We start from the raw sequence: 54,036 nt of genomic DNA, 5'->3' as shown, positions 1-54,036 counted from the left end.
GATCATCCTGGACGCGATGGGGCTGGCGGATCCGACCCCGGAGCAGCTGGCCGCGGTCCGCGTGATCGAGCACACCTGGCACTCGGCGCTGATCACCTGGCTCTCCGGCCGCGCCTCGATCGCCCAGGTCAGGATCGACATCGAGACGGTGTGCCGGCTGATCGACCTGACGGATCCGGCGGGCCGGGCATGAAAAAGACCTACGAGACAAGTTCCAACCATCTTCCGATCTCTCGATCTTCCGATGTTCACTCGACCGGTCGATGTCGGCCCAAGCGGAAATCGAAACTTCACGCCGAAGTCGGCTACTCCGGTTGAGTGTCTTCACTCATCCCGTAGGCACGTACCAGTATAATCTCCGCGCTTCTGGATGGAAGACCCCAAATCAAGATTTTTTGAATATTTCGGGCATCTAGTCCTCCGGGGGGAACACCGGCTCCCCGCTCTCGGCCAGCGTGATCAGGATCGCCTCCACCGGGCAGTTCTCCGCCGCCTCCAGGACCGGCTCCCCCGCGTCGGCGTCCGGGGCCACGGGATGGGACTGCCGGGCCGAGTCGAGGCGGAAGGCGTCGGGTGCCCGGTTGACGCACTGCATGGAGCCGATGCAGAGAGTGCGGTCGACCTCGACGTGCCAGCGGTCGCCCATGCGCTACGCCTCTCCGTGGCCGGCGGCCAGATGGATCATCTTGTGCTCCAGGAACTCGCCGTAGCCCTCGGGCCCGAACTCCCGGCCCAGCCCGGAGTTCTTGTAGCCGCCGAAGGGGCCGAGCATGTCGAGGCTGAAGGTGTTCACCGAGTACGTGCCGGTCCGCACCTGCCGGGCGATCCCGATGCCGTGCTCGACGTCCGCGGTCCACACACTGCCGCTGAGCCCGTACTCGGAGTCGTTCGCGATCTTCACGGCCTCGCTCTCGTCGCCGTAGGGCAGCAGACAGATCACGGGTCCGAAGATCTCCTCGCGGGCGATGCGCATGGAGTTGTCGACGTCGCCGAAGAGGGTCGGCTCCACGTACCAGCCGCGGTCGAGGCCGGTCGGTCGCCCGCCGCCGGTGAGGACCTTGGCGCCCTCCTCCTGGCCGATCCGGATGTAGTCGAGGCTGCGCTGCTGCTGGCGCCTGGCCACGAGCGGCCCGACCTGGGTGGCCGCGTCCAGCGGGTCGCCGACCACGAGCGCGCCCGCCGCGGCGGCGAAGGCGTCGGCGAACTCGTCGTAGCGCGAGCGCGGCAGCAGGATGCGGGTCTGGGCCACGCACGCCTGGCCGTTGTTCATCCAGGCGGCCGGGACGATCCCCGCCACCGCCCGGTCGACGTCCGCGTCGGGCAGCACCACCGCCGCCGACTTGCCGCCCAGTTCCAGGGTCACCCGCGTCAGGTTGCGCGCGGCGACCTCCATCACGCGCCTGCCCGCCGCCACCGAGCCGGTGAAGGACACCTTGTCGACGCCGGGGTGCCCGACGAGGTACTCGCTCACCTCGCGGTCCGCGGGCAGGATCGACAGCACGCCCTCCGGCAGCCCGGCCTCCCGGGCGATCTCGCCGAGGAGATACGCGTCGAGCGGGGACTCGGGCGACGGCTTGAGCAGCACGGTGCAGCCGGCGAGCAGCGCGGGCGCGAGCTTGGCGGCGGCGACGAACTGCGGAACGTTCCACGGCACCACGGCCGCCACGACCCCGACCGGCTCGCGCCGCACGAGGATCCTCCCGAGGGCGCCGTCGCGTCCCTCCTCGTGGGGGAAGGACCGCGCGACCGTGATCGCCGAATCCCACACCATCATCGCGCCGAGCGCCTGCGCGAGGACGCTCCAGGAGTAGGGGGAGCCGTTCTCGGCGGAGATCACACGGGCGATCTCCTCGTGGCGCGCGGCGATCCCGTCCTTGATCCTCGTCACGACCTCGATCCGCTCGTCGAGCGTCGCCCTCGGCCAGGACCCCTCGTCGAAGGCGCGGCGCGCGACGGCGACGGCCCGGTCGACGTCCTCGCGCGAGGCGTGCGGCACACGGCCGATGACCGCCTCGGTGTGCGGGGAGACCACCTCGATGACGTCCTTGCCCAGGGGGTCGGTCAACTCCCCGCCGATGAACAGCTGTCCGTGTTCCACGAGCTCGGTCATGGCCGACTGCCTCCCCGGGACACTTGCTGACGATCCATCAGATGTTGTCGACACCTGAACTGTTACCAGTTCCGACCGACGGAGTCCACGCATGGGCAAGAGAGAGCGGGCTACTGTCGAAACGTGTTCTAGTTATAGTGGGCCGGAGGGCGGCGATGGGGGAGCGCATGGCGCAGACGGCCGATCACGGCGGGGGCGTACGGTCCCTCAGGGTTCCCATCCCGGACAACCCCCTCGGCCACACCCTGGTCTACGTGGTCGACACCGACCGCGGCCCGGTGCTGGTCGACACGGGCTGGGACGACCCGGACTCCTGGGACGCCCTCACCGAGGGACTTCAGGCGTGCGGCACCTCGGCCGCGGAGATCCACGGCGTGGTGATCACCCATCACCACCCCGACCACCACGGCCTCTCGGGCCGGGTCCGTGCGGCCTCCGGCGCCTGGGTCGCGATGCACGCGGCGGACACCGCGGTCGTACGCCGCACCCGCGAGGCCCGGCCCGAGCACTGGTTCACGTATATGAGCGCCAAGCTCGCGGCGGCCGGCGCCACCGAGGAACACCTCGCGCCGCTGCGCAGGCCGCGCTCGCTGCCCGGCCTCTCCCCCGCCCTGCCCGACCGTGAGATCGTCCCCGGCGAACTTCTCGACCTGCCCGGCCGCCGTCTGCGCGCGATCTGGACCCCGGGGCACACACCCGGCCATGTCTGCCTCCATCTGGAGGAGGAGCATCCCGCCGGGCTCCCGGGCCGCGGCCGGCTGTTCTCCGGCGACCATCTGCTGCCGGAGATCACCCCGCACATCGGCCTGTACGAGGACGTGGACGACACCACCGCGGTCGCCGATCCGCTCGGCGACTACCTCGACTCCCTGGAGCGCGTCGGCCGCCTCGGGCCCGCCGAGGTGCTCCCGGCCCACCAGCGCCCGTTCACCGACGCGCCCGCCCGTGTCCGGGAGTTGCTGGCCCACCACGAGGAGCGGCTGACCGGCCTGCTCGCCCTGCTCGGCACCCCGCTGACGCCCTGGCAGCTCGCCGAACGAATGGCGTGGAACCGCCCCTGGGCACAGATCCCCTACGGTTCCCGCACCATCGCGGTCTCGGAGGCGGAGGCCCATCTGCGCCGCCTGGTGAAACTGGGCCGAGCGGAACCGGTCCCGGGGACGGACCCGGTGGCGTACACGGCCGTGTAAAGCCCCTCGCGCCTCACGGACCGCCCCTGGTACCAAGGCACATGGACCCCTTGGACCCCCTGGACCCATGGCAGCGCCTGCTCGCCGAACGCGCCTGCGAGCGTCTGATCGTCGACTTCGTCCACCGCCTCGACCTCGGCGAACCCGCTTCCGTGGCCGAGCTGTTCACGGCGGACGGGAACTGGGAGTGGCCCGCGGGCGGGCGCCGGGTCGAGGGCCGCGAGTCGCTGCGGCAGTACTTCGGCTCCCGTCCCGCCGACCGGCTCTCGCGCCGTCTGATGTCCAACGTCCTGGTCACGCCGACCTCCCCGGACACGGCCACCGCGACGTCGTACTTCACGACGTACCGCGTCGATGGCTACGACGGCGGCATGGTCCCGCCAGGGCCGCCCACCCAGATCGGACACTACAAGGACACGTTCCGCAGGACGGACCGCACCTGGCTGCTCGCCTCCCGCACCCTCTTCCTCCCCTTCGGCGGCGAGACACCCCGGCTCACCCCTTGACCGCTTAGTGATTGACCAATAAGTTAGCCGCCATCTCCCCCCGGACCGATGACACCCGTCGTCACGGCCCAACAACTTAGCGATTGATAAGTAAGAGATCTCCCCCGGCACGACCATCCCCACGCCGCGGACGGAAAGGAAGGCACCGTGACCCCGACGGAAGACGCCGGGCCACCCCGGTCGGCCACCACCTGGGCACTGATCATCACCAGCGTGGCCGGCTTCATGATCGGCCTGGACAACCTCATCGTCACGACGGCACTGCCCGCCATCCGCAAGGACCTCGGCGGCGGCCTCGAAGACCTCTCCTGGACGGTGAACGCCTACACGCTCTCCTTCGCCGCCCTGCTGATGACCGGCTCGGCGCTGGGCGACCGCTTCGGCCGCCGCCGGCTCTTCGGTGCCGGCCTCGCGGTCTTCACGGCCGCCTCCGCCGCCGCGGCGCTCGCGCCGAACCTCGCCACGCTGATCGCCGCCAGGGCTGCGCAGGGTGCGGGCGCGGCCGTCCTCCTCCCGCTCACCCTGACCCTGCTGACCGTCGCCGTGCCCGCCGCCCGCAGAGGCATGGCCTTCGGTGTCTGGGGAGGGGTCAACGGCATGGCCATCGCCATCGGCCCGATGATCGGCGGGGCGGTGATCGACCAGTTCTCCTGGCAGTGGATCTTCTGGCTGAACGTGCCGATCGGAGTGCTGCTCCTGCCGCTGGCCCGGCTGCGGCTCGCCGAGAGCCACGGCCAGGCCCGCCGCCTCGACCTGGTGGGCACCGCGCTGGCGAGTTCCGGCGTGTTCGGCATCGTGCTGTCCCTGGTGCGGGGCGAGAACGCGGGATGGGGCAGCGCCGGCGTACTGACGGGCTTCGCCGGCGGCGCCCTGCTGCTGGCCGCCTTCGTCCGCTGGGAGCTGCGGAACCCGGCGCCGATGCTGCCGCTGCGGCTGTTCCGCAGCCGGTCGTTCAGCGCGATCAACCTCGTCGGACTGCTGAACTTCTTCGGCCTGTACGGCGCTGTCTTCCTGCTCACCCAGTACCTCCAGGGCGTCCAGGGCTACACGCCGCTCCAGGCTGGCCTGCGGATGCTGCCGTGGACGGCGATGCCGATCGCCGTCACCCCCCTGGCGGGCGCGCTGTCCGACCGCATCGGAAGCCGCACCATCCTCACGCTGGGCCTGGCCGTGCAGGCGGTCGGCATGGGCTGGTACGCGGCCGTGGCCACCCCGCAGGTGTCCTATGCCGCGCAGGTGCCCGCCCTGATCGTCTCCGGCGTGGGCATGTCCCTCTTCCTCGCGCCCGTCGCCAACGTCGTCATGGGCAGCGTCCGGCCCGAGGAGCAGGGCATCGCGTCCGGTGCCAGCACCTCGCTGCGCAACATCGGCGGAGTGCTCGGGGTCGCCGTCTTCGGCGCGGTGTTCTCGGCGCAGGGCGGCTACGGCTCCGCCCGGCAGTTCGTGGACGGACTCATCCCCGCCCTGTGGATCGGTGCCGCGGCTCTCGGGCTCGCCTCGCTGGTCGCCCTTGCGCTGCCGCGCGGCCGGACCGGCGACAATGCCACACCGAGAGCACAACGCCACGTCGCATCGTCCGAGGCCACCGCGGATCTCGCCGCGGTCGAGCCCTGACGGTCCCGCCGGGGCGGTCGGACCGACGGCCGGGGCCGGAGCACAGCCGGGCCGGAACACAGGAGGAACGAGATGAGCAGTGCGCGTATGAGCGCCGAGGAACGGCGCGAGATCGTCATCCGCGCGGCACTCGTGGAGTTCGCGCGAGGCGGCTTCAACGGCACCTCCACCGCCGCCATCGCCCGGCGGTCCGGGGTTTCCCAGCCCTATCTCTTCCAGCTCTTCCCGGACAAGAAGGCCCTGTTCCTGGCCGCGGCCGACCGCTGCTTCCGCACCATCAGGACGGCCCTGGAGGAGGCCATGGACGGTCTGACGGGCCCCGAGGCCATGAAGGCCGCCGAACAGGCGTGGCGGGGGCTGGTCTCCAGCCGCGACCTGCTGATGATGCAACTTCAGGTGTACGTCGCCTCGGTCGGCGCGGAGGACGGCACCGGGTCCGCGATCGCCTCCGAGATCGCCGAGTTCGTCCGTCCGCTGTGGCGGGGCCTGTGGAAGCTGGTGCAGGAGCGCACCGGCAGTTCCGACGCGGAGGTCACCCACGTCTTCGGCATCGGCATGTTGATCAATGTGCTCGTCGCGATCGGCATCCCACTCCAGGACCACTGCTGGGCGAGCATCACCCTCGACGCACCACTCGACTGACCGCCCGCGTTCTCCGGCCGCGTCGACCGGAGCCCCACGAGCCCGGCAGCATCCAGAAAGAAGACGCGTCTTGACCGAGATCACCCGCCGCTTCGTGGAGGCCAACGGCCTGCGCGTGCACCTCGCCGAAGCCGGCGACGGCCCCCTGGTACTGCTGCTGCACGGCTTCCCCGAGACGTCCTACAACTGGCGCCACCAGATGGCCCCGCTGGCCGCGGCCGGCTACCACGTGGTGGCACCGGACCAGCGCGGCTACGGCCGCACCTCGCGCCCGGAGCGGATCGAGGACTACACGATCCTGCACCTCGTCGGCGACGTCGTGGCGCTCATCGAGGCCCTCGGCGAGCGGCAGGCCGTCGTGGTCGGCCACGACTGGGGCGGTCCCGTCGCCTGGCACACCGCCATGTTCCGGCCCGACCTGGTGCGCGGCGTGGTCTCGCTCAGCTCCCCGACCGGGCCCCGCGCGTCCCGGCCGCCGCTCGGGCTGCTGCGGGCCAGGCTCGGCGAGGGCTTCTACATGAACTACTTCCAGCAGCCCGGGGTCGCCGACCCGGTACTGGAGCGGGACCTGCCGACGACCTTCCGCCGGATCATGTACGGGCTGTCCGGTGAGGCCCCCGCCCTGATCCCGGTGGTGCGGGAGGGCACCGAGCCCATGGACATGTTCCCCGAGCCGGACCGCCTCCCCGGCTGGCTGAGCGAGGGCGACATCGCCGCCTACGCCGCCGAGTTCGCCGAGAGCGGCTTCACCGGCCCGCTCAACTGGTACCGCAACCTGGACCGCAACTGGGAGCTGACCGCCGCGTTCGACGGCGCCCGGATCACCCCTCCGGCGCTGTTCATCGGCGGCGACAAGGACCTCAACGTCGCCGTCGCCGGGCCGGACATGGAGGCGCGGATGCGCGCCGTGGTGCCGGACCTGCGGGACATGGTGCTGCTGCGCGACACCGGCCACTGGGTCGCCGAAGAACGCCCCGCCGAGGTCAACGCCCACCTCATCGACTTCCTCAAGTCCCTCTGACCAGGACAGGAGAACCACCATGCACCTCCGAGACGCACAGGTTCTGCTCACCGGAGCGACCGGTGGAATCGGCCACGCCATCGCCGAGGCGCTCGCGGCACGCGGGGCGCAGCTGGTGCTGACGGGCCGCCGCGCCGACGTACTGGAGGACCTGGCCGGACGGCTCGGCGGTCGCGCTCTGGCCGCCGACCTCTCCGACCCGGGCGGCGCGCGGGACCTGCTGGGCCGCGCCGGCCGGGTGGACATCGTGGTCGCCAACGCCGCGCTCCCCGCGAGCGGAGCCGTGCCCGAGCTGTCCGTCGAGGACATCGACCGGATGCTGGACGTCAATCTGCGGGCGCCGGTGGTCATGGCGAGGCTCGCCGCCGAGGCGATGATCAGCCGCCGCAGCGGGCACCTGGTCTTCATCTCCTCGCTGATGGGCAAGACCGCCTCCGGCGGGGCCGCGCTGTACAGCGCGAGCAAGTTCGGCATGCGCGGCTTCGCCCTGGCACTGCGCGAGGACCTCCAGCCGTACGGGGTCGGGGTGACGACGGTCTTCCCCGGGTTCATCCGCGACGCGGGCATGTTCGCCAGGACGGGCGTCCGCCTCCCGCGCGGGGTCGGCACCCGGACCCCGCGGGACGTCGCGCGCGCCGTGGTCCGGGCGGTGGACCGCAACCCGGCCGAGATCGACGTCGCCCCGCTGGGGCTGCGGCTCGGCGCGATGGTCGGCGGGGTCGCCCCCACGCTCAGCGCGATCGTGCAGCGCCGCGCCGGGGGCGACCGGATCACCGCGGAGATGGCCGTGACCCAGCGGTCCGCGCGGTAGCCGCCGCCGCGTCCCCGGTTCCGGGGCCGGGACGGCACCCGGCCCCGGAAGGCCCCGCGGGGGCGGGGTGCTGGCCCGGCCGGGGCCCTCTCACAGGGGCCTCTCAAGGACGCTTCTACCGGCGGGTACAGTAGCCGGGTCGTTCTCACACCCTTACGGGGGAAAGCCGGTGCAAATCCGGCGCTGACCCCGCAACCGTGAGCCGCCCCACGGCGGCGAGCCGGAGCACCGCGTACGGGACGTGACCGGCTCACGCGCACCGGCAGCCCGCCGGTGTACGGCACCGTCGAGGTCTACGGAGCCGAGCCGCCCGGGGGATGCCCCGTGCCGCCCTGCTCCCGGACACCAAGGGAGAGGCACCCGCCGATCATGATCGTTCGCCGCAGCGCCGCGGTACTCGCCGCCATCGCCGCCGTCGCCGGGGCCCCCGCCACGGCCTTCGCCGCCACCCCCGCCCCCTCCGCCTCGCCCTCGCTGCCGTCCGGCCTCTACGGCACCGGCGACCCCACGTACGACGGCGTCTGGCGGCAGTCGCTCGCCCTGCTCGCCCAGCACACGGCCGGTGTGCGGCCCGCCACCGCCGCGGTGGACTGGCTGACCGGCCAGCAGTGCGCGAGCGGCGCCTTCGCCCCCTACCGCGCGCAGCCCAGCGCGAAGTGCGACGCCAAGACGCCCGTCGACACGAACAACACCGCGGCGGCAGTCCAGGCCCTGGCCGCGGTCGGCGGCCACGGAGCCGAGAGCGGCAAGGCGGTGGCCTGGCTGAAGTCCGTGCAGAACAAGGACGGCGGCTGGGGCTACACCGCGGGTGGCGCGAGCGACGCCAACTCGACGTCCGTCGTGGTCGGTGCGCTCACGGCGGCGGGCGAGCAGCCGCAGGACGTCCGCATGGACGGCAAGTCCCCCTACGACGCGCTGCTGAAGCTCGCGCTGCCCTGCGACGGCGACGGTGCGGGCGCCTTCGCCTACCAGCCCGACAAGAAGGGCGCGCTCACCGCCAACGCGGATGCCACGGCGGCGGCCGTGACCGGCGCGCTCGGCAAGGGGTTCGCCGGGGAGAAGGCTCCGGCCGAGAGCGCGGCCCCGGTCTGCGGGAAGGCCACCGATGTGCGCCAGGCCGCGCAGAACGGCGCCGCCTACCTGCTCAAGGCCCTGGCCAGGGACCAGCACCTCACCTCGGCCCTGCCCGGCGCCAAGGACCAGCCCGACTACGGCAACACGGCGGACGCGGTGGTCGCCCTCGCCACCGTCGGCCAGGGCGAGCGGGCGTCCGGCGCCCTGCACTGGCTTCAGGCCAACTCCGGGCCGTGGGCGAAGCAGAGCGGCCCGGCCGCGTACGCCCAGCTGATCCTCGCCGCGCTCGCGACCGGCACCGACCCGCGCCACTTCGGCGGAACCGACCTGGTCAGCGCGCTCAACGCGACGGGCCCGGCACCGCAGGCGGCCGGCGCGACCCCGAAGACCGACCAGACCCAGAAGCCCGCCAAGAAGGACGACTCGGGCTCCGCCTTCGGCGTGTGGTGGATCGTCGGCGTCTTCCTCGTCGCCGGTATCGGCATCGGCTTCCTGCTCAGCGGCCGCGGCAAGCGGCAGCAGCCGTGACCCGCGTCCCCGCGGGCGCCCGGCTCCTGACCGCGCCGCTCCTCGTCCTCCTGGCGGCCTGCGTGCTGCTGGGCGGCGCGGGCCGGGCCCAGGCCGTCGGCTACCGCTACTGGTCCTTCTGGGAGCGTGGCGGCAACACCTGGACGTACGCCACCCAGGGCCCGTCGACCAGCCGTCCCGCCGACGGGGACGTCCAGGGCTTCCGGTTCGCGGTGAGCGAGGACTCCTCGGACGCGACCAAGCCGCGCGGCAGCGCGGACTTCGCGACGATCTGCGCGGGCACACCCGCCCGGGACGGTCAGAAGCGTGTCGCCCTGGTCCTCGACTTCGGCACGGCGGCGGACGCCCCCTCCGGGGAGCGGCCGCCGGCAGGGCGCACGGCGTGCGCCCGGGTGCCCGGGGACGCGACGACGGCGGACGCGCTCGCCGCCGTCGCGGGCCCGCTGCGCTACGACACCAACGCCCTGCTGTGCGCGATAGCGGGTTACCCGGCCAAGGGCTGCGGCGAGCAGGTGACGTCCGGGCAGGACCGTGCCCCGGCGAAGGCCACGGACCACAAGGGACAGGCGTCGGCGAGGAGCGCGGCACACCACGGCCCGTCGGTGGGCCTCCTCGCGGGTGCCGCCGCCGTGGCCGTGCTGGGCGCGGCGGCGGTGTGGCAGGCGCGCCGCCGCAGGGGCTGACAGTGGCGCCCCGTCCCGGCCGCGGCCGGCCGGCCGTGCACCCGGGCGCCTGGTGGCTGTGGGCCCTCGGGCTCGCCACCGCCGCCACCCGCACCACCAACCCGCTGCTGCTGGCCCTCCTGATCGCGGTGTCCGCCTACGTCGTGGCGGCCCGCCGCACCACGGCCCCCTGGTCCCGCTCCTACGCGGCCTTCGCCAGGCTCGGCTTCGCCGTCCTCGCCATCCGGCTGCTGTTCACCGTGGTCCTCGGCTCCCCCATCCCCGGCACCCACACCCTGTTCACCCTCCCCGAGGTCCCGCTCCCGCACTGGGCGCAGGGCATCCGCCTCGGCGGCCGGGTCACCGCCGAGGCTCTCGTCTTCGCCCTGTACGACGGTCTGCGGCTGGCCACCCTGCTGATCTGCGTGGGCGCGGCGAACGCCCTCGCGAACCCCGCCCGGCTGCTGAAGGCCCTCCCGGGCGCACTGTACGAGGCGGGCGTGGCGGTCGTCGTCGCGCTGACCTTCGCCCCGCATCTCGTCGCGGACGTACGGCGGCTGCGTGCCGCGCGCCGGCTGCGCGGCCGGCCCGACCGGGGGCTGCGCGGTCTGGCCCAGGTCGGACTTCCGGTCCTGGAGGGCGCGTTGGAACGCTCGGTGGCGCTCGCCGCCGCGATGGACGCGCGCGGCTTCGGCCGCACCGCGGCCGTCCCGCCCGCCGTCCGCCGTACCACCACCGCCCTCACCCTCGGCGGACTGCTCGGCGTCTGCGCCGGCACGTACGGACTGCTGACGGCGGAGGGGACCGCCTACGGTCTGCCCGTCCTCCTCGCCGGTCTCGTGGCCGCCCTCGCCGGGCTGCGGCTGGGCGGCCGCCGCTCCCCGCGCACCCGCTACCGCCCCGACACCTGGGACGCGCGGGCGTGGCTGGTGGCCGGCTCGGGGATCGCCGCGGCGGCGCTCCCGGCCCTGTGGTCCGCCTACGATCCCGCCGCCCTGCACCCCGGTGTCGTCCCCCTGGCCGCCCCGGCGCTGCCGCTGCTCCCCGCCGCGGCGGTGCTGCTCGGCCTGCTGCCCGCGTTCGTCACCCCCGCCCCCGAGGAGTCCGCGTGATCCGCTTCGAGAAGGTCTCCGTGACATACGACGGGGCGGCCGAACCTGCGGTGCGGGACATCGACTTCGAGGTTCCGGAGGGTGAACTGACGCTGCTGGTCGGCCCGTCCGGGGTCGGCAAGTCGACGGTGCTCGGCGCGGTCAGCGGACTGGTCCCGCACTTCACGGGCGGCACCCTGCGCGGCCGGGTCACGGTGGCCGGCCGCGACACCCGCACCCACAAGCCGCGCGAACTCGCCGACGTGGTCGGCACGGTGGGGCAGGACCCGCTGTCGCACTTCGTGACGGACACCGTCGAGGACGAACTCGCCTACGGGATGGAGTCGTTGGGGCTCGCCCCGGACGTGATGCGGCGACGGGTCGAGGAGACGCTCGACCTGCTCGGCCTGGCGGGCCTGCGGGACCGTCCGATCTCCACCCTCTCCGGCGGACAGCAGCAGCGCGTGGCGATCGGCTCGGTGCTCACCCCGCACCCCCGGGTCCTCGTCCTCGACGAGCCGACGTCCGCGCTGGACCCGGCGGCGGCCGAGGAGGTCCTCGCCGTGCTGCAACGGCTCGTCCACGACCTCGGCACCACGGTCCTGCTGGCCGAACACCGTCTGGAACGGGTCGTGCACTACGCCGACCGGGTCGTGCTCCTCCCTGCCCCCGGCGCCCGCCCGGTCCTCGGCACCCCGGCGGAGGTGATGGCGGTCTCCCCGGTGTACCCGCCGGTGGTGGACCTCGGCCGGCTGGCGGGCTGGTCCCCGCTGCCCCTGACCGTCCGCGACGCCCGCCGCCGCGCGGCCGGCCTGCGTGAACGGCTGGCGGAGACGGCACCCGCACCGCGCGAGACCGGCAGCCCGCGCCCGATCGCGCACCCCGCTCCCCCGGCCCTCCCCGCCCCGCGCCGCTTCCTGCGCCGACGCACCCCGGCACCCGTCGAGGAAACGGTCACTCCCGCGACGCCCCTGCCCACCGCGGTCGTCGAGGGGCTCGGCGTCCGCCGTGGCCGCGTCGAGGCCCTGCGCCATGTCGACCTCACCGTCGGCCCGGGCGAGACCGTCGCCCTCATGGGCCGCAACGGCGCCGGGAAGTCCACGCTGCTCGCCGCGCTCGTCGGGCTGGTCGAACCGGCTCGCGGCCAGGTGCGCGTCGGTGGCGCGGTGCCGCACCGCACCACCCCGCGCGACCTCGTGCGCCGCGTGGGCCTAGTACCGCAGGAGCCACGGGATCTGCTGTACGCGGACACGGTGGCCGCCGAGTGCGCGGCGGCCGACCGGGACGCGGGCGCCGCCCCGGGCAGCTGCCGGGCCCTGGTGTCCGAACTGCTGCCGGGCGTCGCGGACGACACCCACCCGAGGGATCTGTCGGAGGGGCAGCGGCTGGCGCTCGCGCTCGCCGTCGTGCTCACCGCGCGCCCCCCGCTGCTGCTCCTGGACGAGCCGACGCGCGGTCTGGACTACGCGGCGAAGGCCCGTCTGGTGACCGTGCTGCGCGGGCTCGTCGCCGAGGGCCATGCCCTCGTCCTGGCCACGCACGACGTGGAACTGGCCGCCGAACTCGCGCACCGCGTGGTGATCCTCGCGGACGGCGAGGTCGTCGCCGACGGCCCGGCCGCCGAGGTGGTCGTCGCCTCCCCGTCCTACGCGCCCCAGGTGGCCAAGGTCCTCGCCCCGCAGCCGTGGCTCACGGTCGCCCAGGTCCGCGAGGCGCTGGCGTCATGACCCACCGCTCCCCGGATCCGGCCACGACCCCCGAGCCGCATCCCGCCGTATCCCCCGTCGCCCCCTCCGCCCGGGTCACCCCGCAGGCCCGCCCTGTCCGCCTGGGTCCCCGTTCCGTCGCCGCGCTCCTCCTGGTGAGCGCGGTCGGTGCCGTCGGCTTCGCCTGGCCCCTGTTCGCCGATCCCGCCTCGGGCCTCGGCGCGCACGCCCAGGACGCCCCCTGGCTCTTCGCCGGGCTGCTCGTGCTGCTCGTCGGCGTCGTGGCCGCGGCGGTCTCCGAGTCGGGGCTCGGCCCGAAGGCCGTCGCCATGCTCGGTGTGCTCGCCGCGACCGGCGCCGCGCTGCGGCCGATCGGCGCCGGTACCGCGGGCCTGGAGCCGATGTTCTTCCTGATGGTGCTGAGCGGGCGGGTGCTCGGGCCGGGCTTCGGTTTCGTGCTCGGCAACGTGACCATGTTCGCGTCCGCGCTGCTGACCGGCGGGGTCGGCCCCTGGCTGCCGTTCCAGATGCTGGCCATGGGCTGGTTCACACTGGGCGCGGGGCTGCTGCCCGGCCCGGACGGTCTGCGGGGGCGGGGCGAGGTGGCGCTGCTCGCCGGGTACGGGTTCCTCGCCGCGTTCGCCTACGGCACGGTGATGAACCTGGCCGGCTGGCCCTTCATGGGGGCGCTCGCCTCGAACATCGCCTACGACCCGCACGCCGGGCTCACCAGCAACCTCGCCCGCTTCCTCGCGTACTGCCTGGCCACCTCCATGGGCTGGGACCTGGGCCGGGCCGTCCTCACGGTCGTGCTGACCTGCGCCCTCGGTCCCGCCGTCCTCAAGGCCCTGCGCCGGGCGACCCGCCGCGCGGCCTTCGAAAGCCCGGTGGCCTTCGACTCGCACTGAGGCCCGCCGACGGTGGGGTGCCTCTCGCGCTGCGCAGGCCATGTATACACAGCATCTATACACGGCTTCTATACATGACATGTATAGTACGTGCCGTTCGTGGGACCGTGACCGTGGAGGCCACCGATGACGACCACCGCCCCCAGCCCGCCGGCCACCCTGGGGAAGAGAGTGCGCACCTGGGGCGGCCGTACGGTGACGGCTGCCGGCGGTGGCCTGCTGCTCGGCGTGCTCACCAACCTGGCCCAGGGCCGGCTTCCCGGAGCGTGGAACCAGATCGCCAACTCCGGCGCCATCTGGTCGACCGTCGCGTTCGCCGCCGGAGCACTGCTGTACCGGCGGGGCTCCCTGGCACAGGCCGCGACCGGTGGCCTCGGCGCGGAGACCGGACTGGTCGTCGGGTACTACGGCTACGCCGAGTTCGGGCGCGGCGGCATGGGGAACCTCTTCTGGCCGCTCATATGGCTCGGCATGGCCCTCGTCGCCGGGCCGCTCTTCGGTGTCGCCGGCCACTGGTGGCGGTGCGGCCGGGACGTGCGCCGCCGCGTGATCGGCCTGGCCGCGTTCGCCGGACTCTTCGGCATGGAGGGCATCGTCTACGCCTGGAACCTCCACTACGCCCCGCAGGCCTGGGCCTGCCTCGCGGTCTTCGCCCTGGCCCCGCTGCTCATGGCGCGTACACACAAGGAGCGCGCCCTGACGCTGGGCGCCGCCGCTCCCTGCGCACTCCTGGCCTACGCCGTCATCGAGCTGCCCCTCCAGATGCTCTCCACCTGACGTAGGCGCCGCGTCGCCACCGGGCCGAGATGCGTGTCCGGGGCGCCTGCGAAAGGCTGGAGTCAGCGCCCCTCACGGCGCGTCCACCGGAGCGGTCAGATGGCGTACTCGGACCGGCCGTCGGCTCCCACGGAACCGGTAGAACCGGCGGCACGCGGCATGCGCCGGTCGTATTCATGGGCCGGCGACTGGGGACTCCTGCTCCTCAGAGTGGTCTTCGGGCTGCTGATGGCAGGGCACGGCACCCAGAAGCTCTTCGGGATCTTCGGAGGCGGGGGCCTGACGGCCACCGGCGAGTACCTCTCCTCCCTCGGCTTCCATCCGGGCAGGGTCTTCGCCCTCGTCTGCGGCCTCTCCGAACTCCTCGGCGGCCTCGGCCTGGCCGTCGGACTGCTCACCCCCCTCGCCTCCGCCGCCCTGATCGGCGTGATGATCAACGCCATGGCGACCCAGACCGCCCCCCATGGCCTGTGGGAAACACAGGGCGGCATGGAGTACAACATCGGCATCGCCGCCGTCGCCCTCGCCGTGGCCGCCCTCGGCCCCGGCCGGCTGGCCTTCGACAGGCTCTTCCCCTGGGGCAGGGGAGGTTGGGGCCCGGCCGCCATCGCCCTCGGCCTCGGCGGCATCGGCGCCGCGATCACGCTGACCCTCTGAGGGGCTCGCGACGCATTCACGTGCGGCGCCGGTCACATCCCGCCTCCCGCGCATGCGGCCTGGCTCACACCGTCCGCTTCCTCCGTGTGCAGCCGCTATGCGCGTTCCGTCACTCAAACCGTGACGAGCCCCACGTGACCACCGTCACCTACGACGCGGGGCCGTACTCCCAAGCCGCCGCCATGCCCTCGTCAATCAGGGCGCTGACCTGCACATTGAGAGCCACGTCACACAGGGGGCCTTCTTCGCGGATGCGACCATCACTAGTAAAAGGGGGCATTGCGGACGGGGTTTCCGCCTGCTTCTCTGGATGACGTCGCAGGGCGCCACGAACCCACTCGGGTCGCGGCGCCAGTGCATACCCCCACCACCTCCGCGTGGTTCCGGCATGCCTGCGACGCCCATGTCCCCGACGAAAAGGTGCCTCTGTGTCCGTCTCCTTCATCCGCCGCATCGCCTCCCCGAAGAAGGCCGTCGCCGCCACCGCCCTCGCCGCTGCCGCGGCCGGCCTGGCGATGACCTCGGCGCCCGCTCAGGCCGCCACCCCCACTTCGGCCACCAACGCTCAGGCGATCGCGCACCAGATGATCCCGGACGCCACGCAGTTCGCCGCGTTCAACAAGATCGTCTCTCACGAGAGCGGTTGGAACATTCACGCCACCAACGCCTCCTCCGGCGCCTACGGCCTGGTGCAGGCCCTGCCGGGCTGCAAGATGGCGTCCGCCGGTGCCGACTGGAAGACGAACCCGGCCACCCAGATCAAGTGGGGTCTGAACTACATGAACTCCCGCTACGGCAGCCCCGCCGCCGCGTGGAACTTCTGGTCCACCCACCACTGGTACTGACAGAGCCGAAAGCAGTGACCGCGAAGGCGGCGGCCCCCACCGGGGCCGCCGCCTTCGGCTTGTTCGTCTCCCCGTTCAGCAGCGGCACTCGAACCACACGGTCTTGCCGCCCGAGGGTTCCGGCTCCACGCCCCACTTGTCGGCCACCGCGTCCAGCAGGAGCAGCCCGCGACCGCCCTCCGAGTCCTCCGGCACCTCGGACCGGGCCGACGGAAGCCCGGAGAACCCGTCGGTCACCTCCACCCGGACGCCCGCCGTCTGCCGCATCACCAGCACCGTGCACCGCCGGTCCGGCACATGCCGTACGACGTTGGCCACCAGCTCGGACACGCCCAGCTCGGCGGCGTCGGCCAGCTCCGCCATCTCCCATTCGCGCAGGAACGAGCGGACGACGCGCCGGATGTGCCGCGCCGAATGCTCACCGACGGTGAGACGCATGCGGTACTGGGCGGGGCGGGGCTCTAACAGCGCCGGGGGAATGTAGTCGTTCACGGTACAAGGCTGACCTGCCGCGACTACGCTGCGCTACAGACGGGATACAACCGGTGCCGCAGTGGGCCGAGTTGTCGCGAGAGGGGGCTCCACGTGACCCACATCAACGTCCTCGACCCGGGCGCCTCACCGCTCGACTACTACGGGTTCGAGCTGCGCCGCCACCGGGAGGCCGCGGGACTGACCCAGCGGCAGCTCGGGGAGATCATCAACTACACCGGTTCGCTGGTGGGCCAGATCGAAACGGCCAGAAAGCTGCCGACACCGGAGTTCAGCGAACGGGTGGACGCGGCGCTGGGGACGGGTGGGTTGCTTTCACGGCTGGTGCAGCTGGTCATGCGCAGCCAACTTCCGGCCTGGTTCAGGCAGGTGGCGGAGTTACAGGCGCGGGCGACAGGTATCTACGCCTTTGAATCGCACATGGTGCCGGGCCTTCTTCAGACAAGGGCGTACGCCCGCACCGTGCTCGGCGCTCTTGACCAGACGGACCTGGACGACCGCACCGCCGTACGGCTCGACCGGCAGCGCATCTTCGAAAAGGAGGAGCCGCCCGTCTACTGGCTGGTCCTCTTCGAGTCGGCGCTGCATTTGCAGATCGAAGGACCGACGACGATGCGGGAGCAACTGGCGCGACTGTTGTCCTTCGAGGACGACCCCCTGATCAACATCCAGGTGCTGCCGTTCTCGGCCGGAGCGCACGCCGGACTCCAAGGCTCATTCGACCTCTATCGCTTCACAAGCGACCCAACCATCGTCTACACCGAGGGGTACGGCAGCGGACATCCGACCGCTAATCCGGACACCGTCAAGGACTGTTCGCTCCGTTACGATCATCTCCAGGCCGCCGCTCTTTCCCTCAAAAGCTCGGCGGAGCTGATCCGGCGCGTGATGGAGGAACGCTATGGAGAACAAGGCACTGCCGACGGCAACCCAGTGGCGTAAGTCCAGCTACAGCAGAGACCAGGGCGGCGATTGCGTCGAATGCGCCCCCCTCGGCAGCCTCTCGTGGCGCAAGTCGTCGTACAGCGGCGACCAGGGAGGCAACTGCGTCGAGATCGCCGAACTTCCCGGCGCCACCGTAGCCGTACGAGACTCCAAGACCCCCGGAGGCCCGGTACTCGCCTTCCCGCCCGCCGTGTTCACCACGTTCGTCGAGTGGGCGGCAGTCGCACGCTGATCTGTGGGGCGGATTCGGGCCACTGCATCACCGGCCCGAATCCGCTCACCCCTACAGTCGTTGAATGATCGTGCCCGTGGCCAGACCGCCGCCCGCGCACATCGTGATCAGGGCGAACTCCTTGTCCGTGCGCTCCAGTTCATGGAGTGCAGTCGTGATGAGGCGGGCGCCCGTCGCTCCGACCGGATGGCCCAGGGCGATCGCGCCGCCGTTCACGTTCACCCTCTCCAGGTCCTGGTCGAAGACCTGCGCCCAGCTCAACACCACAGACGCGAACGCCTCGTTGATCTCCACCAGGTCGATGTCCCGCAGGGACATCCCCGCCTTGCCCAGGACCGCCTTCGTCGCGTCGATCGGGCCGTCGAGGTGGAAGTGCGGGTCCGCGCCCACCAGCGCCTGCGCCACGATCCGCGCCCGGGGCCGCAGCTTCAGGGCGCGAGCCATCCGCTTCGACGCCCACATCAGGGCCGCCGCGCCGTCCGAGATCTGCGAGGAGTTGCCCGCCGTGTGGACCGCCGTCGGCATGATCGGCTTGAGTCCGGCCAGCGCGTCGAGCGAGGTGTCGCGCAGGCCCTCGTCCCGGTCGACCAGCCGCCACATGCCCTGACCGGCGCGCTGCTCCTCCTCGGTCGTCGGCACCTGGACGGCGAACGTCTCCCGTTTGAACCGCTCCTCGGCCCAGGCGACCGCCGCGCGCTCCTGCGAGATCAGCCCGAGCGCGTCGACGTTCTCCCGGGTCAGCCCGCGGTGCCGGGCGATCCGCTCGGCGGCCTCGAACTGGTTCGGCAGGTCCACGTTCCACTCGTCCGGGAACGGCTTGCCCGGGCCGTGCTTGGACCCGGAGCCGAGCGGCACCCGGGACATCGCCTCGACACCGCAGCTGATCCCGACGTCGATGACGCCCGCCGCCACCATGTTGGCCACCATGTGCGCGGCCTGCTGGGAGGAGCCGCACTGGCAGTCGACGGTCGTCGCCGCGGTCTCGTACGGCAGGCCCACGGTCAGCCACGCCGTGCGCGCGGGGTTCATCGACTGCTCGCCGGCGTGGGTCACCGTTCCGCCGACGATCTGCTCGACGCAGTCGGCGGGGATGCCGGTGCGGCCGAGGAGTTCACGGTAGGTCTCGCCCAGAAGATAGGCGGGATGCAGATTGGCGAGCGCGCCGCCGCGCCTGCCGATGGGGGTGCGAACGGCTTCGACGATCACGGGTTCCGCGGCCATGGGGGGTTCGTCCTCTCCTCGGTCACCCGCGCGGCGCGGGCGTCCCGGCCCACCCGCCACGCAGAACTAGTACGCGTTCTAGTTCTGCTTGCAGTCTGCGGACCCGGCCTCCCGGGCCGCAAGAGTCGTGCAGTCTCCGATCGTCGTGATCTGCACGAGTTCCGCACGGAATTGGGCGCGCGACACCCCTTGCGGCTTGTAGAACCCGTTACTACCTTCACGGCAATTCCTGATGGGCCGTCAGAAGGGTGGGAGGCCCATGCCCTGTCCCGCGCTGCCCGACGGGTTCGACTTCACCGACCCGGACGTGCTGCACCATCGTGTGCCCCTGCCGGAGTTCGCCGGGCTGCGCCGTGCGGAACCGGTCCGCTGGATCGCCCAGCCGCGGGGGGTGGCCGGTTTCGCGGACGACGGCTACTGGGCCGTCACCCGGCACGCGGACGTCAAGTACGTCTCCACGCACCCGGAGATCTTCTCCTCGTACCTCAACACCGCGATCATCCGCTTCAACGAGCACATCGAGCGCGACCGGATCGACGCCCAGCGGCTCATCCTGCTGAACATGGACCCGCCCGAGCACACCCGGGTCCGCCAGATCGTCCAGCGCGGCTTCACCCCGCGCGCCATCCGCGCGCTGGAGGAGCGGCTGCGCGCCCGGGCGCGCGCCATCGTGGACAAGGCCCGTGCCCACGAGGGCCCCTTCGACTTCGTCACCCAGGTCGCCTGCGAGCTGCCGCTCCAGGCCATCGCCGAACTGATCGGCGTCCCGCAGGAGGACCGGGCGAAGATCTTCGACTGGTCCAACCGGATGATCGCGTACGACGACCCGGAGTACGCCGTCACCGAGGAGGTCGGCGCCCAGTCCGCCGCGGAGATCATCGGGTACGCGATGAACATGGCCGGCCAGCGCAAGCAGTGCCCGGCCAAGGACATCGTCAGCACACTGGTGGCGGCCGAGGACGAGGGCAACCTCGCCTCCGACGAGTTCGGCTTCTTCGTCCTGATGCTGGCCGTCGCGGGCAACGAGACGACCCGCAACGCCATCACGCACGGCATGCACGCCTTCCTCACCCACCCCGGCCAATGGGAGCTGTTCAAGCGGGAGCGCCCGTCGACCACCGCCGAGGAGATCGTCCGCTGGGCGACTCCGGTGGTCGCCTTCCAGCGCACCGCCACCCAGGACACCGAACTGGGCGGCACACCGATCCCGAAGGGCGACCGGGTCGGTCTCTTCTACTCCTCCGCCAACCACGACCCCGAGGTCTTCACCGACCCGGACGCCTTCGACATCACCCGGGACCCCAATCCGCACCTCGGCTTCGGCGGCGGAGGCCCGCACTACTGCCTCGGCAAGTCCCTGGCCGTCCTGGAGATCGACCTCATCTTCGGCGCGATCGCCGACACCATGCCGGACATCCGGGTGGCCGGCGACCCGCGACGGCTGCGCTCCGCCTGGATCAACGGGGTGAAGGAACTCCGGGTGAGCGCGGACTGACCGGCGCGGACCGGCAGACGCGGGCCGCCGGCCTCCCGGCGCCGCCGGCCCGTCCCGTGGGAGGCAGGGGCAGTCTCCCCCACGCCCCGCCCCTGCCTCCCTCACACCACCCCGTACGGCCCACCGGTCCCCGTACGGGTGAACTCCCCCTTCCCTTCCGCGTCCTCACAGGGGCACAGTCGCCGTGCCCTCGCGATCGCCCTCGCTGTCGCCCTCGCCGAAGACGCCGAACGGAAGCGTGCCCTCTTGATCCCTGCCGAACTCGCGCCGGTCCGGTCCGAGGACACCGCCACTCCCACGGGCCGATCCCTCCGGGCGTTCGGGGCCCGGCATCGGATCCCGCTCCTCGCCACGCTCGCCGGCCTGCCGCTGTACGCGGTGTGGTGGCTGTTCCTCGCCACCGGAGGAGGCGACCTCGCGGCGCAGGAGGCATGGGCCCGGTTCGCGGCCGAGCACGGCGGGTCGGCGTACAACCTCTTCTGGTACGGCGGGATGCACACCGCCGACTACAGCCTGATCTCGCCGTATCTGATGGCGGCCCTCGGCGTGCGCACGGTCACCGTCGTCTCCGGGGTGGCCTCCTCCTGGCTGGCCGCGGTGCTGATCGTGCGCACCGGAGTGCGCTGGCCGCTCGGTCCGGCGCTGCTCGCCTCACTGGCGCTGTGGTGCGACGTGGCCTCGGGCCGCACCACGTTCGCACTGGGCGTCGCCTTCGGACTGGCGGGCTGTGTGCTGCTGACCGGGCAGCGGCGGCTCCTGTGGGCGACGGCGTGCACGGCGCTCGCGACCATGGCGAGCCCGGTGGCCGGTCTGTTCCTGGCGGTGCTCGGGGCCGGTTTCCTGTGCGTACGGGACTTGGGGCGGGCCCTGGTGCTGCTGGCACCGCCGTGCGCGGTGGTCACCGCGACCACCTTGCTGTTCCCTTTCACCGGGGAGCAGTTGATGCCCGCGGACCGCATCTGGCAGCCGGCGTTGTTCGGGCTGGCGGTGACGGTGCTCGCCCCGCGGAGCTGGCGGGTCGCGCGCTGGAGCGGGGGCGTGTACGCGGCGGGGACCGTGCTCGCGTATCTGATCCCCTCGCCGGTCGGGACGAACGTCGAGCGGCTCGCGGAACTGTTCGCGCCGGCCGCGCTGCTCGCGATGCTGCTGGCCCGGCCCCGGCTGCGGGGGCTCCGGCGGGTGCTGCTGGTCGCCGCACTGGTCTTCTCGGTCACCTGGGTGGGCCGCAAGACCGTCAACGACCTGAGGGTCTCCACCACCGTGCCGGCCTGGGCGGCGGACACCGGCGGAGTGGTACGGGCCCTCGAGGAACTCGGCGCGAACCGGACCCGCGTCGAGGCCGTCCCGGCGCGCAACCACCGCGAGGCCACCGTCCTCGCCCCGCACCTGAACCTCGCGCGCGGCTGGAACCGGCAGCTCGACATGGAGCGCGCCCGCCTCTTCTACGACGGCACGTTCTCGGCGGCCTCCTACCGCCGCTGGCTGGACCGCTGGGCGGTCGGGTTCGTCGTCCTGTCGCCGGCCGAGCCGGACGGGTACGCCAAGGACGAGGCGCAGCTCGTGCGCGAGCACCGCCCGGCCTGGCTGGAGCCGGTGTGGCGGGACGCGCACTGGCGGGTGTACCGGGTGCGCGACGCGGTGCCGCTGGTGACGGCACCCGCGAGGGTCCTGCGGACGACGGCCGCGGAGGTGGACGTACGGGTGCCGCGGCCCGGCCCGGTCACCGTGCGGATCGCCCACTCGCCGTGGCTGCACGTCGACGGCGGCGGCTGCCTCGCCCGGGACGGCGAGTTCACCCGGCTGAAGGTCACCGCGCCGGGCGTCTACCGGATCAGCTCGGAGTACGGGCCCGCACCGGGGCGGGGACGGTGCTGACCGCCGGGGGAACGGCCGCCGGCCGGGCGCGCGGCCCCTGGACGAGATGGGCGAGCGCGAAGCCCGCGCCGACGACGGCCGCGCCGCCCAGCGCGTCCAGCACCCAGTGGTTGCCGGTCGCCACGATCGCCGAGAGCGTGAAGAGGGGGTGCAGCAGACCGAGGACCTTCATCCACCACCTCGGCGCGAGCACCGCGACGGTCAGCCCGCACCACAGGGACCAGCCGAAGTGCAGCGAGGGCATCGCGGCGTACTGGTTCGTCACCGCGGTCAGGGTGCCGTAGTCCGGCTTGGAGAAGTCCTGCACGCCGTGGACGGTGTCGATGATCCCGAGGTGCGGCATCAGCCGCGGCGGGGCCAGCGGATAGAGCCAGAAACCGGCCAGCGCGATGAAGGTGGCGAAGCCGAGCACCGAGCGCGCCCAGCGGTAGTCGACCGGGCGGCGCCGGTAGAGCACGGCGAGCACGGTCAGCGGGATCATGAAGTGGAAGGACTCGTAATAGAAGTCGAAGAAGCCGCGCAGCCACCCGACCTTGACGACGGCATGGTTGATCCCGCGCTCGATGTCGATGCCGAGGAACCGCTCCAGGCCGAGGATCTGGTCGCCGTGGTGCTCGGCGGTGGCCCGGCCCGCCACGCCCTCCTCGCCGGTGGCCGCGAGCCGGACCCGGGAGTAGGCGGCGTAGGTGACCCGGATGAGCAGCAGTTCCAGCAGCAGGTTGGGCCGGGTGAGGACCCTGCGCAGAAAGGGCAGCAGGGGGACGTAGGGCCTGCGGGTGGGGACGGGCGGCGCGTACTCGGTGGGCACGGGGGCCCGGTAGGACGGGGAGGTGCGGGGCAGGAACGGGACGAACGTGGCGGCGGCGAGGGCCGCGAGCAGCACCAGGTTGTCGCGCAGCGGCTCGACCACCGTCATGTTCGGCACCATCGTCGTCGCGGGCAGCGTCATCACCAGCACGACGGCGAGCGGCCAGACGTACCGGTCCGAGGCCCGGGTGCCGACCCGGCCGACCACCGCCAGCAGCACCCACAGCAGTTGGTGCTGCCAGCTCGTGGGTGAGACGGCGACCGCGACACAGCCGGTGACCGCGACGGCGAGCAGCAGCTGCCCGTCCCGCGCGTACCGGATGGCGCGGCGCAGCCCGGCGGTCGCGACGGCGGCGCCCAGCACGAGGAACAGGCCGATCTCCAGCGGCCCGGACAGGCCGAGCCGGAGCAGGGCGCCGTGCAGGGACTGGTTGGTGTGGTCGTCGGCTTTGCCGCCGAGACCGGTTCCGGCCACATGGTGCACCCAGTAGGTGTACGAGTCGTGCGGCATCGCGGCCCAGGCGAGCAGGGTGCACACGGCGAAGGTGCCGACGGTGGTGGCGGCGGCGCGACGGCGGCCGGTGCCCCACAGCAGGGGCGCGAACAGCAGCACGGTCGGCTGGAGCGCGGCGCCGAGGCCGATCAGCAGACCCCCGGCCCGCTGACCGCGCACGACGAAGCAGCCGAGCAGGACCAGGAGCACCGGGATGATGCTGGTCTGGCCGAGCCGGAGGGCGTTGCGCACCGGCAGCGACAGCATCAGCAGGCTGATCGCGACGGGCGCGGCGAGCAGCGCGCTGCGCCGGGTCACCGGCTGGGGCAGGGCGCGGGCGGCGATCAGGCCGAGCGCGACGACCAGGAGCAGGGTGCCGAAGGTCCAGCCCCAGCCGAGGGCCTGCTCGGCGGCCCGGGTGAGGGGCTTGAGGACGAGCCCGGCGAACGGGGTGCCGGTGAACCGCGTCGAGTCGTACAGCGACCCGTTGACATGCAGCACCCCGCTGGGGCCGACCCAGGTCTCCAGGTCCGTCAGCCGCTCGCCGCGGGGGGTGCCGAGGACGGCGGCCATCTGCCGGCCCCCGAGGACCGCGACGATCAGCCAGAGGCCCACCCGGGCCGCTCTCAGCCGTGCTCTCGTCTGCTGGGGAGTCCCCGCCGCGAAGGCTCCGGCCGCCTGCCCGCTGTGCTCCACGTTCGCCACGCCCCGTCGGCCCTCCCGACCCGTTCGTCCCGTACGTATGCATCTGCGCGGACCTTATGACGCTCGCGGCACCCCTCGGTGGGGCGCGGGCAACCCCCTCTTCACCTGAGGTCCGCCAGGCCTTCGTCCGCACGACGATAGCCGCGCAAGCGGAACGGTTCCCTCCTAAATGCGCGACATGGATCACAATTACGACGGCGTCAGCCCCCGCGCGGACCTGGCGTCACCCCTGCGTACACCACATTTCGCCACACTTCGGAGCGACACCGTCACTTTACGTAAAGTCGACAAGTACCCCTATGGTCCTTTCGAGCCCGCCCTCGTGGGGGGCCACCGGCCCGCCGCCCGTCGGCGCGCCCTGTCCCTGTCCCCGGAGAAAGGCAGGCGAGCGGACTCTTGCCGACCGTCGCACCGCCCACAGCACCCGTCGCCCCCGTGTCCCCGGCCCGTCCCGGGCCAACCGTCACCGACCCCGCGCTGGTCAGGCGCGCCGTCAAGGCCGCCGCACTCGGCAACGCGATGGAGTGGTTCGACTTCGGCGTCTACAGCTACATCGCCGTGACGCTGGGCAAGGTCTTCTTCCCGTCCGGCAACGCCACCGCACAGCTGCTGTCGACCTTCGGCGCCTTCGCCGCGGCCTTCCTCGTCCGCCCGCTCGGCGGCATGGTCTTCGGCCCGCTCGGCGACCGGATCGGGCGGCAGAAGGTGCTCGCACTCACCATGATCATGATGGCGGTCGGCACGTTCGCGATCGGCCTGATCCCGTCCTACTCGGTGATCGGCGTCGGCGCGCCGATCCTGCTGCTGGCGGCCCGCCTGGTCCAGGGCTTCTCGACCGGCGGTGAGTACGCGGGCGCCTCCACGTTCATCGCGGAGTACGCGCCGGACAAGAAGCGCGGCTTCTTCGGCAGCTGGCTGGAGTTCGGCACGCTGGCCGGATACATCGGCGGCGCGGGCCTGGTCACCCTGATGACGGCGCTGCTGTCCTCCGCCGACCTGGTGGCCTGGGGCTGGCGCATCCCGTTCCTGATCGCGGGTCCGATGGGCATCATCGGCCTGTATCTGCGGATGCGTCTGGAGGAGACCCCGGCGTTCGCGGCGGAGGTGGCGAAGGCCGAGGCGGACCGCCCCAAGGTGCCGCTGCGCGAGATGGTCACCGGCCAGTGGAAGGCGCTGCTGCTGTGCATGGGCCTGGTGCTCGTCTTCAACGTCACCGACTACATGCTGCTGTCGTACATGCCGAGCTACCTCACCAGTGAGCTGAAGTACGACGAGACCCACGGACTGCTGGTCGTGCTCGGTGTGATGGCGCTGATGATGGTGGTGCAGCCGTTCGCGGGCGCCCTGACGGACCGCGTCGGCCGCCGTCCGGTGATCGCCGCGGGCTGCGCGGGCTTCCTGGCCCTGTCGATCCCGGCGGTGCTGCTGATCCGGCAGGGCAGCCTGCTCGCGGTCGCGCTCGGCATGGGCGCGCTGGGACTGCTGCTGGTCTGCTTCACGGCGGCGATGCCGGCGGCGCTCCCCGCCCTCTTCCCGACCCGGGTCCGCTACGGCTCGCTCTCGATCGGCTTCAACGTCTCCGTGTCGCTGTTCGGCGGCACGACCCCGCTGGTGGTGACGGCGCTGATCGGCGCGACCGGGAACATGATGATGCCCGCGTACTACATGATGGCGGCGGCCGTGATCGGCGGTGCCTCGGTGTGGTTCATGGCGGAGTCGGCGGGCCGCCCGCTGCCGGGGTCGGCCCCGGCGGTGGAGCGCGTCGCCCACTGACCCCCGACACCGCGCGCCCGGACGGCGCCGCGCCGGCACACCGCCGGCCGCGGCGCCGTCGCGCGTTCACCCCCGCCCCTCTCCCCCGATCGGCTGACATCCCGGCCCCTGGCCGGATATGCGCTGACAGCGCACCCCACTCCGGCTATATTCGTTAGCGAGACTAGTTAGATGCTCTAACCAGGTCCAGGAAAGGGACGGTGCATGAGCACAGCGCAACAGCTCTGGGACGACGTGGACTCGTACTTCACCACCCTCCTCTCCCCCGCCGACGAGGTGCTCGCCGCGGCCCTGAGAGACAGCGACGCGGCCGGACTCCCACCCATCAACGTCGCGCCGAACCAGGGGAAGCTGCTCCAGCTCCTCGCCCAGATCCAGGGTGCGCGCCGCATCCTGGAGATCGGCACGCTCGGCGGGTACAGCACGATCTGGCTGGGCCGCGCACTGCCCGCGGACGGCCGGCTGATCACCCTGGAGTACAGCGCGAAACACGCCGAGGTGGCCCGCCGCAACCTGGCCCGGGCGGGCCTCGACCGGATCGCCGAGGTCCGCGTCGGCCCCGCGCTGGAGTCGCTGCCGAAGCTGGCCGAGGAGCACCCGGACCCGTTCGACCTGGTCTTCATCGACGCGGACAAGGCCAACAACGGGCACTACGTCGAGTGGGCCGTCAAACTGACCCGCCCCGGCAGCCTGATCGTCCTCGACAACGTGGTGCGCTCCGGCCGGATCACCGAGGCCGACAGCGACGACCCCAGCCTGCAAGGCACCCGGGCCGCGCTCGAACTGATCGCCGGGCACCCCAAGTTGAGCGGGACGGCGGTGCAGACGGTGGGCACCAAGGGGCACGACGGGTTCGCACTGGCACGCGTGGTGGCCTGACGGGCCCGTGTGCGCCCCCTCACGTCCTATGCCTCGTGGTAGAAGGCCACGTTCACGCTGCGCGGGGCGGTGCGGTCGCGGACGACCAGTTCGCCCGAGCCGCCGTGCGGGAGCGGGACCGTGCCGCCGTAGGGCAGGGCCTGGGCGGGCTGTCCCGTCAGGGCCAGCGTCACCTCGGAGGACGGCTCGGCCAGGGAGCCGCGCAGCCAGCTCACCTGCCAGTCGCCCTGCGGACCGCACAGGAACTCGAGGTGGATCCGCGAGACGAACAGCCAGTCGTCCGGGGTCGCCAGCCGGCACACGGCCGCGTCCCGGCCCACCCTCAGCACGGTTCCCGGGTCGCTGGGCGCGTCGGCCATCAGCATGCCGGCCGTCGCCCCGGCGTCCGCCGCGGAGACCGAGGCCATGGTGAGTTCGAGCACGTGCGCTCCTCCTGGGTACAGCGGTTCAAGTGTCCTGCGGGAGAGCCCGGTTGGCGTCCGCGGCCGAATGATAATTCGCTCGATCGCCGCGTCGGGTGACGTCCGGCACAATGGACCCATGACCGAGCGCAAGCCACCGGGCGTCAGCTTCGAGTCCTTCGCCGACAAACAGATCCGGGACGCTCAGGAACGCGGAGAGTTCGCGAACCTCCCCGGCGCCGGCGAACCCTCGGCCTCGGTCACCGAGACGGTGTACGACGAACTGTGGTGGATCAAGCGGAAGATGGCCCGCGAGGGCCTCGCGGTCCTGCCCCCGACCCTGGCCCTGCGCAAGGAGGCCGAGGACACGCTTCTCGCGGTCGCGGCGGCCCCGTCCGAGCGGGTGGTGCGCCGCATGATCGAGGCCCTCAACGTGAAGATCCGCGACATGATGTTCAAGCCGCCGCCGGGCCCGCCGCTGGGCCTCAAGCCGTACGACGTCGAGGAGGTCGTACGGCAGTGGCACGAGCGCCGGGCGGGCACCCAGGGCGCGGGCTGAGACCCGGCGGGGCCGGCCCGGGGACATGATCCCCGGGCCGGCCCCGTCCGCGTCCTGCGGCGTTCCTCGGCCCTACGGCCGCCGCCTCACAGGTTCAGCAGCCGCTCGACGGTCAGGCGGTAGTCACGCAGGGCGAGCCGCAACTGTTCGGTGTCGGCGCCGCCGCGTGCGTCCTCACCCACGTCCTGCCACGACGCCTTCAGGGTCCGCCGCCGGGAGGCCACGGCCTCCGAGAGCCGTGCGACGACCTCCTGCGCCACCCGGTCGGCCTCCTCCACGGCGTCCCGCGGCTCGTCGACGAACTCGCCGATGGCGTGCCGCAGGCGCAGCGCGAACTGCTCGCACTCGTCCCGCGGCAGCAGCCGCGCCTGTCCCGAAGCGCCCTCCGGCCGGAACGCCGCGGGCTCCCGGGCGCCGGTCGTTCCCGGACCGGCGGTCTCCCGGTACCGGGTCCCCTCGGGGCGCAGTCCGGCGGCCTCGCGATAGGTCTCCTCGGACCGCATGTCGGCCTCCTCCCGATACCCGACGCCCGCGGGCCGCACATCGGCGGCCTCCCGCGGATCGGTCCCTTCCGACCCCAGGTCCCTGCGGCGCGCGATCCCCTCGGACCGCGCGTCCGCGGCCTGTCGTCGCTCGGCTCGCTCGGCTCGCTCGGGGGGCAGCTCGCCCTCGGCCCGGCGTGCGTCGTCTCCGCCCGCTGTCCGATCAGTCATCACTCTCAACTCCCCTTCGCATGCTGCCGGTGAAAGCCCCACGGCAGACGGGACGGTCCCTCGCTGCGCCCGGCGGCCTGCCCGGACCTGTCCGCTCCGGCCTCGGCCCGCGGCCGGAGCGCGGGAGCGACGAGGTCGTCGAAGAGCGCGCGGGCCTCCAGCAGGACCTTCCGCATCTCCTCCGTGCCCGCGCGGCCGTCGTCGGCACCGGCGGCCGGGGTCTGGGCGGCCCGGTGCAGCCGGCGGTAGCCCTGGACATGGTCGGCGTGGTGCACGGACAGCGCGTCCAACTGCTCCTCGTAGCGGCCGCCGTCGGGGAAGCCCCGTGCGCCCGCCAGCTCGGCGAGCAGCCGGTCCGCCTCGGCCACCGCGTCCCTCGGGGAGTCGACGAAGCGTTCCTGGGCGGCCGTCCAGCGCGCCGTGTACCGCTCGCGCTCGGCGGGTTCCAGCGGCTGCTCCCGCAGCGAGCCGTACTTCTTCAGCCTTCCGGCGAGTTCCCGTTCGGCGGCCTCCGCGTCCCCGTCGTGCCGGGTCACGGCGCGCTCGTACTCGGGTCCGAAACGGCGCCGCAGCCTGCGTCCGCCCCACGCGCCCCGGGTCCGCGGGGCGACGGCGGCCGCGCCCGCGACGACGGCCGCCACGATCACGATCACGATCAAAGCGATGATCAGGCCAGTGGACATGGATGCCTTCCGTTCTCCCGGCCCGGCGGGCCGTCTTCCGCCCGGGTTGCCCTCAGGACGGCCGCCAAACGAGCCCGCGCGACCTCGGACCGCCCGCACCGGGCGTGCGCCACGGCGCGGACCGGCGCTCGTGTCCCGCCCCGAATTCGGTTGTCGGCGCCGCCCGGCGGTCCGGACAATGGCCCGCGTGAACTGGACCGTCGCCCCCGAACGCCCGGACTCGCCCGTCGCCCTCGCGCTGTGGCGCGCGTACTACACGGAGGTCAGCGACCGCTGGTACCGGCTCCACGAGGGCCGCTCGACCGACCCCGGCGAACTGGAGCGGGAGATCGTCGCCGAGACCGGCGCCGAGCTGGCCCCGCCCCGCGGGGTGCTGCTGGTGGCGCGGTACGCGGGCGAACCGGCGGGCACCGCGGGCGTACGGCTGACGGACCCGGCCACGGCCGAGCTCAAGCGGGTCTTCCTGCGCGGGGAGCTGCGCGGCAGGGGCGGGGCCCGGCTCCTCGTGACCGCCGCGGAGGACCGTGCACGCGCGCTCGGCGCGCGGCGGATGGTCCTGGACACCCGCCATGACCTGGTGGAGGCCCGCGCCCTGTACACCCGCCTGGGGTACGTCGAGACCGAGCCGCACAACGACGAGCCGTACGCGGAACACTGGTTCAGCAAGCCGCTGACACCGGTCCCGGTGCCGGGGACCGGTGACTAGAGGGGCCGTCCGGGCGTCCTCGTCCGCGTACCGTCGTGCGGGCGTTCCGCGTCGCAGCCGCACATCTCGGCGTTCAGCTCCTTGACCAGGCTGCGCAGGTCGGTCGGGCGGTCCGGACCCCACCAGTCGCCGAGCAGTTCGGCCAGGGACTCCTCACGGGCCTCGTACAGGCGCTCGGCGACCTCACGGCCCCGCTCGGTGAGCAGCAGGCCGAGGCCCTCCCGCCGCGCGAGCCCCCGCTCCTCCACCTGGCGGGCGGCCTGGAGGATGACGGTCAACGGGACCATGCTGCGCTCGGCGAGGATCGCCGGCTCGGCACATCCGTACTTCTTGATCCGCAGCAGCAGCCAGCTCGCGCCGGGCAGCAGGTCGTAGCCCGCGCGCACAGTGATCTTCTGGTAGATCTCCCGCCGCCCCTCCCGCGAACCGAGGACGGACAGCGCCCGGCACACCTCGTCGTACGACGAGCGCTCCACCGGGTTGCTCGCCAGCGTCTCCGTCACGTCGGGTGCCGTCACCGAGCCGCGCAGCCGGTCCTCGCGCAGGAACCACGCCAGCACGAAGCCGAGAAGGGCGACCGGGGCGGCGTAGAGGAAGACGTCGGTGATGGAGGAGGCGAACGCGTGCAGGACGGCGGGCCGCACACCGGCCGGGAGGGCCGCGATACCGCGCGGGTCGGCCTTCAGGGTGCCGGGGGTGATGCCCGACGGGACGGAGCGTCCGGCGAGCGCCGTCGTCAGTTCGCCGCCCAGACGGCTCGCGAAGATCGCGCCGAAGACGGCCACCCCGAAGGAGGCGCCGATGGAGCGGAAGAAGGTGGCGCCGGAGGTGGCGACGCCGAGGTCCGCGTAGCTGACGGCGTTCTGCACGATCAGCACCAGGACCTGCATGACCAGGCCGAGCCCCAGACCGAACACGAAGAAGTAGACGCTCATCTCGGCGGTGCTGCTGAACTCGTTGAGCCGGTGCAGCAGCAGGAGGCCGATCATGGTCACCGCGGTGCCCACGACCGGGAAGACCTTCCAGCGGCCGGTGCGGCTGACGATCTGCCCGGAGCCGGTGGACGACAGCAGCATCCCGGCCACCATCGGCAGCATGTGCACCCCGGACAGGGTGGGACTGATGCCGTGGACGACCTGGAGGAAGGTCGGCAGATACGTCATCGCGCCGAACATCGCGAAGCCGACGATGAAGCTGATGACGGCCGAGAGCGTGAAGGTGCGGACGCCGAAGAGCTTCGGCGGCAGCACGGGTTCGGCCGCCCGGCGCTCGACGGACACGAAGGCGGCGAGCAGCACCGCACCGAGCACCGCCAGACCGATGATCTGCGGTGAGGCCCAGGCCCAGGTGGTGCCGCCGAGCGAGGCGACCAGCACCAGACAGATGGCGACGGCGGCGATGAGGAAGGTGCCGACGTAGTCGATGACATGCCGCTCCGACTTCCTCGGGATCCGCAGGACGGCCGCGATCACGGCGAGGGCGACGATCCCGATGGGCAGGTTGACGTAGAACACCCAGCGCCAGCTCAGATGCTGGGTGAACAGTCCGCCGAGGAGCGGTCCGAGCACACTGGTCGTGCCGAAGACGGCGCCGAAGAGCCCCTGGTAGCGGCCGCGCTCCCGGGGCGGGACGATGTCGCCGACGATCGCCATCGACAGCACCATGAGCCCACCGCCGCCCAGTCCCTGGACGGCCCGGCAGGCGATCAGCTCGGGCATGTTCTGCGCCATGCCGCACAGCGCGGAGCCGATCAGGAAGATCACGATCGCGGCCTGGAACAGCGACTTGCGGCCGTACTGGTCACCGAGCTTGCCCCACAGCGGTGTCGCCGCGGTCGAGGCCAGCAGATAGGCCGTGACCACCCACGACAGATGCTCCAGACCGCCGAGGTCGCTGACGATGGTGGGCAGCGCGGTCGCCACGATCGTCTGGTCGAGGGCGGCCAGGAACATGCCCAGCAGCAGCGCGCCGATGGAGACGATGACGCCGCCGTGCACGCCGCCGTCGGGCACCGCGCGGTGCCCGCCGAACGGGCCGCCGGGGCCACCGCCGGGTGACTCCGACACGGCTGTGTCCGCCGCGGATGCCGCGTGCGTCACCTCCGCAGCCTCCCCCGTCCTGTCCTGCGCGTCGCTGGTCATGAAAGGCCTCCTCCCGTGGACGGTGGTCGACCTGTGGGGCTCTCGTCCATCGTGCTCTCCCATCCTGGGCGGAATGACCAGTTATGGCCTGTTGAATCTCCATGGGAAGCGGGGATTCCGGGGGTTCCCGGGAGATTCCGTGAGGGAGATCTGCATAATCTCTGGAACTCGGCGGGAGGGGACCCACGCGTGAGCGGATCGAACGAACGGGCCTGCCCGGAGTGCGAGGCGCCACGGAGGCCGGACGGAACCCCCTCGTGCGGATGCACCCTGCGGGCGTCCGACGCCCTCAGGGACGCGCGTACGGCACAGGCGGCAGCGGCGGGTGACTTCGATCCGCTGCTGATTCGGCCGTATGTGGAATTCGGGGCACTGGAGAACACGCGGCCGGGACCGGGGGGTTCGGCGGCCGGGGACGCGGGAGCGAGGAGTCCGGACGAGACGTTGCGCCGTCCGGCGGTATCGGAGCGGGACGCGGGGCCCGCGGACGAGACCATGCCGCTCGGTACGGTGCCACGCTCACCGCACGGCGGCAGCGCGCCCGAGTCCGGGGGGACCGACGAGACCCTGCGGCTCGGTGCCGTACCGGATCCCGAGGCGTCGGACGAGGAGCCGCCCCCGCCCCGGCGGCGGCGTGCCGTGCTGCTCGCCGCCGGGGGCGCGGTGACGGTCGCGGCCGCTGCGGCGGCGCTCGTCGGCGGGCCGTTCTCATACCATCCGCCGCAGCGGGACGGCGCGCTGCCCGGCGACATCCGCGCGAGCGTCCCGGAGGACTCGCCCGAGGGCGGCACCTCGGCACCACGGTCCACGGTCTCCGCACCGGCACCCGCGACGCACCCGGCTCAGCCACCGAGCACCGGCCAGGCGCCCTCCTCCGCGTCACCGTCGAGCGCGCCCGCGACCCCTTCCGCCTCCCCCGACCCGAGCGGCACGACGACCGGGCGGGCGACCGCCACCGCCTCCCCGAGCCAGGGCGGAGTGGCGCAGCAGCACCAGACCCAGGTCCTGCGCCCCGGCGACGAGGGCCCCGGGGTGAAAGAGCTGCAACTGCGGCTGCGTCAGCTGAACCTGTACATCGGCCCCGCCGACGGGGTGTACAGCGACCAGGTGGAGTACGCGGTCCGCACGTACCAGATCGCCCGTGGCGTCACCCAGGACGATCCGGGGGTGTACGGGGCGCAGACGAGGGCGAAACTGGAGTCGGAGACCGACAAGCCCTGACCGCGGCGGCCGGCGCGCGGTCAGCCGAGGTACAGCCGGATCGCGCCCTCCGGCGTGGACTCCACCCGCACCTCGGTGAGGTCCTGGACCAGTGCGTCGGGACCGTGCAGTCCGGCCCGGGAGCCGACGCCGACCACCCGCATCCCGGCGGCGCGCCCCGCGGCGATGCCCACGCCGGAGTCCTCGAAGACCACACAGTCGGCCGGGGCGACGCCGAGCTCGGCGGCTGCCTTGAGGAACCCCTCGGGGTCCGGCTTGCTCGCGCCCACGCTCTCGGCGGTGATCCGCAGCTCCGGCAGCGGCAGCCCCGCGGCGGCCATGCGCGCGGTGGACAGTGCCACGTCCGCCGACGTCACCAGGGCGTGTGGAAGCCCGGCGAGAGAGGCGAGGAACGCGGCGGCGCCGGAAACCTCGACCACCCCGTCCATGTCCGCGGTCTCCTCGGCGAGCATGCGGGCGTTGTCGGCGTGGTTCTGCTCCATGGGGCGGTCGGGCAGCAGTACGGCCATCGACGCGTGCCCCTGGCGGCCGTGCACGACCTTCATGACCTCGTCGCCGTCCAGCCCGTGCCGGTCGGCCCACCGCCGCCAGCACCGCTCCACCACGGCATCGGAATTGACGAGGGTGCCGTCCATGTCCAGCAGCAGGGCGCGGGCGGTGAGAACGGTCGTGGCCGTCATCGGCATGGCTCCAAGGGGCAGGGAAGGGGCCGGTGCGCCCCGAGGGGACAAGGCGGCCCCGCCCACCGGTCAGGGGAAGTGGGCGGGAGCCACTTTGTTCCTCCACGGTACAAAATCAGTCGCCGTCTCGCCACCGCCCCCTCGAAGCCTTCGGTACACCGCCATGAGCCGTTCACCGCCCGGCCATCGCTCCCCGCGCCCCGGAACCGCGTCCGTCAGCGGACCCGCGCCCGGGTCCGCCCCCGAGGAAGCCGTGAACCGTCACGCCGCCACGGCCTCGAACAGGCTCCACACCCCGAGCACGAGCATCAGCAGCGCCGCGATCCTCGTGATCAGCTTCAGCGGCACCCGCTTCATCAGCGCCTTGCCGCCGACGATGCCGAGCCCCGCGACCGCCCACAGACCGAGCACCGCGCCGAGGCCCACGGACAGCGGGTCGTCGTAACGCGCCGCGAGGTTCGCGGTCATGATCTGGGTGAGGTCACCGAACTCGGCGATGAGGATCAGCATGAAGCCCGCCGAGGCCACCTTCCAGAAACTCTGGTTCTCGGGCCGGCGGACCTCCTCGTCGTCATCGCCCTTCTTCAGGAGCAGCACGGCGGCGCCGCCGAGGAAGAGCACACCGGTGATCCCGTGCACGATCTGCTGCGGCAGCAGGGTCAGCAGGCTGCCCGCGGCGACGGCGAGCACGACATGCACCAGGAAGGCGGCGGCGACGCCGACGAAGACGTACGAGGCGCGGTAGCGCGTACCGAGGACGAGTCCGGCGAGGGCCGTCTTGTCCGGCAGCTCGGCCAGGAAGATGACACCGAAGACGAGCGCCAGGACGGTGATGCTGATCAAGATTCCTCAATCGGTCGGGGCCGCCCCGCCGAGAGTGTGATCTGCGCGAACACCTCGGCACGGCAGCACACGGATCACCCATGCCGTAGGGCACGGGTGTGCACTGCTTAGCCGAAGGTCTCGCTGGCCGGTCCTCCGACGAGAACCTGCCTCCGGGCGCCGGCTCAGACGTGCTGAGCAGTGTGTCGACGGTCCGGCGAAGAGCTACTCCCCTTCTGCGCCCCCCATGCTACGCGACCGCACGGCGGCATCACGGGGGCCGTAAGTCATGTCACAGCCCCTGTCGTGTCATGCACGCGTCATTAACTTCTTACCGAAGACACACCTTCCGGTAAGAACCCCTCGCGACCATGTCCTGGCCCAGGCTCCAACACCCCCACCCCACACGGGAGTTCGCATGCCCAAGGTCTACGCGCGTCGACGGCTGAGCATACTCGCGGCCTTCACCGGCCTCATAGCCTCCGTCGGACTCCTCAACGGCCCGACCGCCTCCGCCGCCCTCCCCACACCGGTCAGCGCCGCCACCGCCCGCAGCTACCTCGCCTCGCTCACCGTGGCGACGGAGAACCGCACCGGCTACAACCGCGACCTGTTCCCGACCTGGATCACCATCAGCGGCACCTGCAACACCCGCGAGTACATCCTCAAGCGGGACGGTTCGAACGTCGTCACCGACTCCTCCTGCGCCGCCACCAGCGGCAGCTGGTACTCCCCCTACGACGGCGCGACCTGGACCGCCGCCTCCGACCTCGACATCGACCACCTGGTCCCGCTGGCCGAGGCCTGGGACTCCGGCGCGGGCAAGTGGACGACGGCCCAGCGCCAGGCGTTCGCCAACGACGTCACCCGTCCGCAACTGCTCGCCGTCACCGACAACGTGAACCAGGCCAAGGGCGACCAGGACCCGGCCACCTGGATGCCGTCCCGCACGGCGTACCGCTGCACGTACGTCCGCGCCTGGGTGCAGGTGAAGTACTACTACAACCTCTCCGTCGACTCGGCCGAGAAGACCGCGCTCCAGAACTACCTCTCCGCCTGCTGATCCCCGGCCCCGTCCCCTCCCTCGTCCGTCGCCCCGTACCGCGCGGGGCGACGAAGGGACGCGGCGACACTCCTCGGCATGGCCAAGTGTTGAACTTGCAAGTACAAATTAGGTTCACCTAACCTGACGGCTCAGTCGGTTGTCGTCCCCAAGACCGGTCCGTTCGCGGACCGAAACCAGACCGAAGGAGCCCCCACATGACCGCTCACCTCAACAGAACGCAGCCATAAGCGATCGCGGTGTTCCGGATCGCGATCGGCCTGCTCTTCGCCTGCCACGGCGCCGCCTCACTGTTCGGCGTCCTCGGCGGAGCCGTCGGCTCCCGCGGCGGGACCGTGCCGACCGGCGCCTGGCCGTTGTGGTAAGCCGCCGTGATCCAGCTGGTGGCCGGCGTCCTGGTGCTGCTCGGCCTCGGCACCCGCGGTGCCGCTCTCCTCGCGTCGGGTTCGATGGCGTACGCGTACTTCGACGTCCACCAGTCAGCGGCCCTGTGAGCGATCCAGAACGGCGGCGAACTGTCGGCGCTCTTCTGCTGGGCCTTCCTGCTGCTGGTGTTCACCGGCTCCGGCGCGTTCGGCCTCGACCGCCTCGTCACCTCCCGAACGGTCACGGCCGCCGAGGAGCGGGCCTCGCAGCCCGCCACGGCCTGACCTGCCTCGCACGCGCTTCTACGACGGTGCCCGCTCCCTCTCGGCAGGGGGCACCGTCCCGCGTCGCCACAGGGACCCCCGCCGCCACTGCTGTCACAGCCGCCGCGTACGCTGTACGGCTGTCGAAAGGCCGCTCCTGCCGCTCCCCCGCGCGACATCGCGGCACGCAGTTGCCTCTGGGGAGTCGGACGGGGAGTTCGCGGTGTTGGAGAGTGTGGGGGCGCTGGCCGGCAGCCCCTGGATCTACCCGGCGGTGGCCGCCTCGGTCCTGCTGGACGTCTTTCTGCCGCTGCTGCCGAGCGGCGTCCTGGTCATCACGGCGGCGACCGCGGCGGCCGCGGGTTCGGCGGTGACGCACGTACCGGACATCTTCCTGCTCATCGTCTGCGCGGCGGCGGCCTCGGTGCTCGGCGACCTGGCGGCCTACCGCCTGGCCTGGCGCGGCGGTGCCCGCCTGGACCGCGCGATCGCCCGCTCGCGGCGGCTGTCCGGCGCACAGGAACGCCTCGGCGTGGCCCTCGCCCGCGGCGGCGGCGCGCTCGTGATCCTCGCCCGGTTCGCGCCCGCGGGCCGCTCGGTCGTCTCGCTCGGCGCGGGCGCCGCCCATCGCCGGGCCCGTGAGTTCGTGCCCTGGTCGGCGCTGGCGGGCATCGCCTGGGCCGCGTACAGCGTGGCGCTCGGCTACTTCGGCGCCCAGTGGCTGGGCGCGAGCTGGCTGGCGACGGGGGTCTCGGTGGCGGCCCTGTTCGCGGCGGGCGTGGCGGCGACCTGCCTGATGCGCCGCCCTGCCACACGGGAGTAGCGGGCCGACGCCGACGGCCCGGATCGTGGCCGGGAACGGTCGGCGCCTGCGACACCCCCGCTCAGTCGCCGTGCGGCGCCGCGGACGCGGCCTCGCGGCTGTGACCCCGTACCTCCAGCCCGGCCAGCAGCTCCGCGGTGACCGCGGCGACCGCGTCCACGGCCCGGTCGAACACCTCACGGTTGTGGGCGGCGGGGGCACGGAAGCCGGAGACCTTGCGCACGAACTGGAGCGCGGCGGCCCGGATCTCCTCCTCCGTGGCGTCGTCGGGGATGGCGGGCGGGCGGAGGGTCTTGATGCTGCGGCACATGGGTCAAGTGTGGCGCGGCCGGCCGGGCGCTGTCCGCCGACCGCCCGTGATCCGCCGCCGCAGGTCGAACGCAGGGGGCGTGGCGCGCGGACGAGTGCGCGCCACGCCCCCTGCCGTCGCCGTCGTGGATCAGACGGCGTGGGTCTTGCCCAGCAGTTCCAGGACCTCGGCCGTCGTACCCGTCTCGCCGAGGCGCGGGAAGATCCGCTCGACGCTGCCACGGTGGGCCTCGGGGTCGGCGTCGCCCATCGCGTCGGTGACGAGCGTGACGTGGTAGCCGTGCTCGTAGGCGGCCCGCGCCGTGGACTCGACACCGATGCTGGTGGCGATGCCGGTCAGCACGATCTGCGTGACCCCGCGCCGGCGCAGCCGGACGTCGAGGCCGGTGCCGTGGAAGGCGCCCCAGTTGCGCTTGGTGATGTGGATGTCGCCCGGGTGGCCGGACAGTTCGTCGACGACGAGGTCCCAGCCCTCGGGGAAGGAGCGGGCGCCGCGCTGCTGCTCGGTGCGGCCGGGCACGACATCGGATCCGTCGGCGGCGAAGGAGACCCGGACCAGGACGACCGGGAGGTCCCGGGCCCGGAAGGCGTCCGCGAGTTCGGCGGAGCGGGCCACCACCTCGGGGCCGCTGTGGGGCTGCGTGGGCAGTCCCGCGATGCCGTTCTGCAGATCGATCACGACCAGGGCGGTGCGCGGGTCGAAGGTGGTGAGAGCCATGACTCAGACCTTTCGGGAGGTGGGCGTGAGAGTGGACAGGGAACGGTCGAGCAGCCCGGCCAGCAGGAGCAGGACGGATCCGGCCGCCATGAACAGGGCCAGTTCGTGCAGCCCGGCCGTGTCGGCGCCGTGGGCGAAGAAGGCCGCGTCGGCGGCGGAGGCGCCCAGCGCGCCGAGGTACATGAAGGTGCGCAGCAGTCCGGCGGCGGAGGCGATCCGCTCGGGGGCGGCCTGCCGGTAGAGGGCATTCTGGTTCGCGAGCCCGATCAGGCCCTGCGGTACGCCCATGACGGCGCCGACGGCGAGCAGCAGCCACACCGGGCTGCCGGAGTGCAGCAGGAGCAGCCCGGCACAGGCCAAGATCTGCACGGCACCGCCCACCAGCAGCTTGGCGCGGACCGCCTCGCGGCGCCCCGTGAACCAGGAGACGGTGAGCGCGCTCAGCGACAGCGGCAGCAGCACCAGACCGGCGTCGGCCGCGTGCAGTCCGCGGCCCTGCTCCAGCCACTGGGTGAAGCCGTACATGAAGGAGTACGAGGTGGTGTAGCCGAGGAACTGCCGCAGATACGTGGCGAGCAGCGGGACATTGCCGCCGAGCACCCGTAGATCGATGAAGGGACCGGCGGTCCGCAGCTCCCGCAGGGCGAACCCGGCGGCGGCGACGGCGGCGCCCACCGGCAGCCACCAGTGGGCGAGCCGCGGGCTCATCAGGAAGACCATGAGGGCCAGGAGCATGGCGGAGAAGAGCGCCATGCCGGGGAGGTCGACGGAGCGCCGCGCTCGGTCGCGGTCCCCGTGCCGCCTGGGCAGCCACAGCGTGCCGAGCACCAGACAGGCCGCGGACAGCGGCACGTTGACCGTGAAGATCGCGCGCCAGCCGCCCACGCCGATCAGGAAGCCGCCGAGCGCGGGGCCCACGACGGCGACGGTCTGGTTGGCGACGGAGAGCGCGGTCAGCACCCGGGCCGGGCTGTCCTGCCCGGTGCGTTCGGCCTCGCTCCGGGTCAGTTGCATCGACGCCGGATACGCGGCCGAGGTCCCGAGGCCGAGCAGCACCCGTGCGGCGACCAGCACGCCGAGGGAGGGCGCGAGCGCGCCCATCAGTCCGGCGGCGCCCACCAGAGCCGTACCGGCCAGATACAGCAGGCGCGGACCGTACATGTCGACGAGCCGCCCGATCACGGGCTGCCCCACGGCCGTGGCAAGGTAGAGGGCCGTCACCAGCCAGGCGGTCTCGGCGGGCGGCGCCCCGAAGGCGAGGCCGATCGGGACGAGCGCCACGGCGATCATCGAGGAGTTGATCGGGTTCAGTATCGAACCCAGGATCATCGGGGCGATCAGCCGGCGGTCGAAGCCGGGCGGGGCGGGCCGCCGGGTCCGGGCGGCCGTGCGCTCGGCGTGGGACGTCACGGTTGCGTGAGCCGTTCCAGCAGGGAGAGCGCCTCCAGTACGGTGCGCCGCTCGTCCTCCGTATAGCGGTCCTCCAGGGCGCGGGCCAGCCATTCCTGCCGCGCCTGCCGGTCGCCCTCGACCCGCTCCCGCCCGGCGTCGGTGAGGGTGACCAGCTGGCGGCGGCCGTCGTCGGGGTCGGGGCTGCGCCGGATGAGGCCGTGCTGTTCGAGGACGGCGAGCGTGGCGGCCATCGACTGGGGACGGACGCCCTCGGCGGAGGCCAGGGCACTGGCGGTGGCGGCCCCGCCCTTGGCGACCAGGGTGAGCGCGGACACCTGGGACGGCGTCAGACCGTCGCCCCCGGCGACCTCGCGAAGCCGGCGTCGCAGCCGGCTGAACAGCACCCGCACATCACGGGCCGCGCGGGCGGCGGACTCGGAGACGCCCCCGGGGTTCTGATCCATGCCGCCACACTAAATCCTTCAGGTAAGCCTGTCCAGGTGAACCTGCCCAGTTTTACCTGAACAGTTTCTCCTGCCGAAAGAGACCAGACAGGGGGCGACCGACGGGGCGGTCAAGGCTCCCCAACACGCGCATCCGTTCGAGTGAAGTGAGAGAAGCGGCTCGCATCGAAAAATCGAACACGCGTAGCATTGCCGGGTGCCTGCGAGCTATGACTTTCCGAGTGACCTCCTTGCCGGACAGGAGGAGCTGCACCAGGTCCGGGCAGAGCTCCTGGCCCTGCTGAAACGACTCCCCTGGTCGGTGGAGCCGCTGGACGCGTTCAGCGACGACAACGGCTGGCGGAAGGTGGAACGCCCCGCCTCCCCGGGCTGGACCGCGGACGAACAGGCAGAGGTGGAAAAACTCCGCCGCCGGGAGCGGGAACTCGCGGTCTTCGTCTCCTGCCACCGCTTCTGGTCGGAGGTCACGACCGAGAACAAGGTGGACGCCCGCATGCGTCTGAAGCACACCGACGAGCACGACACCGAGGCCGGACCCCGGCCGGAATGACGGACACGGGGAGGCCGTGGCCCCCCATGCCGTGACCGTCACATGCCCGTCGACGACGTGCGAGATACGGCGGCCGGGGCGCCCACCAGGTGGTCTGCCCGTTCCGTGCGCAGATGGAGCGCGGTACGGCCCCTGCGCTGCGTCGCCACCAGGCCCGCACCGCGCAGCGCCCCCAGATGCTGCGAGACCGCGCTCGGCGTGATGCCGAGACGGCCGGCCAGGTCCGTCGTCGTCAGTGGTTCGGCCAGGGCGGTGAGCAGGGCCGCCCGTGTGTGGCCGAGCACCGGGGCGAGACCCGTCGGCGCCGGGGGCGGATCCTCCCAGAGCAGGCCGACGCCGACCGCCGGGTAACGGATCGACGCGGTCGTGACCGGGGACTTGTCGACGCCCACATGGGGCCAGTTGAAGACACTGGGCAGCAGGACCAGGCCGTGCCCGCCGGCGTCCACCGTGCGCACCGAGTGCGGAGTGCGCCGCCCGTGCACCACCAACTGGCCGTCGTCCCAGGCGATGTCCCGGTGCAGCTCGGCGAAGAGCGCCTGTACCCCGCCGTCCACCAAGGTGAGCGCCCGTCTGCCGACATCGGCCTCCAGCACCGCGCGTATCCGGCGCCAGTGCGGGGCGATCAGCCGTTCATGGCAGCGCTGGAGCGCCTCGGCGAGCCGGGGCAGCACCGCTGCCGGGGCGGGGGCCTCCTCCTCCGGTACGCCCAGGACCGCGCCGTACTCGCGCCGGAAGAAGGCCTCCTCCGTGGCCCGCAGCAGTTCCAGCTCCGTCGCCATCGACGGCATCCGCTCCCGCGGCACCGGGAACAGGAACGACGGCAGCGGCCCGGCGATCAGCGCCCGCAGCAACGGCAGTTCGGGCTCGCCCGCCAGCAGCGGCAGGGCCCCGCGCGCCCACGGCCGATGCACCGCGTGCCCGCCCGTACCCAGCAGGATCCGCAGCGCCAGCACCGTCTCGCCCAGCGGTGAGACGGCGAACCGCACTCGCGCGACCGATGCCGCGGTGAATCTGATCCCGACCGCCATCCAGCCGCCCCATCGTGTAGCCGTAGCTGAACGGTAGCCACCGTCCGCCGCCGCCCCCAGGCTGCCCGGCATGGAATTCTTCAGCGCGTACGACGGAACGAAGCTCGCCCACCGCGTGCTCGGGGACGGCCCCACCGTGGTCTGCCTGCCCGGGGGCCCGATGCAGGCCTGCGCCTACCTGGGCGACCTCGGCGGCCTCTCCGCGCACCAGCGGCTGATCATGCCGGATCTGCGGGGCACCGGTCGGTCGGCGCAGCCGAAGGACCCCGGCACCTTCCGCTGCGACCGGCTCGTCGACGACGTGGAGGCCCTGCGCGAGCACCTCGGCCTCGACCGGATGACCCTGCTCGCGCACTCGGCCGGCGCGAACCTGGCGGCGCTGTATGTGAGCCGCCACCCGGAACGCGTCGACCGGCTCGCCCTGATCACGCCGAGCGTCCTGGCCGTCGGTGTGACGATCAGCGGAGAGGACCGGCGCGAGACCGCACGGCTGCGCCGGCACGAGCCGTGGTTCCCCGCCGCGTACCCGGACCTGGAGGCGATCACCGCCGGGCAGGGGACCCCCGACTCCTGGCAGGCCATCGCGCCCTTCTTCTACGGCAGTTGGGACCGGACCGCCCGCGCCCACCGGGCCGCCGAGGACGAGCAGAGGAACCCGGAGGCCGCGAGGATCTTCGCCGCCGACGGCGCCTTCGACCCGGACGCCACCCGTACGGCACTGGCCCGGTTCGGCTCGCCCGTGCTGCTGCTCGCCGGGGAGGTCGACGTGGCGGCCCCGCCCCGCGCGATGGCCGAGTTCGCCGCACTGTTCCCGGGGGTCCGACCGGTCGTTCAGCCCGGTGCCGGGCACTTCCCCTGGCTCGACGACGCGGACCGGTTCGCCGCGACCACGAGGGCGTTCCTGGGCTGAGCCACCGCGCCGGGCGCCTCCCCCTGCCTGTGTCGGTGCTCCCACGGAGTTGTGTCAGTGCCTCCCCCCATAATCTTCATCGCTACGTTCACCGGAACGACCGGAGGCCACCGTTGCCCTCGATGGACGACTTCGCGACCTGGGCTCCCGTGCTGCGGCTCCTGCGCGCCGCCCACGCGGACAGCCTCGCCGTCCCGGGTGGCCATGTGACGGGGCAGATCGGCATCCACTCATGGAGTCTGCACCTGCCGCGACGGATGCCCCCGCCCGGACAGGCCGCCCAACTGTCGGACGTGCAGGACGAGTACGACACGGTACAGCTGGTGCAGGCCGCGCTCACGAAGGCCGGCGTCGAGGACATGTCGTTCGTCGCGGAGATCTCGCCGAGCGGGCACACGGCACTCGACCTGTTCGGACCCAGCCCCGCCGTGGAGCGGAGCTTCGGTGTGCACCCGGGTGCGCTCGTCCTGGTCGAGGACTCCGTACCCGAGCCCTGGCGCCGTCTGCCCGAGCCGGTGCCCGGTGCGGCACCGGCCCCCTCGGTCGATCTGGCGCTGCTGGAACGGACACTTCGGGAGCGGATCCCGGATGCCGTCGCCGCGACCGAGGAGGAGATCGCGGCCGCTGAGGCGCGCCTCGGCGTGACGTTGCCCGACGAGCTCAAGGTGCTCTACGGGGTGACTCGGGCGAAGTGGGAGGACTTCCGGGACGACGACGACGGCTGGGAACGTGTCGTCGACGCGGTCGGCTTCGAGCCGTTCTCCACGGACGAGTTGACCGTCGCCGACGCGTCGTCCCGCCCCTCCCGTTGGCAGTTCGGCGCGATGACTCGCGGGTCTGGCTCCGACAGGAACCACAACTGTCCCTGCTGCCATCCCTTCCGCCTTCGACCCACACACCGTGGAGCGGGCGTGGTTCAGGGCGTCAAGGTGGAGCGCGCCACTGTACGAACGACCTTGACGCCCTGAGCCGCGTATGCTGATCCGCTCTACCCCGGCTACGCTCGCGCGGGAGAACCCGCGGCGCGTGGCTGCGGGGCGCCTTGTGGGGGCTTAGTCGACAGTCAGCCCGTCGTATTTACCGCCCCAGCATTTGACGGTGTTGTGCAGATAGGGCTGTCCGCCGCCCTCCCTGCACTGAGAAGGGGTGGTGAAGCCTGAGCCATCATCTGCGGTGGCGGTGGCGGCGCCTGTGAGGCCGAGTCCGGCGAGGGCTGCCGTGGCGAGGACGGCGGCGAGGATTCGTCGACTGCGCATTTGGTTCCCCTTTCGCGGATTGCCTCGGTTGGGGCACTAGCCAGCTTGATCCTCACCCATGTGGGTGGCACGTCACGTTGCGCCATTCGGGTGACAGGTTGTCGGGTGCGAGGTCGGTGACGCGACCCGTCGGACAGGCCCTTGAGCCTGTGCGTGGGCACGCGGTCGGCGTAGCGGCTTTGGGGGGCGCTGCTTTGCCGCGAGTGATCATGGCCCCGTAAGCTTCCGGCGCGTCGGGCAGTCTGTGGACCTGCCCGGTAAAGCACGACGTTGGGGCCATGATCTTCGAGGCTCGCGCCAAAGTGGCTCCGTAAAGCCGTGGAGCCGACCGCCCCAGCCGCGACGTGTCTGACCTCATGCACTGTGTGCCTGCCTCTTGGGCGGGAGCGGGCGGCCGGCGGTGCCGAGCGGGGCGGAGACATGAGCGCGGGCGCCGCGATCGCGACTACGCGGCCACCACCCGCGAACGCAACGTCGGCATCCTCAACCTGCACATCATGCCGACGTTCAACGCGATGCCGCTCCATACGATCACCACGCCCCAGGTGCGGCGCTGGCGCACGGGCCTCCTCGATGCCGGGGTCGGCCCGGCCACCGTCGCCAAGGCATACACGATCCTCCGCACGATCCTGAAAACGGCCGTGGACGACGGACTGATTCAGCAACCCGTGCCGGATCAAGGGCGCGGGTACGGCCACCCACGCAGAGCGGCCCTTCCTCTCCGTGCCCGAGGTGTACCGGCTCGCGGACGCCGTTCCGCCCCACTGCCGCGCCCTCGTTCTCATGGCGGCCTTCTGCGCGCTCCGCTTCGGTGAGCTGGCGGCTCTGGAGCGACGTGACGTCGATCTGGAGGCCCGCACCGTCTCCGTCCGGCGCTCGTACTCCGAGACCCGCGGCCACGGTCTCACGGTGAAGACTCCCAAGAGCGCTGCCGGTGTCCGTACCGTGGCCATCCCGGCCTCGCTCGTCGAGGAACTGGCCCACCACCTCGCCGAGTACGCCGGTGCCGGCCGAACCGGGCTTGTCTTCCTCGGCGTCCGGGGTGGTGTCCTGCGGCGGAACAACTTCCGGCGGATCTGGCTCCGTGCCCTCGCCGCGACCGGGCTCGATGGCGTCCGCTTCCATGATCTCCGGCACACCGGCAACACCCTGGCCGCGACCGGTGGCGCGACCACTCGGGAGTTGATGCATCGCATGGGCCACTCGTCCGTGCGGGCAGCGCTGAACTATCGGCACCTCGTGAACGGCCGCGACCACCAGATCGCCGACTACGTCGACGGTCAGATCAAGAGGGTGAAGCAGCCCCCTCGCGGCCCATCTGGCACGTAACGACTCGGTCCGCGATTGAGGTCGCGGCGGGATTGGGCAGTTCGGGTTGAGATGCCTATGTGCCTGTCCAGAGCAGGCGGATTGAGATACTCCGGCCATGGATGCTGGGGTGATGGGGATCGGGGCGCAACTGGACGTGGCAGTGCCTGCACGGGCCATGTCGGCGCATGCCACGGGCTGGGTGCTGCGTTCTGCGGTGGCAGCGGACATCGAGGTGATCGCGGAGTTGCGGGCCACGGTCATGCGTGCGGATTTGGAACGCCTTGGGCGCTACGACGAGCACAGGGTGCGGCAACGGCTGCGGGATTCCTTCCCCACGCAGCACACGTCGATCATCATGATCGACCGCGAACTCGTAGGATGCGTCGCGCTCCGGCCCGCCGAAGGCAGGCAGTGGCTGGAGCACTTCTACCTGGCTCCGCACCGTCAGGGCCGAGGACTCGGATCCGCTGTCTTGCGCACGGTGCTGGAGCGGACGGACGCGCAGGGCATGACCGTGGGTCTGAACGTCTTGCAGGGCAGTGCTGCCCGTCGACTCTACGAGCGCCACGAATTCGTCGTGGAAGCCCAGGACCCGATCGACGTCTTCATGGTGCGCCCGCCCGGGGCGAGCACCGCCGCGAAAGCCTGACCTGCGACAGCACGACGACCTCGCCCCGATCCGCGAGGCCGTCTGCTATGGCCGTGACGTGACGGCAGCCGCACGGGTTCTTCGAGTGTGACCAAGAAGTGGGCCCGTGCGGCCTTGTCCCATCCTGCCTTCTGCGGCGTCTCCCGTGCACATCTCGGCGATTTGATCGAGGAGTTGGCAGACCCGTGGCTTGCCGGGCCTTGGGCCGATGTACCTCTCACCTGCTGGGATCGTCCGCAGGCGTCCGCGCTCGTCCGCTGCTGTCTGTCGACGTTGTCACGCAGTTAGACACTCACCCGCACTTCGTACCCCGCCCCTTGCTGCGCCTGCTCCGCGGCCTACTTGAACCAGTAGCGGACGCCGTGGTGGTGGGAGCAGGTGCCCTGCGAGTGCCGCGAGTAAGACAGCGTGGCATCCACGCACTTGGCGGTCTCGTACTTGTCCTTGGGCTTTTGGTGGTGTGTCCAGCCACAGACGCCCGTGGTGTGGTGGACGCAGTGGTGGGCGGTGTTGGTGGACGGCAACGTGGCCGCAGACGCGGTCGGTGCGCTGAAGAAGACGCCGACCACGGCGACAGCTATGGCTGAGGCGGCAAGACGAGCACGCAAAGGGACCCCCCCCTTTTTGAGTAGGACAAGTGCAGGGGGACTGTATACGGGTTTCAACCGATCGGTGGCTCGTATGGGATTACCCGCACGCGCGGTGGGTCACCGGGTCTGACCGTTGGTCGACGGCGGCCACCCTCGAACGGTCCGCATGAACCTCAGCCGACGACAGTCAGCCATGACGGCGGGTGCGCCGACCGACCATGCGCGCGTATGTCTTGCTGCCCCCCCACCGGCGCCTCCGCCACGCTGTCAATGCTGTTGACCAGAGCAAGCCGTGGGGCCGGCTCGCGACGACGGCACCCGGGCTCTCAGCTTGGGAAGCTCAGGTGATCCAGAGCTGGCCGCCCGTCTGACCTGGGGCGGAGTGGTGCTGGCTTCTGCGCGGCCACCGACTTTGGCGCCCGGTGTTCCCCGTGGTTCCCCGCATGATCTGGCACGGGTCTGGCACGACCTCTTCGTTTCGAACTATGGGCGGTGTGGTGGTTGAACGCCGCAGTGGTGGCCACCTGGATGCTTGGGTCGGTGCCGGTCGGGTGCGGCCGCGGTGGTTGCTGTACATCACAGGAGGGACTTCATGGTTCCGGCTGGCGGCCGGGGCGAGCATCATTGAGCGCTGTGGACGACACGAATGGCAGCATTCTCGGAGCGTGGCGGGTCGGCCCGTACCGCCGCGCCATGGGTTATGCACTGGCCGGCCGCAATTGAGACCATGGCTGCGCCCCAGGAGGCACCTGCCTGTGCCTATCCTCGCTGATACCTGACCAAGAGTTTCGGCTGCCGCTGTGACGGGATTTGAACCCAAGAACTCTTCATCCCGAATGAGGTCCGCGCGGTGATCGCGCCGGCACGGATGGCGTTTCCCCAGTTGAAGGGCGTTGGCCTCAATGGGTCTCGCATGGTGTGGAGGGGGTTTGGGGAGCAGGTCAGCTCCCCGAAGGCTCCCGGGAGGTCAGTGGGGACCGAGCGGCGCTAGTCACCCTGAGTGGGCGCATCCGACTCTTCTTCCTCTTCCATGAACCGGATGCCCTCATGCGTTAGCGAGACGGTGGCGGGGGTCTTGTGCGACGTCCAGTCGACGGTGATCAGACCTTCGCCAGCCAGGTAAACGCAGGCCGCGGAGAGGTCCTCGTCGGTCAGACGGAGCTCGTCGTGGAGTGCCGCTCCGCTGACCTCGGTGAGATTGCGTTCGACGGCCCCGTACAGAGATTGGAGAACCGCTTTCCGGTAGGTCTTGCGTTTACGGAGTGTCGTCATGGCTGTTGCTCTCGGACTCGTGGCCGACGGTGCGGGCACTGATGGGGCGGCGGGCTTTCGTGGCATTCACGGTCCGGTCACACCTCGTCCGCGGGATAGTGGTCCTCGAGGGACGATTCGCTGGATGCCAGCCAGGACCGTGCGGGCTGCGCGGTGTGTGTGGTGTCGATAGTGAGGTGGAGACGGGTCGCGCCTTCGCAGCCAGCGGGGTAGCTGCGCTGCTCGGTCGAGGTGAAGCAGCGACGCAGCACTTGGGCAACGCGGCGAGCCACCTCCGGCGTCGCCGCGACGATGCGGACCTCGGCATGGCCGACAGAGGGCAATGGTTCGTGATCCATGGCGTACCTCCTGCGGGGGGCAGAGCGGAGGAGGTACGCGGTCGCCGCTTGGAACGCCCAGAGTCCGGGTGCACACCGCGCTTACGCGTACGCCCCTTTCCTGAAGCCTATGCCCGCGCTTGGGGTCACTGTCCCCGAAACCGGGCATAGAGGGCGGGGTGATCGCGGAGGTACCGGCGCTCGGGCCGGGGTCTCTGGGGATGCCATCGCGAAGGCGCTGAGGCGGCTCCCACTGCGATCTGCAGGGAGCCGCGTAGGAGCCGGATTCCGGACTTGACTCTCAAAATGCCCCCCGAAACCATTCAGGGACCTGGCCCGCGATGCGGATCAGGCCCCTGACCTGGTACTTCACTGCCGGGGTGGCGGGATTTGAACCCACGACCTCTTCGTCCCGAATTAGGACCTGGAGGATCGTCTAGATGGCGTCCCGCCAGGTGGCGTAGGGGATCAAGGCACCGGAATCCCCAGGCCAGGACAGTGGATCCGCCCGATCGGGTTGTCCAACTCAAGTCAGCAGCACACTCCTTGGGCTGCCGCCTCCGCATAGATCGCTACGGACCTCGAACCGGAACGCGTAGCGCTTGATCCCCTACACCACGTCGCGGGACACGACCATCGTCTACCTGTGCTCTAGGGCAAATATGCAGGTCCGGGCGTTGGGGAACTTCGGTCTCCGTTGGTGTCTTAGGGGTCCCGATGCAAGATCATCTCCAGGATTTCTCCAAGGCAGCGCTCGCGCTCACTGCGCGCGATGCAGGGCTCCGGCGTGTGGTTCGCAAATCCGTGATCTGCTGGCCGGGCCGCCCGCCTCGCTACGAAGTGCCTCGGGCATCGATGGAGCTCCCACTGATCCCGTTCCGTGGTCCACATCGCTGCGTAGGCCGACAGGACCTGTTCACTCATGGCCACCCCCTGAGCGGCACCGTACCGCGCGGCCGGTGCGGAGCCTCAGGGTTGTGGAGCACTAGTTTGGAAGATCGCGTATGCGGATGTGCGGTGACCTGGCAAGACGCTGACCTGCGCGTTTGTGGGCTGGTTGCCGTGACTCCCCGCTGTTCCCCGTGCGGTACCCCCTCATCGGGCACGCAGGGGGCACGTGTGGCTCTCTGCCGCGTTCTCAGTCGTCGTTGCGGTCTAAACCACGTTTTCAGCGCCTCACACATATCCGTCATCCATTGAGGTGAGTCGGCTATTCCATGGACCAGGGGGTTGCTGCCGCCGACCTGTGCGTCACCGAGCGCGATTGAACATCACTGGTTGTAATAATGCTCCTCGTGCAGCCGCTGCCGGTTCCGTGCCCCGCCCACCTCATCCCGGTCGCCACCGGCACCGGCGCGTTCCACCACGCGTACCGGAACGCCATGGCGGACGGCGCCGTGTTCGTCGCCATCGAATGCGAAGGACACCGGTGGACCGTGAAGGCGGACACGCTCACTGCCGGCCCCGGGCACGCGGTCGCCGACGCGGTCAACGAGGAAGTCCGGGCCGCGATCACCCGTCTCGTGGAAAGGCACGAGGTCGACTGGGGCGCTTACGCGGGGCCGATCTACTTCATGATGCACGGGCTGCGGAGCGAAGAACGAGCTCGCGAGCTCGCTGCCGCGCTTCACGCTGCCCTGTACGGAGATCTTGAACCCCTGACCCGGGCCGTCCCTCCCACAGTTTGACCGCGCGCAGGTGCGGATGCGTTCCCGGCTGCACCGGCTGACGACCTCGACCACCACCTACCTCAGCTCCCATCCCGTACGCCGTCGACCCACACACCGTGGAGCGGGCGTGGTCCATGGCGTCCAGGTGGAGCGCGCCACTGTACGAACGACTGTGAGGATTGACCGTGGCACCGCTCGGCGGCCTGACCCACCGAACGATTGACGCTTCAGGCTGTCCTTTCCAGGAATCGTCGGCCGGCCGGGCGGTGCCGCTATGCACGCGGCCGGTCGAGCGCCTGTGACTTCATAGGAGCCCGGCCAAAGGTCCCATCACAGTCTTGTCCAGCCGCCCGACTGGCCCGTGCGATCCCTCGCGCATCGCACGGAAGGACAGCAGGACCCAGCATGGCAGACCAGATCGCGGTGGTCGGCGGCGTGGACACCCACACCGACTTCCACCAGGCCGCTGTGATCGACTCCATCGGTCGCCACCTGGCCACGGCAGCGTTCCCCACCACCCCCGACGGCTACCAGCGCCTGCTGGAGTGGTTGCGCTCGCACGGCGAGGTACTCGCCGTCGGAGTTGAGGGGACCGGCGCCTACGGCTCCGAACTCGCCCGGTTCCTGCGGGCGAACGAGCTCACCGTCGTGGACGTGGACCGCCCCGACCGCAAGGCCCGGCGGGCCAACGGCAAGTCCGACCCCGTCGACGCCTACGCCGCCGCGACCGCCGTCCTGTCCGGCCGCGCGACCGGCCGGCCGAAGACCCGCGACGGCATCGTCGAGGCCATCCGGTCCCTGCGGGTGGTCCGCCGCTCCGCCATCAAGTCCCGCACCCAGACGATCAACCAGATCCGCACACTCATCGTCTCCGCCCCTGCAGAGGTACGCGAACGCCTGCGCGGCCTGCCCACCTATCAGCTGATCGCGCAGCTATCCCGCTCCCGCCCCGGCGCAGACCTTCCCGACTCCCGCCCGCCGCGCATCCTGCGCCTCCGCCCGACCAGGACCGGCCTGGTCCTGCGCCTCAAGCTCCGGCCCGGGCAGGACGCCTTCGACGTCGCCGCCGCCTCCGACCGGCTCCGGCACTCCTTCTCCATGTACGGGGTCACCTCGCGTGAGGTGCGCTCGGGTGTGGTCGAGGTCCGGATGACCGGCTACGACGTCCTCAAGCGGGTGCAGATGCCCGCCCAGACGGACACCCGCCCGATGCGGGTCCCCGTTGCCCTGCGGGAGGACGGCGCGGTCCACTACCGCGACTACCGGGCGATACCCCACGCCCTTACCCTCGGGGCCACGGAGTCCGGGAAGTCGGTCTACCAGCGCAACCTGGTCGCCGGGCTGGCTGCGATGGACGTCGCCCTGGTGGGCATCGACTGCAAACAGGGGGTGGAGCTGTTCCCGCTGGCCCGCCGGTTCTCCGCGCTCGCGGACAACCCTGACACCGCCGCGGAACTCCTCGAAGCCCTCGTGGCCCGCATGGAGGGCGTCTACCAGCTCATCCGCACCGAACAGCGCGTCACCGCAGACGTCCCCGACGCCGAGATCGCCGCCGACATCTGGGACCTGGCCGAACACCTGCGCCCCGTGCCCGTCGTGGTCCTGGTCGACGAGGTCGCCGAACTCGCCCTCTTCGCCACCAAGGAGGAGGAGAAGCGGCGGGACCGCATCATCACCGCCCTGGTCCGCCTCGCCCAGCTCGGCCGCGCCGCCGGCATCTACCTGGAGATCTGCGGACAGCGCTTCGGCTCCGAACTCGGCAAGGGCATCACCATGCTGCGAGCCCAGCTCACCGGCCGCACCGCCCACCGCGTCAACGACGAAACCTCAGCGAACATGGCCTTCGGCGACATCTCCCCGGACGCCGTCCTCGCCGCCATCCAGATCCCGGCCGAGATGCGCGGGGTCGCCATCGCGGGCGACTCCTCCGGCGGCTGGCACCGCATCCGCGCCCCGCACACCTCCCTGCGCCAGGCCGTCAACACCTGCAACCGGCACGCCGACCAAACTCCGGACCTGCCTGAACTGGCCCCCTTCCGGCCCGCCCTTGGCGTCCCGGCTCCGGCCGAGGCCCCGGCCGTGGAGTCCATCCCGGCCACCACCTGATCACTCCCGCTCCACGGTCGGCGCGACCGCCTTCGCGCCAGGTCCCTACCCCCGCCATGCCTGACGAAGGGAAAGCCCCGCCATGTGCCCTCACCGCGAGGACTTCGCCCGCACGGTGCTGCTGCTCCTCCAACTCAGCCACTACGCCCACACGACCGGCGCCGACCAGGACTTCATCGAGGCCATCGGCCCATCGCTGGCCGCATCGCTGCCCGAACCGCCGCCCGGCACCTTCCCGCCCGGCTACGACCCCAACGACGGCCCCACCTACCCCGGAGAGGGGCGATGAAGATGTCAGAGCCGCTGACTGGCCTGGACGATCTCACCCCGGACGAATTCCTTCGTCAACTGGCGGCCCTGCGCGAGCAGCAGGACCAGCTCGACCAGCTCGTCCGCGCCCACCTCGCCTATGCGCGGGAGTTCGCTGGCCCTCGGCCCTACACGCTGGCCTCGCTCGCATCGGCGGCCGGATTGTCCATCTCCGGAGTCAGGACCGCATACTCCTCCGCCGACTGCGCGGTCGTGGCTCGCTCCCTGGGCCGTCCCCCGCGGGGGCAATCATGACCAGGCCCAACCGCCCCACACGACCGGATGCCGTCCTGGTCCAGGCCGTCATCGCCGGAGCCCTCTGCTTCGCCCACCTCCACGACCTCGCCGCCGCTGCCGGACAGGACGGCTGGAAGGCCTGGGCCTACCCCATCAGCGTCGACCTGCTCCTGGTCGCCGCCTGGCGACGCCTCCGCTCCCAGGGGCCCTCCCGGCTGGCCTGGTGCTGGTTCCTGATCGCCCTGTTCGCCTCACTCGGCGCCAACATCGCCACCGCCGGATTCCTCGACCTGGCCGACCCACCCGCCCTGCTCCGGCTCGGCGTCGCCGGATGGCCCGCCCTGGCCTTCCTCGGCGGCACCCTGCTTGCCCACTCGGCCGCGGAACGCCCGCCAGTTCCGCCGGCACCCGACACCAAACCCAAGACCACCCCTGGCGCACAGGCAGCCGAGACGGAAACGGACGCCTCCCCGGAGGCAGCGACCGAGGACACCCCAGCGCTACCCGCCGCCACTTCGCCTGCGCCCGCCGCACCAACCGTGCCGGTCCCGGCCGCCCTGGTCGAGCACGCCCGGAAGGTCGCCGCCGACCACGAAGCACGCACCGGCGCCCGGATCGACACCGACACCCTCCGCGCCCGCCTCGGCGTCCCGCCCCACCTCGCCGACGCCATCGCCGCCCACCTTGCCTGAGCCGAAAGGAGAACCGCTGCGATGCCCGCCCGTGATCACTTCCACTCCGTCATGAGCATCGGCCCGGTGCAGATCGGCACCCACCGCGACCGCAACGGCCAGACCAAGCACGCCGCCGTGTGCACCGCCGACCGCTGCGGCTGGTCCGCCGACTACTCCAGCGCCTCCGCCGCCCGGCTCGCCGCCCGCACCCACCGCTGCCGCATCCGCTAGGAGACCACCGCCATGCAGGTCCCTCTCTGGTTCGCCCTCCTCGTCGTCGGCTACCTCGGCATCAAGCTCATCCGCCCGCCCTGGTGGCTCATCGCCGTCCTGCTCCTGGGCGGCTACCTCCTCGCCGACAGCCTCCTCGCCCCCGTCATCAACGCAGCCGTCAAGTAGCCCGCAGCGAAAGGAGAACCACCATGCTCCGCCCCAAGATCCCGACCATGCCCACCCCGACCGGGCTCAGCACACCGCCCGCCGTCGTCGAGCCCACTGCGGTCGTCCAGCACCGCCCGGCCCCCACCCCGCCGCCCGCCCCCGCGGCCCCGGCGCCGAGCCGCCCCACGGTTCAGCTCACGCCCGGTACTGCGCTCGCCCTGGTTGGCGGCGGCACCGCCGTGGTCCTGGTCGTCGGCGCCGTTCTCGTCTCGATGCTCCTCGCGGTCGCCATCACCCGGCGTGTCCGTCGCCGTCTGCGCCCTGGTGATCCGCTCCCTGATCAGCGCCGAAGCCAAGCGACGCTGACCGGCCCCCGGGCGGCTCCGATAC

Annotated in this window: 59 protein-coding genes, 2 pseudogenes and 1 riboswitch (1 of these 62 only partly in view); of the genes and pseudogenes, 41 read left to right on the top strand and 20 right to left on the bottom strand. The window is 71.7% G+C overall.

From position 1 onward, the window contains the following. Positions 1-193 carry the 3' portion of a TetR family transcriptional regulator gene (locus tag ACFYX0_RS15110; RefSeq protein ID WP_388970415.1) on the top strand. Its footprint begins 452 nt before the window's first position, so the window shows 193 of its 645 coding nt (coding positions 453-645); the start codon falls outside the window, past its left edge; its stop codon occupies positions 191-193. Between the two features lie 219 nt (positions 194-412). Here the strand turns inward: ACFYX0_RS15110 and ACFYX0_RS15105 are convergent, their stop codons facing one another. Both ACFYX0_RS15105 and ACFYX0_RS15100 read right to left on the bottom strand, forming a co-directional pair. Beyond that, positions 413-646, bottom strand: a complete 234-nt coding sequence (locus tag ACFYX0_RS15105) for a ferredoxin (protein WP_355907656.1) — start codon at positions 644-646, stop codon at positions 413-415. A gap of 3 nt (positions 647-649) precedes the next feature. Next, the gene (locus tag ACFYX0_RS15100) at positions 650-2,110 is read right to left on the bottom strand and encodes an aldehyde dehydrogenase (RefSeq protein WP_388970413.1); all 1,461 of its coding nucleotides are present in this window, start codon (positions 2,108-2,110) and stop codon (positions 650-652) included. Positions 2,111-2,277: 167 nt separating this feature from the next. Between ACFYX0_RS15100 and ACFYX0_RS15095 the strand changes: the two genes are divergently transcribed. The 14 genes from ACFYX0_RS15095 to ACFYX0_RS15030 all read left to right on the top strand — a co-directional run bounded on the left by ACFYX0_RS15095 (position 2,278) and on the right by ACFYX0_RS15030 (position 16,142). Beyond that, complete coding sequence (locus ACFYX0_RS15095) at positions 2,278-3,300, top strand: MBL fold metallo-hydrolase (protein WP_388970411.1); 1,023 nt, start codon at positions 2,278-2,280, stop codon at positions 3,298-3,300. 41 nt (positions 3,301-3,341) lie between these two features. Further along, positions 3,342-3,806: a nuclear transport factor 2 family protein gene (locus ACFYX0_RS15090; RefSeq protein WP_388970409.1), complete on the top strand. Its 465-nt coding sequence runs from the start codon at positions 3,342-3,344 to the stop codon at positions 3,804-3,806. A 147-nt stretch (positions 3,807-3,953) separates the two neighbouring features. Further along, positions 3,954-5,420, top strand: coding sequence for a DHA2 family efflux MFS transporter permease subunit (locus tag ACFYX0_RS15085; RefSeq protein ID WP_388970407.1), 1,467 nt, complete (start codon positions 3,954-3,956; stop codon positions 5,418-5,420). A 72-nt stretch (positions 5,421-5,492) separates the two neighbouring features. Further along, on the top strand, positions 5,493-6,062 hold the full coding sequence (locus ACFYX0_RS15080; RefSeq protein ID WP_311690454.1) for a TetR/AcrR family transcriptional regulator: 570 nt from the start codon (positions 5,493-5,495) through the stop codon (positions 6,060-6,062). A gap of 70 nt (positions 6,063-6,132) precedes the next feature. Next, a complete protein-coding gene (locus ACFYX0_RS15075; protein ID WP_388970404.1) occupies positions 6,133-7,083 on the top strand; it encodes an alpha/beta fold hydrolase in 951 nt (316 codons plus the stop codon). Between the two features lie 19 nt (positions 7,084-7,102). Then, a complete protein-coding gene (locus ACFYX0_RS15070; RefSeq protein WP_388970402.1) occupies positions 7,103-7,894 on the top strand; it encodes an SDR family NAD(P)-dependent oxidoreductase in 792 nt (263 codons plus the stop codon). Between the two features lie 122 nt (positions 7,895-8,016). After that, positions 8,017-8,145: riboswitch (cobalamin riboswitch) on the top strand. Positions 8,146-8,263: 118 nt separating this feature from the next. After that, a complete protein-coding gene (locus ACFYX0_RS15065; RefSeq protein WP_388970400.1) occupies positions 8,264-9,496 on the top strand; it encodes a prenyltransferase/squalene oxidase repeat-containing protein in 1,233 nt (410 codons plus the stop codon). Next, the gene (locus tag ACFYX0_RS15060; RefSeq protein WP_388970398.1) at positions 9,493-10,179 is read left to right on the top strand and encodes an SCO2322 family protein; all 687 of its coding nucleotides are present in this window, start codon (positions 9,493-9,495) and stop codon (positions 10,177-10,179) included. The genes ACFYX0_RS15065 and ACFYX0_RS15060 overlap by 4 nt, the downstream gene beginning before the upstream one ends. Positions 10,180-10,181: 2 nt before the next feature. Next, complete coding sequence (locus ACFYX0_RS15055; RefSeq protein WP_388970396.1) at positions 10,182-11,270, top strand: energy-coupling factor transporter transmembrane component T; 1,089 nt, start codon at positions 10,182-10,184, stop codon at positions 11,268-11,270. Continuing rightward, the gene (locus ACFYX0_RS15050) at positions 11,267-12,976 is read left to right on the top strand and encodes an ABC transporter ATP-binding protein (RefSeq protein WP_388970394.1); all 1,710 of its coding nucleotides are present in this window, start codon (positions 11,267-11,269) and stop codon (positions 12,974-12,976) included. Before ACFYX0_RS15055 ends, ACFYX0_RS15050 begins: the two co-directional genes overlap by 4 nt. Next, positions 12,973-13,863, top strand: coding sequence for an ECF transporter S component (locus ACFYX0_RS15045; protein WP_355907633.1), 891 nt, complete (start codon positions 12,973-12,975; stop codon positions 13,861-13,863). The genes ACFYX0_RS15050 and ACFYX0_RS15045 overlap by 4 nt, the downstream gene beginning before the upstream one ends. 126 nt (positions 13,864-13,989) lie before the next feature. Beyond that, positions 13,990-14,640 (top strand): DUF6518 family protein, encoded by a 651-nt coding sequence (locus ACFYX0_RS15040; RefSeq protein ID WP_388970392.1) that lies wholly within the window; start codon positions 13,990-13,992, stop codon positions 14,638-14,640. Between the two features lie 99 nt (positions 14,641-14,739). After that, positions 14,740-15,297 (top strand): DoxX family protein, encoded by a 558-nt coding sequence (locus tag ACFYX0_RS15035; protein ID WP_388970390.1) that lies wholly within the window; start codon positions 14,740-14,742, stop codon positions 15,295-15,297. Positions 15,298-15,725: 428 nt separating this feature from the next. After that, positions 15,726-16,142 carry a transglycosylase SLT domain-containing protein gene (locus ACFYX0_RS15030; protein WP_388970388.1) on the top strand — a complete coding sequence of 139 codons (417 nt, stop codon included), beginning with the start codon at positions 15,726-15,728 and terminating at the stop codon, positions 16,140-16,142. Between the two features lie 75 nt (positions 16,143-16,217). Here the strand turns inward: ACFYX0_RS15030 and ACFYX0_RS15025 are convergent, their stop codons facing one another. After that, positions 16,218-16,634, bottom strand: coding sequence for an ATP-binding protein (locus ACFYX0_RS15025; protein WP_388970386.1), 417 nt, complete (start codon positions 16,632-16,634; stop codon positions 16,218-16,220). Between the two features lie 93 nt (positions 16,635-16,727). Between ACFYX0_RS15025 and ACFYX0_RS15020 the strand changes: the two genes are divergently transcribed. Together ACFYX0_RS15020 and ACFYX0_RS15015 are read left to right on the top strand one after the other, a co-directional pair. Beyond that, positions 16,728-17,576, top strand: a complete 849-nt coding sequence (locus ACFYX0_RS15020) for a helix-turn-helix domain-containing protein (RefSeq protein ID WP_388970384.1) — start codon at positions 16,728-16,730, stop codon at positions 17,574-17,576. Beyond that, complete coding sequence (locus tag ACFYX0_RS15015) at positions 17,536-17,811, top strand: DUF397 domain-containing protein (protein WP_388970382.1); 276 nt, start codon at positions 17,536-17,538, stop codon at positions 17,809-17,811. Before ACFYX0_RS15020 ends, ACFYX0_RS15015 begins: the two co-directional genes overlap by 41 nt. Before the next feature lie 51 nt (positions 17,812-17,862). On the opposite strand, the gene ACFYX0_RS15010 is transcribed toward ACFYX0_RS15015, so the two are convergent. Beyond that, positions 17,863-19,032 carry a steroid 3-ketoacyl-CoA thiolase gene (locus ACFYX0_RS15010; protein ID WP_311690434.1) on the bottom strand — a complete coding sequence of 390 codons (1,170 nt, stop codon included), beginning with the start codon at positions 19,030-19,032 and terminating at the stop codon, positions 17,863-17,865. A gap of 259 nt (positions 19,033-19,291) precedes the next feature. Between ACFYX0_RS15010 and ACFYX0_RS15005 the strand changes: the two genes are divergently transcribed. After that, positions 19,292-20,527: a cytochrome P450 gene (locus tag ACFYX0_RS15005; RefSeq protein WP_388970380.1), complete on the top strand. Its 1,236-nt coding sequence runs from the start codon at positions 19,292-19,294 to the stop codon at positions 20,525-20,527. Between the two features lie 246 nt (positions 20,528-20,773). Then, positions 20,774-22,402, top strand: a complete 1,629-nt coding sequence (locus ACFYX0_RS15000; RefSeq protein WP_388970378.1) for a hypothetical protein — start codon at positions 20,774-20,776, stop codon at positions 22,400-22,402. On the opposite strand, the gene ACFYX0_RS14995 is transcribed toward ACFYX0_RS15000, so the two are convergent. After that, positions 22,359-24,407 (bottom strand): bifunctional glycosyltransferase 87/phosphatase PAP2 family protein, encoded by a 2,049-nt coding sequence (locus ACFYX0_RS14995; RefSeq protein WP_388970376.1) that lies wholly within the window; start codon positions 24,405-24,407, stop codon positions 22,359-22,361. The two genes, ACFYX0_RS15000 and ACFYX0_RS14995, sit on opposite strands and share 44 nt — an antisense overlap. Before the next feature lie 396 nt (positions 24,408-24,803). On the opposite strand from ACFYX0_RS14995, the gene ACFYX0_RS14990 reads away from it, so the two are divergent. Both ACFYX0_RS14990 and ACFYX0_RS14985 read left to right on the top strand, forming a co-directional pair. Continuing rightward, on the top strand, positions 24,804-26,180 hold the full coding sequence (locus tag ACFYX0_RS14990) for an MFS transporter (protein WP_388970375.1): 1,377 nt from the start codon (positions 24,804-24,806) through the stop codon (positions 26,178-26,180). Positions 26,181-26,384: 204 nt separating this feature from the next. Next, a complete protein-coding gene (locus tag ACFYX0_RS14985; protein WP_388970374.1) occupies positions 26,385-27,059 on the top strand; it encodes an O-methyltransferase in 675 nt (224 codons plus the stop codon). 26 nt (positions 27,060-27,085) lie between these two features. Here the strand turns inward: ACFYX0_RS14985 and ACFYX0_RS14980 are convergent, their stop codons facing one another. Then, complete coding sequence (locus ACFYX0_RS14980) at positions 27,086-27,481, bottom strand: hypothetical protein (protein WP_355907599.1); 396 nt, start codon at positions 27,479-27,481, stop codon at positions 27,086-27,088. Positions 27,482-27,599: 118 nt separating this feature from the next. Here ACFYX0_RS14980 and ACFYX0_RS14975 point away from each other — a divergent pair, with 118 nt between their 5' ends. Continuing rightward, positions 27,600-28,019 carry a DUF1992 domain-containing protein gene (locus ACFYX0_RS14975; protein WP_355907596.1) on the top strand — a complete coding sequence of 140 codons (420 nt, stop codon included), beginning with the start codon at positions 27,600-27,602 and terminating at the stop codon, positions 28,017-28,019. A gap of 86 nt (positions 28,020-28,105) precedes the next feature. Here ACFYX0_RS14975 and ACFYX0_RS14970 read toward each other — a convergent pair whose 3' ends face one another. Next, entirely contained in the window at positions 28,106-28,732 is a 627-nt protein-coding gene (locus tag ACFYX0_RS14970; protein ID WP_388970372.1) for a hypothetical protein, read from the bottom strand. A 5-nt stretch (positions 28,733-28,737) separates the two neighbouring features. Next, entirely contained in the window at positions 28,738-29,415 is a 678-nt protein-coding gene (locus tag ACFYX0_RS14965) for a hypothetical protein (RefSeq protein WP_388970370.1), read from the bottom strand. Positions 29,416-29,602: 187 nt separating this feature from the next. Here ACFYX0_RS14965 and ACFYX0_RS14960 point away from each other — a divergent pair, with 187 nt between their 5' ends. Further along, positions 29,603-30,121 carry a GNAT family N-acetyltransferase gene (locus tag ACFYX0_RS14960; RefSeq protein WP_388970367.1) on the top strand — a complete coding sequence of 173 codons (519 nt, stop codon included), beginning with the start codon at positions 29,603-29,605 and terminating at the stop codon, positions 30,119-30,121. Here the strand turns inward: ACFYX0_RS14960 and ACFYX0_RS14955 are convergent. Further along, complete coding sequence (locus ACFYX0_RS14955) at positions 30,118-32,262, bottom strand: DHA2 family efflux MFS transporter permease subunit (protein WP_388970365.1); 2,145 nt, start codon at positions 32,260-32,262, stop codon at positions 30,118-30,120. The genes ACFYX0_RS14960 and ACFYX0_RS14955 overlap by 4 nt on opposite strands. 189 nt (positions 32,263-32,451) lie before the next feature. Between ACFYX0_RS14955 and ACFYX0_RS14950 the strand changes: the two genes are divergently transcribed. Continuing rightward, positions 32,452-33,483, top strand: coding sequence for a peptidoglycan-binding protein (locus tag ACFYX0_RS14950; RefSeq protein ID WP_388970363.1), 1,032 nt, complete (start codon positions 32,452-32,454; stop codon positions 33,481-33,483). Between the two features lie 20 nt (positions 33,484-33,503). Here ACFYX0_RS14950 and ACFYX0_RS14945 read toward each other — a convergent pair whose 3' ends face one another. Together ACFYX0_RS14945 and ACFYX0_RS14940 are read right to left on the bottom strand one after the other, a co-directional pair. Continuing rightward, complete coding sequence (locus ACFYX0_RS14945; RefSeq protein WP_388970361.1) at positions 33,504-34,169, bottom strand: HAD family hydrolase; 666 nt, start codon at positions 34,167-34,169, stop codon at positions 33,504-33,506. A gap of 255 nt (positions 34,170-34,424) precedes the next feature. Beyond that, on the bottom strand, positions 34,425-35,006 hold the full coding sequence (locus ACFYX0_RS14940) for a TMEM165/GDT1 family protein (RefSeq protein WP_388970359.1): 582 nt from the start codon (positions 35,004-35,006) through the stop codon (positions 34,425-34,427). 397 nt (positions 35,007-35,403) lie between these two features. Here ACFYX0_RS14940 and ACFYX0_RS14935 point away from each other — a divergent pair, with 397 nt between their 5' ends. The 3 genes and pseudogenes from ACFYX0_RS14935 to ACFYX0_RS14925 all read left to right on the top strand — a co-directional run bounded on the left by ACFYX0_RS14935 (position 35,404) and on the right by ACFYX0_RS14925 (position 37,500). Further along, a complete protein-coding gene (locus tag ACFYX0_RS14935; protein ID WP_388970357.1) occupies positions 35,404-36,048 on the top strand; it encodes an HNH endonuclease family protein in 645 nt (214 codons plus the stop codon). A gap of 233 nt (positions 36,049-36,281) precedes the next feature. Next, positions 36,282-36,698 (top strand): annotated as a pseudogene (locus ACFYX0_RS14930) (DoxX family protein). A gap of 202 nt (positions 36,699-36,900) precedes the next feature. Beyond that, entirely contained in the window at positions 36,901-37,500 is a 600-nt protein-coding gene (locus ACFYX0_RS14925; protein WP_355907569.1) for a VTT domain-containing protein, read from the top strand. A gap of 61 nt (positions 37,501-37,561) precedes the next feature. On the opposite strand, the gene ACFYX0_RS14920 is transcribed toward ACFYX0_RS14925, so the two are convergent. The 4 genes from ACFYX0_RS14920 to ACFYX0_RS14905 all read right to left on the bottom strand — a co-directional run bounded on the left by ACFYX0_RS14920 (position 37,562) and on the right by ACFYX0_RS14905 (position 40,383). After that, complete coding sequence (locus tag ACFYX0_RS14920; RefSeq protein WP_355907567.1) at positions 37,562-37,810, bottom strand: DUF2277 domain-containing protein; 249 nt, start codon at positions 37,808-37,810, stop codon at positions 37,562-37,564. Between the two features lie 129 nt (positions 37,811-37,939). After that, complete coding sequence (locus ACFYX0_RS14915; protein WP_355907564.1) at positions 37,940-38,527, bottom strand: isochorismatase family protein; 588 nt, start codon at positions 38,525-38,527, stop codon at positions 37,940-37,942. Between the two features lie 3 nt (positions 38,528-38,530). Beyond that, positions 38,531-39,856 (bottom strand): MFS transporter, encoded by a 1,326-nt coding sequence (locus ACFYX0_RS14910; RefSeq protein WP_388970553.1) that lies wholly within the window; start codon positions 39,854-39,856, stop codon positions 38,531-38,533. Positions 39,857-39,933: 77 nt separating this feature from the next. Next, on the bottom strand, positions 39,934-40,383 hold the full coding sequence (locus tag ACFYX0_RS14905; RefSeq protein WP_388970355.1) for a MarR family winged helix-turn-helix transcriptional regulator: 450 nt from the start codon (positions 40,381-40,383) through the stop codon (positions 39,934-39,936). A gap of 196 nt (positions 40,384-40,579) precedes the next feature. Between ACFYX0_RS14905 and ACFYX0_RS14900 the strand changes: the two genes are divergently transcribed. Then, positions 40,580-40,933, top strand: coding sequence for a hypothetical protein (locus tag ACFYX0_RS14900; RefSeq protein ID WP_311690393.1), 354 nt, complete (start codon positions 40,580-40,582; stop codon positions 40,931-40,933). A gap of 38 nt (positions 40,934-40,971) precedes the next feature. Here the strand turns inward: ACFYX0_RS14900 and ACFYX0_RS14895 are convergent, their stop codons facing one another. Further along, on the bottom strand, positions 40,972-41,964 hold the full coding sequence (locus ACFYX0_RS14895; protein ID WP_388970353.1) for a DUF5937 family protein: 993 nt from the start codon (positions 41,962-41,964) through the stop codon (positions 40,972-40,974). 70 nt (positions 41,965-42,034) lie between these two features. Between ACFYX0_RS14895 and ACFYX0_RS14890 the strand changes: the two genes are divergently transcribed. Further along, the gene (locus ACFYX0_RS14890; protein ID WP_388970351.1) at positions 42,035-42,874 is read left to right on the top strand and encodes an alpha/beta fold hydrolase; all 840 of its coding nucleotides are present in this window, start codon (positions 42,035-42,037) and stop codon (positions 42,872-42,874) included. 122 nt (positions 42,875-42,996) lie between these two features. Beyond that, positions 42,997-43,842, top strand: coding sequence for a hypothetical protein (locus ACFYX0_RS14885; RefSeq protein WP_388970349.1), 846 nt, complete (start codon positions 42,997-42,999; stop codon positions 43,840-43,842). Positions 43,843-43,926: 84 nt separating this feature from the next. Here the strand turns inward: ACFYX0_RS14885 and ACFYX0_RS14880 are convergent, their stop codons facing one another. Beyond that, positions 43,927-44,130 (bottom strand): hypothetical protein, encoded by a 204-nt coding sequence (locus ACFYX0_RS14880; RefSeq protein WP_388970347.1) that lies wholly within the window; start codon positions 44,128-44,130, stop codon positions 43,927-43,929. Between the two features lie 356 nt (positions 44,131-44,486). Between ACFYX0_RS14880 and ACFYX0_RS14875 the strand changes: the two genes are divergently transcribed. From ACFYX0_RS14875 to ACFYX0_RS14865, 3 genes are all read left to right on the top strand, one after another. Further along, a complete protein-coding gene (locus ACFYX0_RS14875) occupies positions 44,487-44,945 on the top strand; it encodes a hypothetical protein (RefSeq protein ID WP_388970345.1) in 459 nt (152 codons plus the stop codon). After that, complete coding sequence (locus tag ACFYX0_RS14870; protein ID WP_388970343.1) at positions 44,854-45,459, top strand: site-specific integrase; 606 nt, start codon at positions 44,854-44,856, stop codon at positions 45,457-45,459. The genes ACFYX0_RS14875 and ACFYX0_RS14870 overlap by 92 nt, the downstream gene beginning before the upstream one ends. Before the next feature lie 97 nt (positions 45,460-45,556). Continuing rightward, positions 45,557-46,090, top strand: a complete 534-nt coding sequence (locus ACFYX0_RS14865) for a GNAT family N-acetyltransferase (protein ID WP_388970341.1) — start codon at positions 45,557-45,559, stop codon at positions 46,088-46,090. Positions 46,091-46,428: 338 nt separating this feature from the next. Here the strand turns inward: ACFYX0_RS14865 and ACFYX0_RS14860 are convergent, their stop codons facing one another. From ACFYX0_RS14860 to ACFYX0_RS14850, 3 genes are all read right to left on the bottom strand, one after another. Continuing rightward, a complete protein-coding gene (locus ACFYX0_RS14860) occupies positions 46,429-46,698 on the bottom strand; it encodes a DUF3761 domain-containing protein (protein ID WP_388970339.1) in 270 nt (89 codons plus the stop codon). A gap of 969 nt (positions 46,699-47,667) precedes the next feature. After that, on the bottom strand, positions 47,668-47,952 hold the full coding sequence (locus ACFYX0_RS14855; RefSeq protein WP_388970336.1) for a hypothetical protein: 285 nt from the start codon (positions 47,950-47,952) through the stop codon (positions 47,668-47,670). A 77-nt stretch (positions 47,953-48,029) separates the two neighbouring features. Next, entirely contained in the window at positions 48,030-48,290 is a 261-nt protein-coding gene (locus ACFYX0_RS14850) for a hypothetical protein (protein WP_388970334.1), read from the bottom strand. Positions 48,291-49,564: 1,274 nt separating this feature from the next. On the opposite strand from ACFYX0_RS14850, the gene ACFYX0_RS14845 reads away from it, so the two are divergent. The 8 genes and pseudogenes from ACFYX0_RS14845 (at position 49,565) to ACFYX0_RS14810 (ending at position 54,012) form a co-directional block, all read left to right on the top strand. Next, positions 49,565-49,957, top strand: coding sequence for a hypothetical protein (locus tag ACFYX0_RS14845; RefSeq protein ID WP_388970332.1), 393 nt, complete (start codon positions 49,565-49,567; stop codon positions 49,955-49,957). 387 nt (positions 49,958-50,344) lie between these two features. After that, positions 50,345-52,045: an FtsK/SpoIIIE domain-containing protein gene (locus tag ACFYX0_RS14840; protein ID WP_388970330.1), complete on the top strand. Its 1,701-nt coding sequence runs from the start codon at positions 50,345-50,347 to the stop codon at positions 52,043-52,045. Positions 52,046-52,127: 82 nt separating this feature from the next. Continuing rightward, a complete protein-coding gene (locus ACFYX0_RS14835; protein WP_388970328.1) occupies positions 52,128-52,334 on the top strand; it encodes a hypothetical protein in 207 nt (68 codons plus the stop codon). Then, positions 52,331-52,609, top strand: coding sequence for a hypothetical protein (locus ACFYX0_RS14830; RefSeq protein ID WP_388970326.1), 279 nt, complete (start codon positions 52,331-52,333; stop codon positions 52,607-52,609). The genes ACFYX0_RS14835 and ACFYX0_RS14830 overlap by 4 nt, the downstream gene beginning before the upstream one ends. After that, positions 52,606-53,283, top strand: coding sequence for a DUF2637 domain-containing protein (locus ACFYX0_RS14825; RefSeq protein ID WP_388970324.1), 678 nt, complete (start codon positions 52,606-52,608; stop codon positions 53,281-53,283). Before ACFYX0_RS14830 ends, ACFYX0_RS14825 begins: the two co-directional genes overlap by 4 nt. A 21-nt stretch (positions 53,284-53,304) precedes the next feature. After that, a complete protein-coding gene (locus ACFYX0_RS14820) occupies positions 53,305-53,496 on the top strand; it encodes a mobile element transfer protein (protein ID WP_388970322.1) in 192 nt (63 codons plus the stop codon). A 12-nt stretch (positions 53,497-53,508) separates the two neighbouring features. Beyond that, positions 53,509-53,664 carry a hypothetical protein gene (locus tag ACFYX0_RS14815; RefSeq protein WP_388970320.1) on the top strand — a complete coding sequence of 52 codons (156 nt, stop codon included), beginning with the start codon at positions 53,509-53,511 and terminating at the stop codon, positions 53,662-53,664. A 23-nt stretch (positions 53,665-53,687) separates the two neighbouring features. Then, positions 53,688-54,012 (top strand): annotated as a pseudogene (locus ACFYX0_RS14810) (SpdD-like protein). Positions 54,013-54,036: the final 24 nt, after the last annotated feature.

Origin of the sequence: Streptomyces sp. NPDC002573, from assembly GCF_042889625.1 — a bacterium.
In the GTDB taxonomy this organism is placed as follows: Bacteria; Actinomycetota; Actinomycetes; order Streptomycetales; family Streptomycetaceae; genus Streptomyces; species Streptomyces gibsoniae.
This window is presented reverse-complemented; position numbering and strand designations above follow the sequence as displayed.

Excerpts from the sequence above, each read along its gene's own strand:
- ACFYX0_RS15105 (WP_355907656.1), bottom strand. The coding sequence starts at position 646 with ATGGGCGACCGCTGGCACGTCGAGGTCGACCGCACTCTCTGCATCGGC.
- ACFYX0_RS15100 (WP_388970413.1), bottom strand. The coding sequence starts at position 2,110 with ATGACCGAGCTCGTGGAACACGGACAGCTGTTCATCGGCGGGGAGTTG.
- ACFYX0_RS15095 (WP_388970411.1), top strand. The coding sequence starts at position 2,278 with ATGGCGCAGACGGCCGATCACGGCGGGGGCGTACGGTCCCTCAGGGTT.
- ACFYX0_RS15090 (WP_388970409.1), top strand. The coding sequence starts at position 3,342 with ATGGACCCCTTGGACCCCCTGGACCCATGGCAGCGCCTGCTCGCCGAA.
- ACFYX0_RS15080 (WP_311690454.1), top strand. The coding sequence starts at position 5,493 with ATGAGCAGTGCGCGTATGAGCGCCGAGGAACGGCGCGAGATCGTCATC.
- ACFYX0_RS15070 (WP_388970402.1), top strand. The coding sequence starts at position 7,103 with ATGCACCTCCGAGACGCACAGGTTCTGCTCACCGGAGCGACCGGTGGA.
- ACFYX0_RS15065 (WP_388970400.1), top strand. The coding sequence starts at position 8,264 with ATGATCGTTCGCCGCAGCGCCGCGGTACTCGCCGCCATCGCCGCCGTC.
- ACFYX0_RS15045 (WP_355907633.1), top strand. The coding sequence starts at position 12,973 with ATGACCCACCGCTCCCCGGATCCGGCCACGACCCCCGAGCCGCATCCC.
- ACFYX0_RS15040 (WP_388970392.1), top strand. The coding sequence starts at position 13,990 with ATGACGACCACCGCCCCCAGCCCGCCGGCCACCCTGGGGAAGAGAGTG.
- ACFYX0_RS15035 (WP_388970390.1), top strand. The coding sequence starts at position 14,740 with ATGGCGTACTCGGACCGGCCGTCGGCTCCCACGGAACCGGTAGAACCG.
- ACFYX0_RS15015 (WP_388970382.1), top strand. The coding sequence starts at position 17,536 with ATGGAGAACAAGGCACTGCCGACGGCAACCCAGTGGCGTAAGTCCAGC.
- ACFYX0_RS15010 (WP_311690434.1), bottom strand. The coding sequence starts at position 19,032 with ATGGCCGCGGAACCCGTGATCGTCGAAGCCGTTCGCACCCCCATCGGC.
- ACFYX0_RS15005 (WP_388970380.1), top strand. The coding sequence starts at position 19,292 with ATGCCCTGTCCCGCGCTGCCCGACGGGTTCGACTTCACCGACCCGGAC.
- ACFYX0_RS14985 (WP_388970374.1), top strand. The coding sequence starts at position 26,385 with ATGAGCACAGCGCAACAGCTCTGGGACGACGTGGACTCGTACTTCACC.
- ACFYX0_RS14975 (WP_355907596.1), top strand. The coding sequence starts at position 27,600 with ATGACCGAGCGCAAGCCACCGGGCGTCAGCTTCGAGTCCTTCGCCGAC.
- ACFYX0_RS14970 (WP_388970372.1), bottom strand. The coding sequence starts at position 28,732 with ATGACTGATCGGACAGCGGGCGGAGACGACGCACGCCGGGCCGAGGGC.
- ACFYX0_RS14965 (WP_388970370.1), bottom strand. The coding sequence starts at position 29,415 with ATGTCCACTGGCCTGATCATCGCTTTGATCGTGATCGTGATCGTGGCG.
- ACFYX0_RS14955 (WP_388970365.1), bottom strand. The coding sequence starts at position 32,262 with ATGACCAGCGACGCGCAGGACAGGACGGGGGAGGCTGCGGAGGTGACG.
- ACFYX0_RS14945 (WP_388970361.1), bottom strand. The coding sequence starts at position 34,169 with ATGCCGATGACGGCCACGACCGTTCTCACCGCCCGCGCCCTGCTGCTG.
- ACFYX0_RS14935 (WP_388970357.1), top strand. The coding sequence starts at position 35,404 with ATGCCCAAGGTCTACGCGCGTCGACGGCTGAGCATACTCGCGGCCTTC.
- ACFYX0_RS14920 (WP_355907567.1), bottom strand. The coding sequence starts at position 37,810 with ATGTGCCGCAGCATCAAGACCCTCCGCCCGCCCGCCATCCCCGACGAC.
- ACFYX0_RS14915 (WP_355907564.1), bottom strand. The coding sequence starts at position 38,527 with ATGGCTCTCACCACCTTCGACCCGCGCACCGCCCTGGTCGTGATCGAT.
- ACFYX0_RS14910 (WP_388970553.1), bottom strand. The coding sequence starts at position 39,856 with ATGATCCTGGGTTCGATACTGAACCCGATCAACTCCTCGATGATCGCC.
- ACFYX0_RS14905 (WP_388970355.1), bottom strand. The coding sequence starts at position 40,383 with ATGGATCAGAACCCCGGGGGCGTCTCCGAGTCCGCCGCCCGCGCGGCC.
- ACFYX0_RS14895 (WP_388970353.1), bottom strand. The coding sequence starts at position 41,964 with ATGGCGGTCGGGATCAGATTCACCGCGGCATCGGTCGCGCGAGTGCGG.
- ACFYX0_RS14890 (WP_388970351.1), top strand. The coding sequence starts at position 42,035 with ATGGAATTCTTCAGCGCGTACGACGGAACGAAGCTCGCCCACCGCGTG.
- ACFYX0_RS14885 (WP_388970349.1), top strand. The coding sequence starts at position 42,997 with ATGGACGACTTCGCGACCTGGGCTCCCGTGCTGCGGCTCCTGCGCGCC.
- ACFYX0_RS14880 (WP_388970347.1), bottom strand. The coding sequence starts at position 44,130 with ATGCGCAGTCGACGAATCCTCGCCGCCGTCCTCGCCACGGCAGCCCTC.
- ACFYX0_RS14875 (WP_388970345.1), top strand. The coding sequence starts at position 44,487 with ATGCACTGTGTGCCTGCCTCTTGGGCGGGAGCGGGCGGCCGGCGGTGC.
- ACFYX0_RS14865 (WP_388970341.1), top strand. The coding sequence starts at position 45,557 with ATGGATGCTGGGGTGATGGGGATCGGGGCGCAACTGGACGTGGCAGTG.
- ACFYX0_RS14855 (WP_388970336.1), bottom strand. The coding sequence starts at position 47,952 with ATGACGACACTCCGTAAACGCAAGACCTACCGGAAAGCGGTTCTCCAA.
- ACFYX0_RS14850 (WP_388970334.1), bottom strand. The coding sequence starts at position 48,290 with ATGGATCACGAACCATTGCCCTCTGTCGGCCATGCCGAGGTCCGCATC.
- ACFYX0_RS14840 (WP_388970330.1), top strand. The coding sequence starts at position 50,345 with ATGGCAGACCAGATCGCGGTGGTCGGCGGCGTGGACACCCACACCGAC.
- ACFYX0_RS14835 (WP_388970328.1), top strand. The coding sequence starts at position 52,128 with ATGTGCCCTCACCGCGAGGACTTCGCCCGCACGGTGCTGCTGCTCCTC.
- ACFYX0_RS14830 (WP_388970326.1), top strand. The coding sequence starts at position 52,331 with ATGAAGATGTCAGAGCCGCTGACTGGCCTGGACGATCTCACCCCGGAC.
- ACFYX0_RS14825 (WP_388970324.1), top strand. The coding sequence starts at position 52,606 with ATGACCAGGCCCAACCGCCCCACACGACCGGATGCCGTCCTGGTCCAG.
- ACFYX0_RS14820 (WP_388970322.1), top strand. The coding sequence starts at position 53,305 with ATGCCCGCCCGTGATCACTTCCACTCCGTCATGAGCATCGGCCCGGTG.
- ACFYX0_RS14815 (WP_388970320.1), top strand. The coding sequence starts at position 53,509 with ATGCAGGTCCCTCTCTGGTTCGCCCTCCTCGTCGTCGGCTACCTCGGC.